The sequence below is a fragment of the Dactylosporangium sp. NPDC050588 genome (assembly GCF_040654975.1).
Lineage (GTDB): Bacteria > Actinomycetota > Actinomycetes > Mycobacteriales > Micromonosporaceae > Dactylosporangium > Dactylosporangium maewongense.
The window spans coordinates 1-54,554 of sequence record NZ_JBFAJA010000027.1 but is presented as its reverse complement, the minus strand read 5'-3'; the positions used below and the strand labels follow the sequence as shown (position 1 = coordinate 54,554).

At 69.4% G+C, this 54,554-nt stretch carries 59 protein-coding genes and 3 pseudogenes (1 of these 62 running past the window's edge); 44 read left to right on the top strand and 18 right to left on the bottom strand.

Features of this window, described 5'->3' with window-relative positions; translation table 11 throughout:
• The 10 genes from AB0I21_RS20375 to AB0I21_RS20330 form a co-directional block, all read left to right on the top strand.
• Positions 1-797, top strand: the 3' portion of a protein-coding gene (locus AB0I21_RS20375) for a sugar ABC transporter permease (protein ID WP_360563146.1). The gene continues 130 nt to the left of window position 1, outside the view; only the last 797 of its 927 coding nucleotides appear in the window; the start codon falls outside the window, past its left edge; its stop codon occupies positions 795-797.
• On the top strand, positions 794-1,672 hold the full coding sequence (locus AB0I21_RS20370) for a carbohydrate ABC transporter permease (protein ID WP_360563144.1): 879 nt from the start codon (positions 794-796) through the stop codon (positions 1,670-1,672). Before AB0I21_RS20375 ends, AB0I21_RS20370 begins: the two co-directional genes overlap by 4 nt.
• Positions 1,669-2,637, top strand: a complete 969-nt coding sequence (locus AB0I21_RS20365) for a hypothetical protein (protein ID WP_360563143.1) — start codon at positions 1,669-1,671, stop codon at positions 2,635-2,637. Before AB0I21_RS20370 ends, AB0I21_RS20365 begins: the two co-directional genes overlap by 4 nt.
• Positions 2,634-3,395: an SDR family oxidoreductase gene (locus AB0I21_RS20360; protein ID WP_360563141.1), complete on the top strand. Its 762-nt coding sequence runs from the start codon at positions 2,634-2,636 to the stop codon at positions 3,393-3,395. Before AB0I21_RS20365 ends, AB0I21_RS20360 begins: the two co-directional genes overlap by 4 nt.
• Before the next feature lie 11 nt (positions 3,396-3,406).
• The gene (locus AB0I21_RS20355; RefSeq protein WP_360563139.1) at positions 3,407-4,372 is read left to right on the top strand and encodes a Gfo/Idh/MocA family oxidoreductase; all 966 of its coding nucleotides are present in this window, start codon (positions 3,407-3,409) and stop codon (positions 4,370-4,372) included.
• A 115-nt stretch (positions 4,373-4,487) separates the two neighbouring features.
• Positions 4,488-5,570 (top strand): amidohydrolase/deacetylase family metallohydrolase, encoded by a 1,083-nt coding sequence (locus tag AB0I21_RS20350; protein ID WP_360563137.1) that lies wholly within the window; start codon positions 4,488-4,490, stop codon positions 5,568-5,570.
• Between the two features lie 14 nt (positions 5,571-5,584).
• Positions 5,585-6,745 carry an aminotransferase class V-fold PLP-dependent enzyme gene (locus AB0I21_RS20345; protein ID WP_360563135.1) on the top strand — a complete coding sequence of 387 codons (1,161 nt, stop codon included), beginning with the start codon at positions 5,585-5,587 and terminating at the stop codon, positions 6,743-6,745.
• Complete coding sequence (locus AB0I21_RS20340) at positions 6,742-7,578, top strand: hypothetical protein (protein ID WP_360563133.1); 837 nt, start codon at positions 6,742-6,744, stop codon at positions 7,576-7,578. The genes AB0I21_RS20345 and AB0I21_RS20340 overlap by 4 nt, the downstream gene beginning before the upstream one ends.
• Complete coding sequence (locus AB0I21_RS20335) at positions 7,562-8,374, top strand: IclR family transcriptional regulator (RefSeq protein WP_360563132.1); 813 nt, start codon at positions 7,562-7,564, stop codon at positions 8,372-8,374. Before AB0I21_RS20340 ends, AB0I21_RS20335 begins: the two co-directional genes overlap by 17 nt.
• A 43-nt stretch (positions 8,375-8,417) precedes the next feature.
• Positions 8,418-8,798, top strand: a complete 381-nt coding sequence (locus tag AB0I21_RS20330; protein ID WP_360563130.1) for a Rid family detoxifying hydrolase — start codon at positions 8,418-8,420, stop codon at positions 8,796-8,798.
• Between the two features lie 17 nt (positions 8,799-8,815).
• On the opposite strand, the gene AB0I21_RS20325 is transcribed toward AB0I21_RS20330, so the two are convergent.
• Positions 8,816-9,628, bottom strand: a complete 813-nt coding sequence (locus AB0I21_RS20325) for an IclR family transcriptional regulator (protein WP_360563129.1) — start codon at positions 9,626-9,628, stop codon at positions 8,816-8,818.
• Between the two features lie 210 nt (positions 9,629-9,838).
• Here AB0I21_RS20325 and AB0I21_RS20320 point away from each other — a divergent pair, with 210 nt between their 5' ends.
• The 5 genes from AB0I21_RS20320 (at position 9,839) to AB0I21_RS20300 (ending at position 14,960) form a co-directional block, all read left to right on the top strand.
• Positions 9,839-11,101, top strand: a complete 1,263-nt coding sequence (locus AB0I21_RS20320; RefSeq protein ID WP_360563127.1) for an extracellular solute-binding protein — start codon at positions 9,839-9,841, stop codon at positions 11,099-11,101.
• A 70-nt stretch (positions 11,102-11,171) separates the two neighbouring features.
• The gene (locus AB0I21_RS20315; protein WP_360563126.1) at positions 11,172-12,053 is read left to right on the top strand and encodes a sugar ABC transporter permease; all 882 of its coding nucleotides are present in this window, start codon (positions 11,172-11,174) and stop codon (positions 12,051-12,053) included.
• Positions 12,050-12,883: a carbohydrate ABC transporter permease gene (locus tag AB0I21_RS20310; protein ID WP_360563124.1), complete on the top strand. Its 834-nt coding sequence runs from the start codon at positions 12,050-12,052 to the stop codon at positions 12,881-12,883. Before AB0I21_RS20315 ends, AB0I21_RS20310 begins: the two co-directional genes overlap by 4 nt.
• Before the next feature lie 2 nt (positions 12,884-12,885).
• A complete protein-coding gene (locus AB0I21_RS20305; protein ID WP_360563123.1) occupies positions 12,886-14,052 on the top strand; it encodes an ATP-binding cassette domain-containing protein in 1,167 nt (388 codons plus the stop codon).
• A gap of 185 nt (positions 14,053-14,237) precedes the next feature.
• Positions 14,238-14,960: an SDR family oxidoreductase gene (locus tag AB0I21_RS20300; protein WP_360563122.1), complete on the top strand. Its 723-nt coding sequence runs from the start codon at positions 14,238-14,240 to the stop codon at positions 14,958-14,960.
• Positions 14,961-15,081: 121 nt separating this feature from the next.
• Here AB0I21_RS20300 and AB0I21_RS20295 read toward each other — a convergent pair whose 3' ends face one another.
• From AB0I21_RS20295 to AB0I21_RS20280, 4 genes are all read right to left on the bottom strand, one after another.
• Positions 15,082-15,225, bottom strand: coding sequence for a hypothetical protein (locus AB0I21_RS20295; protein WP_360563120.1), 144 nt, complete (start codon positions 15,223-15,225; stop codon positions 15,082-15,084).
• A 605-nt stretch (positions 15,226-15,830) separates the two neighbouring features.
• Positions 15,831-16,520 (bottom strand): IS6 family transposase, encoded by a 690-nt coding sequence (locus AB0I21_RS20290; protein ID WP_360563255.1) that lies wholly within the window; start codon positions 16,518-16,520, stop codon positions 15,831-15,833.
• A gap of 60 nt (positions 16,521-16,580) precedes the next feature.
• Entirely contained in the window at positions 16,581-17,039 is a 459-nt protein-coding gene (locus AB0I21_RS20285) for a hypothetical protein (protein WP_360563118.1), read from the bottom strand.
• A gap of 121 nt (positions 17,040-17,160) precedes the next feature.
• Positions 17,161-17,433, bottom strand: coding sequence for a hypothetical protein (locus AB0I21_RS20280; protein ID WP_360563116.1), 273 nt, complete (start codon positions 17,431-17,433; stop codon positions 17,161-17,163).
• 121 nt (positions 17,434-17,554) lie between these two features.
• Here AB0I21_RS20280 and AB0I21_RS20275 point away from each other — a divergent pair, with 121 nt between their 5' ends.
• The 3 genes from AB0I21_RS20275 (at position 17,555) to AB0I21_RS20265 (ending at position 21,027) form a co-directional block, all read left to right on the top strand.
• Complete coding sequence (locus AB0I21_RS20275; protein ID WP_360563114.1) at positions 17,555-18,655, top strand: IS110 family transposase; 1,101 nt, start codon at positions 17,555-17,557, stop codon at positions 18,653-18,655.
• Positions 18,656-18,769: 114 nt separating this feature from the next.
• Positions 18,770-19,294, top strand: coding sequence for a DUF6221 family protein (locus AB0I21_RS20270; protein ID WP_360563112.1), 525 nt, complete (start codon positions 18,770-18,772; stop codon positions 19,292-19,294).
• A gap of 179 nt (positions 19,295-19,473) precedes the next feature.
• The gene (locus AB0I21_RS20265; protein WP_360563110.1) at positions 19,474-21,027 is read left to right on the top strand and encodes a protein kinase; all 1,554 of its coding nucleotides are present in this window, start codon (positions 19,474-19,476) and stop codon (positions 21,025-21,027) included.
• Between the two features lie 11 nt (positions 21,028-21,038).
• Here the strand turns inward: AB0I21_RS20265 and AB0I21_RS20260 are convergent.
• Positions 21,039-21,688, bottom strand: a pseudogene (locus tag AB0I21_RS20260) (LacI family DNA-binding transcriptional regulator).
• Between the two features lie 275 nt (positions 21,689-21,963).
• Between AB0I21_RS20260 and AB0I21_RS20255 the strand changes: the two are divergent.
• On the top strand, positions 21,964-27,576 hold the full coding sequence (locus tag AB0I21_RS20255) for a GH92 family glycosyl hydrolase (protein ID WP_360563108.1): 5,613 nt from the start codon (positions 21,964-21,966) through the stop codon (positions 27,574-27,576).
• A gap of 143 nt (positions 27,577-27,719) precedes the next feature.
• Complete coding sequence (locus AB0I21_RS20250) at positions 27,720-27,944, top strand: hypothetical protein (RefSeq protein ID WP_360563106.1); 225 nt, start codon at positions 27,720-27,722, stop codon at positions 27,942-27,944.
• 21 nt (positions 27,945-27,965) lie between these two features.
• Here AB0I21_RS20250 and AB0I21_RS20245 read toward each other — a convergent pair whose 3' ends face one another.
• Both AB0I21_RS20245 and AB0I21_RS20240 read right to left on the bottom strand, forming a co-directional pair.
• Positions 27,966-28,445 carry an integrase core domain-containing protein gene (locus AB0I21_RS20245; RefSeq protein WP_360563105.1) on the bottom strand — a complete coding sequence of 160 codons (480 nt, stop codon included), beginning with the start codon at positions 28,443-28,445 and terminating at the stop codon, positions 27,966-27,968.
• Between the two features lie 328 nt (positions 28,446-28,773).
• A complete protein-coding gene (locus AB0I21_RS20240) occupies positions 28,774-28,896 on the bottom strand; it encodes a hypothetical protein (protein WP_360563264.1) in 123 nt (40 codons plus the stop codon).
• Positions 28,897-28,914: 18 nt separating this feature from the next.
• On the opposite strand from AB0I21_RS20240, the pseudogene AB0I21_RS20235 reads away from it, so the two are divergent.
• From AB0I21_RS20235 to AB0I21_RS20190, 10 genes and pseudogenes are all read left to right on the top strand, one after another.
• Positions 28,915-29,076 (top strand): annotated as a pseudogene (locus AB0I21_RS20235) (MarR family transcriptional regulator); the annotation flags it as partial.
• Positions 29,077-29,122: 46 nt separating this feature from the next.
• Positions 29,123-29,266, top strand: coding sequence for a hypothetical protein (locus AB0I21_RS20230; RefSeq protein WP_360563262.1), 144 nt, complete (start codon positions 29,123-29,125; stop codon positions 29,264-29,266).
• 126 nt (positions 29,267-29,392) lie between these two features.
• Positions 29,393-29,916 (top strand): annotated as a pseudogene (locus tag AB0I21_RS20225) (YceI family protein).
• A gap of 180 nt (positions 29,917-30,096) precedes the next feature.
• Positions 30,097-31,140: an MBL fold metallo-hydrolase gene (locus AB0I21_RS20220; protein ID WP_360563103.1), complete on the top strand. Its 1,044-nt coding sequence runs from the start codon at positions 30,097-30,099 to the stop codon at positions 31,138-31,140.
• A gap of 235 nt (positions 31,141-31,375) precedes the next feature.
• Positions 31,376-32,209: an MBL fold metallo-hydrolase gene (locus tag AB0I21_RS20215; protein WP_360563102.1), complete on the top strand. Its 834-nt coding sequence runs from the start codon at positions 31,376-31,378 to the stop codon at positions 32,207-32,209.
• A 14-nt stretch (positions 32,210-32,223) separates the two neighbouring features.
• On the top strand, positions 32,224-33,417 hold the full coding sequence (locus tag AB0I21_RS20210; protein ID WP_360563100.1) for an acetyl-CoA C-acyltransferase: 1,194 nt from the start codon (positions 32,224-32,226) through the stop codon (positions 33,415-33,417).
• 18 nt (positions 33,418-33,435) lie between these two features.
• On the top strand, positions 33,436-34,296 hold the full coding sequence (locus AB0I21_RS20205) for an enoyl-CoA hydratase/isomerase family protein (protein ID WP_360563098.1): 861 nt from the start codon (positions 33,436-33,438) through the stop codon (positions 34,294-34,296).
• 7 nt (positions 34,297-34,303) lie between these two features.
• Positions 34,304-34,732, top strand: coding sequence for an OsmC family peroxiredoxin (locus tag AB0I21_RS20200; protein ID WP_360563096.1), 429 nt, complete (start codon positions 34,304-34,306; stop codon positions 34,730-34,732).
• Between the two features lie 50 nt (positions 34,733-34,782).
• Complete coding sequence (locus AB0I21_RS20195) at positions 34,783-35,262, top strand: helix-turn-helix domain-containing protein (protein WP_360563094.1); 480 nt, start codon at positions 34,783-34,785, stop codon at positions 35,260-35,262.
• Between the two features lie 39 nt (positions 35,263-35,301).
• Positions 35,302-35,775, top strand: a complete 474-nt coding sequence (locus tag AB0I21_RS20190) for a MarR family transcriptional regulator (RefSeq protein WP_360563092.1) — start codon at positions 35,302-35,304, stop codon at positions 35,773-35,775.
• 201 nt (positions 35,776-35,976) lie between these two features.
• Here the strand turns inward: AB0I21_RS20190 and AB0I21_RS20185 are convergent, their stop codons facing one another.
• Positions 35,977-36,207: a hypothetical protein gene (locus AB0I21_RS20185; RefSeq protein WP_360563090.1), complete on the bottom strand. Its 231-nt coding sequence runs from the start codon at positions 36,205-36,207 to the stop codon at positions 35,977-35,979.
• A 122-nt stretch (positions 36,208-36,329) separates the two neighbouring features.
• Here AB0I21_RS20185 and AB0I21_RS20180 point away from each other — a divergent pair, with 122 nt between their 5' ends.
• A complete protein-coding gene (locus AB0I21_RS20180; RefSeq protein ID WP_360563088.1) occupies positions 36,330-37,346 on the top strand; it encodes an integrase core domain-containing protein in 1,017 nt (338 codons plus the stop codon).
• Positions 37,347-37,598: 252 nt separating this feature from the next.
• Here the strand turns inward: AB0I21_RS20180 and AB0I21_RS20175 are convergent, their stop codons facing one another.
• Positions 37,599-38,720, bottom strand: a complete 1,122-nt coding sequence (locus tag AB0I21_RS20175; RefSeq protein WP_360563086.1) for an alpha/beta hydrolase — start codon at positions 38,718-38,720, stop codon at positions 37,599-37,601.
• 379 nt (positions 38,721-39,099) lie between these two features.
• Here AB0I21_RS20175 and AB0I21_RS20170 point away from each other — a divergent pair, with 379 nt between their 5' ends.
• Genes AB0I21_RS20170 through AB0I21_RS20160 form a run of 3 tightly spaced genes read left to right on the top strand, consistent with a single transcriptional unit; the run spans position 39,100 to position 41,453 of the window.
• Positions 39,100-40,119, top strand: a complete 1,020-nt coding sequence (locus tag AB0I21_RS20170; RefSeq protein WP_360563084.1) for a zinc-dependent alcohol dehydrogenase family protein — start codon at positions 39,100-39,102, stop codon at positions 40,117-40,119.
• A gap of 12 nt (positions 40,120-40,131) precedes the next feature.
• Entirely contained in the window at positions 40,132-40,668 is a 537-nt protein-coding gene (locus tag AB0I21_RS20165; protein WP_360563082.1) for a cyclophilin-like fold protein, read from the top strand.
• Between the two features lie 17 nt (positions 40,669-40,685).
• The gene (locus AB0I21_RS20160) at positions 40,686-41,453 is read left to right on the top strand and encodes a glucose 1-dehydrogenase (RefSeq protein ID WP_360563081.1); all 768 of its coding nucleotides are present in this window, start codon (positions 40,686-40,688) and stop codon (positions 41,451-41,453) included.
• Between the two features lie 8 nt (positions 41,454-41,461).
• On the opposite strand, the gene AB0I21_RS20155 is transcribed toward AB0I21_RS20160, so the two are convergent.
• The gene (locus AB0I21_RS20155; protein ID WP_360563080.1) at positions 41,462-42,700 is read right to left on the bottom strand and encodes a multidrug effflux MFS transporter; all 1,239 of its coding nucleotides are present in this window, start codon (positions 42,698-42,700) and stop codon (positions 41,462-41,464) included.
• A gap of 101 nt (positions 42,701-42,801) precedes the next feature.
• Between AB0I21_RS20155 and AB0I21_RS20150 the strand changes: the two genes are divergently transcribed.
• Together AB0I21_RS20150 and AB0I21_RS20145 are read left to right on the top strand one after the other, a co-directional pair.
• A complete protein-coding gene (locus AB0I21_RS20150) occupies positions 42,802-43,677 on the top strand; it encodes a helix-turn-helix transcriptional regulator (protein WP_360563078.1) in 876 nt (291 codons plus the stop codon).
• Between the two features lie 458 nt (positions 43,678-44,135).
• The gene (locus tag AB0I21_RS20145; protein WP_360563076.1) at positions 44,136-44,615 is read left to right on the top strand and encodes a lipocalin-like domain-containing protein; all 480 of its coding nucleotides are present in this window, start codon (positions 44,136-44,138) and stop codon (positions 44,613-44,615) included.
• A gap of 321 nt (positions 44,616-44,936) precedes the next feature.
• On the opposite strand, the gene AB0I21_RS20140 is transcribed toward AB0I21_RS20145, so the two are convergent.
• Both AB0I21_RS20140 and AB0I21_RS20135 read right to left on the bottom strand, forming a co-directional pair.
• The gene (locus AB0I21_RS20140) at positions 44,937-45,386 is read right to left on the bottom strand and encodes a hypothetical protein (protein ID WP_360563074.1); all 450 of its coding nucleotides are present in this window, start codon (positions 45,384-45,386) and stop codon (positions 44,937-44,939) included.
• Positions 45,387-45,607: 221 nt separating this feature from the next.
• Positions 45,608-45,778 (bottom strand): hypothetical protein, encoded by a 171-nt coding sequence (locus tag AB0I21_RS20135; RefSeq protein WP_360563073.1) that lies wholly within the window; start codon positions 45,776-45,778, stop codon positions 45,608-45,610.
• A 355-nt stretch (positions 45,779-46,133) separates the two neighbouring features.
• On the opposite strand from AB0I21_RS20135, the gene AB0I21_RS20130 reads away from it, so the two are divergent.
• Positions 46,134-46,391 carry a hypothetical protein gene (locus AB0I21_RS20130; RefSeq protein ID WP_360563071.1) on the top strand — a complete coding sequence of 86 codons (258 nt, stop codon included), beginning with the start codon at positions 46,134-46,136 and terminating at the stop codon, positions 46,389-46,391.
• Between the two features lie 435 nt (positions 46,392-46,826).
• On the opposite strand, the gene AB0I21_RS20125 is transcribed toward AB0I21_RS20130, so the two are convergent.
• Both AB0I21_RS20125 and AB0I21_RS20120 read right to left on the bottom strand, forming a co-directional pair.
• Positions 46,827-47,234 carry a hypothetical protein gene (locus AB0I21_RS20125; RefSeq protein WP_360563069.1) on the bottom strand — a complete coding sequence of 136 codons (408 nt, stop codon included), beginning with the start codon at positions 47,232-47,234 and terminating at the stop codon, positions 46,827-46,829.
• A gap of 27 nt (positions 47,235-47,261) precedes the next feature.
• Complete coding sequence (locus tag AB0I21_RS20120) at positions 47,262-47,606, bottom strand: hypothetical protein (protein WP_360563067.1); 345 nt, start codon at positions 47,604-47,606, stop codon at positions 47,262-47,264.
• Between the two features lie 86 nt (positions 47,607-47,692).
• On the opposite strand from AB0I21_RS20120, the gene AB0I21_RS20115 reads away from it, so the two are divergent.
• Positions 47,693-47,944 (top strand): hypothetical protein, encoded by a 252-nt coding sequence (locus tag AB0I21_RS20115; RefSeq protein WP_360563065.1) that lies wholly within the window; start codon positions 47,693-47,695, stop codon positions 47,942-47,944.
• On the opposite strand, the gene AB0I21_RS20110 is transcribed toward AB0I21_RS20115, so the two are convergent.
• Positions 47,928-48,332, bottom strand: a complete 405-nt coding sequence (locus tag AB0I21_RS20110; protein WP_360563063.1) for a GH36 C-terminal domain-containing protein — start codon at positions 48,330-48,332, stop codon at positions 47,928-47,930. The two genes, AB0I21_RS20115 and AB0I21_RS20110, sit on opposite strands and share 17 nt — an antisense overlap.
• A 434-nt stretch (positions 48,333-48,766) precedes the next feature.
• On the opposite strand from AB0I21_RS20110, the gene AB0I21_RS20105 reads away from it, so the two are divergent.
• Entirely contained in the window at positions 48,767-49,255 is a 489-nt protein-coding gene (locus AB0I21_RS20105; RefSeq protein ID WP_360563062.1) for a hypothetical protein, read from the top strand.
• A 12-nt stretch (positions 49,256-49,267) separates the two neighbouring features.
• Entirely contained in the window at positions 49,268-49,615 is a 348-nt protein-coding gene (locus AB0I21_RS20100) for a hypothetical protein (RefSeq protein ID WP_360563261.1), read from the top strand.
• Here the strand turns inward: AB0I21_RS20100 and AB0I21_RS20095 are convergent.
• Complete coding sequence (locus tag AB0I21_RS20095; protein WP_360563060.1) at positions 49,581-49,946, bottom strand: DUF2255 family protein; 366 nt, start codon at positions 49,944-49,946, stop codon at positions 49,581-49,583. The genes AB0I21_RS20100 and AB0I21_RS20095 overlap by 35 nt on opposite strands.
• 47 nt (positions 49,947-49,993) lie before the next feature.
• A complete protein-coding gene (locus AB0I21_RS20090) occupies positions 49,994-50,866 on the bottom strand; it encodes a helix-turn-helix transcriptional regulator (protein WP_360563058.1) in 873 nt (290 codons plus the stop codon).
• A gap of 162 nt (positions 50,867-51,028) precedes the next feature.
• Here AB0I21_RS20090 and AB0I21_RS20085 point away from each other — a divergent pair, with 162 nt between their 5' ends.
• Genes AB0I21_RS20085 through AB0I21_RS20070 form a run of 4 tightly spaced genes read left to right on the top strand, consistent with a single transcriptional unit; the run spans position 51,029 to position 54,513 of the window.
• Positions 51,029-52,447 (top strand): MFS transporter, encoded by a 1,419-nt coding sequence (locus AB0I21_RS20085; protein WP_360563056.1) that lies wholly within the window; start codon positions 51,029-51,031, stop codon positions 52,445-52,447.
• Positions 52,448-52,467: 20 nt separating this feature from the next.
• Positions 52,468-52,875 carry a cupin domain-containing protein gene (locus tag AB0I21_RS20080; protein WP_360563054.1) on the top strand — a complete coding sequence of 136 codons (408 nt, stop codon included), beginning with the start codon at positions 52,468-52,470 and terminating at the stop codon, positions 52,873-52,875.
• Positions 52,872-53,492, top strand: a complete 621-nt coding sequence (locus tag AB0I21_RS20075; protein WP_360563052.1) for a carboxymuconolactone decarboxylase family protein — start codon at positions 52,872-52,874, stop codon at positions 53,490-53,492. The genes AB0I21_RS20080 and AB0I21_RS20075 overlap by 4 nt, the downstream gene beginning before the upstream one ends.
• A gap of 1 nt (position 53,493) precedes the next feature.
• On the top strand, positions 53,494-54,513 hold the full coding sequence (locus AB0I21_RS20070; RefSeq protein ID WP_360563050.1) for an alcohol dehydrogenase catalytic domain-containing protein: 1,020 nt from the start codon (positions 53,494-53,496) through the stop codon (positions 54,511-54,513).
• Positions 54,514-54,554 lie beyond the last annotated feature (41 nt).

Genomic DNA, 54,554 nt, shown 5'->3' with positions numbered 1-54,554 from the left:
TCCGCACGACGATCTACTCGCTGCAGCGGGTCAGCTTCGCCGGCGAGGCGCGGTGGGCGGGTTTCGCGAACTTCCAGACGCTGTTCGCCGACGAGCAGTTCCGGCACGCGCTCACCACAACGGTGCTCTACGCGGTCGGCTTCCTGCTCGTCTCCACCCTGCTGGGGCTCGGGTTCGCGCTGCTGCTCAACACCGGCTTCCGCGGCCAGTGGCTGGCCCGCAGCCTGCTCATCGTCCCGTGGGCCTGCCCGTGGGTGATGGTCGGCATGATCTGGAAATGGTTCGTCGACGGTGAGGTGGGCGCGCTCAACGGCGTCCTCCTGGCCCTCGGCCTGGACGGCGTGGCGCCGCTGTCGGACAGCACCGGCGCCCTCATCGTCGCGATGCTCGCCGGGGCCTGGCGGCAGGCGTCGTTCACCGGGCTGCTGTTTCTGGCCGGGCTGCAGACGATCCCGCGGGAGTTGCCGGAGGCCGCGATGGTCGACGGAGCCAACGCCTGGCAGCGGCTGCGCCGCCTGACCCTGCCCTGGCTGCGGCCGGTCATCGTCGTCGTGGTCATCATCAACACGATCTTCGGGTTCATGCAGTTCGACACGATCTGGGCGCTGACCCAGGGCGGCCCCGGCGACGCCACCTCGGTCCTGTCGATCTACCTGTACCAGCAGCTATTCGTCTACACGAACACCGGCCTCGGCTCGGCCACCGCCGTCGTCCTCGGCGGCATCGCGCTCGTCCTCGGGTTCGTGTTCGTCAAGCTGCTGTACCGCTCGAGCACTATCACGGAGGGCGTCGAGTGAAGCGCTCACGGCTCGCCTCGGCTGGGATCTACCTCGGGTTCGCGCTGTTCCTCGTCTGGATCCTGTTCCCGCTGTACTTCACCGTGCTGAGCAGCTTCATGGGTCCGTCGGAGATCGGCGCCAAGCCGTTCCACTGGTGGCCGCACGACCCCACGCTGGCCAACTATGTCGCCATCTTCACCGGCAACAGCGCGCCGTTCTCCACCGGGCAGGACGGCGGGATCGTCTCGAGCACCGACGCGGTCGCCCGGCTGATGCCGGCGATCGCCCGGAGCCTGGTCGTCGGCGTCGCCGTGGTCGCCAGCAACCTGGTCATCGCCGGTGCCGCCGGGTACGCGTTCTCGCGGTACGAGTTCCGCGGCTCGCGCCTTGCGTACCTGCTGCTGCTCGCTTCCCGGGTGGTGCCGGCCATCGCGATCGTGCTGCCGTTCTTCGTCGCGTTCCGGCAGCTCGGGCTGCTCAACACGTCGCTCGCCCTGATCATCAGCTACAACGCGTTCACGCTGCCGCTGGCGATCTGGCTGCTCAAGACGTACTTCGACAGCGTACCCAAGGAGCTGGAGGAGGCCGCCGAGGTCGACGGCGCGTCCCGGTTGCGCTGCCTGCTGGTGGTCGTCACCCCGATCGCCCGGCCCGGGCTGATCGCCGCCGGCCTGCTGGTCTTCCTGGAGGCGTGGAGCGAGTTCTTCTACTCGCTGGTGCTCACCAACGCCCTCACAGTGCCGCCGGTCGTGGCCGGCCTGCAGAACCTCCAGCAGTTCTCCTGGACGACGCTGGCCGCGGCCACCATGTTCACGGTCGTCCCGCCGGTGCTCATCGCTCTGGCGTTTCAGCGGTACATCGTGGCAGGTCTCGCCGCAGGGAGTGTGAAATGATCGAAAGTCTTGCCGGGAAGGTCATGACCGTCCTCGGGCCGATCGATCCCGAGGACATGGGCAACACCCTCACCCACGACCACGTGCTGGTCGACGGGTGGGGACTGCGCCAGCTGTACGAGGCGATCCTCGACGACGAGGAGATCGCCGTCGAGGAGGTCCGCCGGTTCGCCGCGGCCGGCGGCCGGACGATCTGCGACCCGACGAACATCGGGCTCAAGCGCGACCCGCAGGCCCTGCGCCGGATCAGCGAGGCCAGCGGCGTCAACATCGTGATGGGCGCCGGCTGGTATCGCGAGGTCGTCTACCCCGGCTACATCACCACCGACAGCACCGAAGCCCTCGCCGACCGCCTCGTCGCCGAGATCACCGACGGCGTCGACGGCAGCGGCATCCGCCCCGGCTTCATCGGCGAGATCGGCACCGAGCGCGGCCACATCACCCCGCACCAGGAGCGGGTGTTCCGCGCCGCCGGCCGGGCCCACCGCCGCACCGGCTGCCCGATCATGACCCACACCACCCACTGGGGCGAGCTGGCCCTCGAGCAGCTCGACCTGCTCGCCGAGGAGCGGGTCGACCCGGCCCGCGTCATCGTGTCGCACCTGGGCGACCGGCGCGGGACGAAGTGGTGGCTGCCGATCGCCGAACGGGGCGCCTGGCTCAACATCGACAACCTGGCTTTCGTGCAGGGTTACGCGCCCCTGTCGTTCCGGGCCGACAACGTCGCCGAGCTGTGTGCCATGGGACTGGCCGGGCAGCTGATGCTGTCCAACGACATCTGCGAGCTGGGCCAGCTCGCCGCGTACGGCGGACCGGGCTACGCCAACGTGATCGAGACCTTCCTGCCCATGCTGCGCGACCGGGGAGTGTCCGAGGAGGACATCCACCGCATGACGGTCGCAAACCCCGCCCGGGCGTTCGCGTTTGCGGCGGCGCCCGCCACAGAACCTGGAGAACAACCATGAGCACAACGGCAGTCGTGGTCGGCGCGGGTCGAGGCATCGGGCAGGCGATCGGCGAGGACCTTGCCCGCGCCTGCCCCGGCGACCGGCTGGTCCTCGCCGACATCGACGCCGCCCTCGTCGAACGCGTCGCGGCTACGCTGCGGTTGCAGGGCGTCGAGGCGACTGCCCGCCACGTCGACATCACCGACGAGAAATCGGTACAGGACCTGGTCGACGAGACCGCCGAGGCGGACAAGGTCGCGATCGCCGCCGGGGTCTTCGACAGTTCACCCACCCTCGACGTCACCGTTGCCGACTTCGAGCGCATCCTCCGGGTCAACACCATCGGCTGCTTCGACGTGGCCCGCCGCTACGCCGCCGGCATGGCCGCCCGCGGGAGCGGGTCCATCGTGGCGGTCGCGTCCGTCGCCGCGCGGATGCCCCGGATGCGGCAGGCCGCCTACGCGGCGTCCAAGGCCGCCCTGCGCCAGTCGCTGCGGGTCCTCGCCTTGGAGGTCGCTGGCAGCGGGGTCCGGGTCAACACCGTCTCGCCCGGGCCGACGGACACGGAGATGATGCGGCAGCTCGCCAGCGACCACGCCTCCGTCGACGACCTGGCCGACGGCAGCCTGCTGGCGTTCCGCCCCCGGATCCCGGCCGGCCGGGTCGCCCGCGGCAGCGAGGTCGCCGCCGTGGTGCGCTTCCTGCTCTCCGCGGAGAGCTCCCACATCCTGCTCGGCGACATCGTCGTCGACGGCGGCGAGCTGCTGGGCATGTGAGGAGCGACGTCGTGATCAGGCTTGGCATCGTCGGCGCCGGGATCATGGGCGCCAAGGTGGCGGCGACCGCCGAAGGGCTGCCCGGGGTGCGAGTCACCGCCGTCGCCGACCCGGTTCCCGAACGCGCCGCCGCGCTGACCGACCGGTCGGGCGGCATCCCGTTCGCCGGCTTCCCCGAACTGCTCGACTCCGGCGCGGTCGACGCCGTCTACCTCGGGCTGCCTCACGACGGCCACGCCGACGCCTGCGTCGAGGCGGCGGCAAGCGGCGTCCACGTCTTGATCGACAAGCCGCTGTGCAACACCGTCGCCGAGGCGGACCGGATCATCGCGGCCCGGGACGCGGCCGGCATCGTGCTCATGGTCGGGTTCAGCTACCGGTTCCGGGCCGAGTGGCTCGCGGCCCGAAGGCTGGTCGCCGACGGCGTGATCGGGGAGCCGCTGTCGGTCACCGACGTGATCGTCGAGGCGACGCCCGACACGCCGTCCTGGTACTGGGACGCCGGCCGCGGCGGCGGGATCCTGCAGCTGCAGGCGCACCACTGCTTCGACCGGCTGCCGTGGCTGGTCGGCGGGCCCCTGGCCGAGCTGACCTGCCGCACCACCGGCCTGGCCGGGGAAGCCGAGTCGGCGGCCGCGATCACCGGGACGTTCGCGTCCGGGGCGGTCGCCGGGATCGCGCTGTCGTTCGGTCGCACGCACGTGGCCGGCCCCCGGTCGTTGACCGTCGTGCAGGGCAGCGCCGGGCAGCTGCGGATCGAGCAGGGCGGCACGCTCGCCGTGTCGTCCACGGCGGGAGAGCGGGCCGAGTCGTACGCCGGCGACGACTGGCTGTGCCGGCAGCTCTCGGCGTTCATGGCGGCCTGCGCCGGGCCGGAGCCCGCCGTCCCGGCCGCCGAGGACGGGCGGCTGGCCGTGGTCTGCGCCGCCGCCGCGGCCGAGTCGGCCCGCACCGGGCAGCCGGTGAGGCTGTCATGAGCGGTCCGGAGCGCAGCGGAGGGCGCATGACCGGTCCGGAGCGTAGTGGAGGGGCCGGTCATCAGGGGTGCAGGGATCAGGCAGGCCGGCGCCGGAGCGCAGCGGAGGTGATGGCATGAACGGGTTCGTGCTCCGCGGCGGCCTGGTCTGCGACCCCGAGACCGGCACCCTGGCCCCGGGGGACGTCGTCGTGCGCGACGGGCGGATCGCCGGCACCGCCGGCGCGGCGGACCGGGTCGTGGACGTGTCGGGGCTGGTGGTGACGCCTGGCCTGGTCGACCTGCACACGCACGTCTTCGTCGGCCAGGACCTCGGTGTCGATCCGGACGTGGTCGGCCCGCCCAGCGGGGTCACGACCATGGTGGACACCGGCAGCGCCGGCGCGCACCTGTTCGGGGCGTTCGTCCGCGGTACGGTCGAACAGGCCCGCACCCGGATCGGCGCGTTCATCAACATCTCCACCGTCGGTGCCACGAGCATCCTGCTCTCCGGAGAGCTGAAGACCCTCCCGTACGTCGACCCCGCCGCCTGCCGCGCGGCGATCGCCGAACACCGGGAACGGATCATCGGCGTGAAGGTCCGGGCGTCCGCCGATGTCGCCGGCGACAACGGCGTCGTCGCCCTGGACCGGGCTCGCGAGGTCGCCGACGCCGAGGGGCTGCCGCTGATGGTGCACCTCGGGCCGCCGCCGGCGTCTCTGGCCGACATCCTGGCCCGGCTCGGCCCCGGCGACGTCCTCACTCATTGCTTCACCGGCTTGTCCGGCACCCCGTACACCGAGCACGGCCGGGTCGTCGACCTGGTCTCCGAGGCCCGGCAGCGCGGCGTGCTCTTCGACGTCGGGCACGGCATGTGCGGCTTCGACCTGGAACAGGCCCGGGCCGCGGTCGGCGCCGGGTTCCTGCCCGACACGATCAGCTCCGACCTGCACACCTACTCCCGCGACATCGTCGGCGGCCTGCCGGACGTGATGGCGAAGTTCCTCGGGCTCGGCGTCGCCCTGCCCGAGGTGGTCCGCCGCACGACGGTGGCGCCGGCCCGGGTCGCCGGGCTGGACGGCGCCGGCGTCGGGACCCTCCGCGCCGGTGCACCGGCCGACGTCGCGGTTTTGCGGGTGACCGAAGACCCGGCCCCGGCCGTCGCGGCCGTGCTGACTGTCCGGGCCGGCGAGATCGTGTACCGCGCCGAACCAATCTGAAAGGGCATCGACACATGGACATCTATGCTGAACTGGGCGTGCGCACCATCATCAACGCGGTCGGGCCGGCCACCCGGCTGGGCGGCCTGCCGCTGTCCGACGACGTCGTGGAGGCGATGCGGGCGGCGGGCGCGCGCAACGTGCGCATGGACGAGCTCCAGGAGGCCGCCGGCGCCGAGATCGCGGCCCTGCTCGGCGCGCCCGCCGCCTACGTCACCAGCGGCGCCGCCGCGGCCCTGAGCCTCGCCACCGCCGTCTGTCTCGCCGGCGACCGCCCGGCGGCGATCGACGTGCTGCCCGATGTCGCCGGGCCCCGCCGCCGGGTCATCATCCAGCGGGCCCACCGGGACCCCTACGACCACGCGCTGACCGCCGTCGGCGCGGACCTGGTCGAGATCGGCTATCCCGGCTCGACCCGCCCCGACGAGCTCGTCCGGGAGCTCGACGAACGGGCCGCGCTGGTGCTGTGGCGGCCCGGCCGCGGCGGCGACCACCTCGGCATCGCCGAGGTCTCGGAACTGGCCCACCGCGCCGATGTGCCGGTGCTCGTCGATGCCGCGATGGACGTACCACCCCTGGCGAGGCTCGCGGAACTGTTCGACGGCGGCGCCGACCTGGTCGCGATCAGCGCCGGAAAGGCCTTCCGGGGCCCGCACACCGCCGGGATCCTCTGCGGCCGGGCCGACCTGGTCGGCGCCGTCGCCCTGCACCACCAGGACATGGACATCCGGCCCCGTACCTGGCAGCGCTCGGAGATCACCGGCGCCGACCCCGTCCGCGGCCGGCACGGCATCGGCCGGGGCATGAAGGTCGGCCGCGAGCAGATCGTCGGTCTGCTCGTCGCCCTGCGGGCGTTCGTCCGGGACCCGGACGCCCACCACCGGCACGGGGCGCAGGAGTTGGCCGACATCCGGGCCGTGCTGGAGGCCGACGCCCGGTGCGCGGTCCGGGACGGCTACGAGCACCACCTCGACGTGCCGGTACTCGAGATCGACCTGTCCGCGTCCGGTCGCGACGCCGATGACGTTGTGCGCGAGCTGGACCGGGGCACGCCTCGCATCCACGTCGGCGAGGACCGCGCCTGGCAGGGCGTGCTCGTCGTCAACCCGATGGGACTCCGGCCCGGCGACGGTGCCGCGCTTGCGAAGCGACTGGTCGAGGTGCTCGACCAATGACGAGCCCGTGGCGGCTGGCGGCGGCGCCGGTGGCCCGCATGCCGATCGTGGGCTCGGCGGCGTTCTTCGGCCGCAACGACCACGACTTCTACGACCTGTGGTTCTACGTCTGGCTGGTCACCGACGGCGAGCGGACCGGGCTGATCGACACCGGCCTGCCGATCGGCGACGCCGACCGGGCGGCGCTGGAGACGGCCAATCAGGCCCTCGACCCGCGATGCGCGTTCCACGACGTGCGGCTGCTGCCGGAGGCCCTCGGCGCGCTCGGGGTCCGCGGCGAGGACGTCGACTTCGTCCTGCTCACCCAGACGATCACGTACCACACCGGCGGTCTCCTGCCGAACCTGCTCCCGCGGGCCACGATCTACGCCTCGTACGCCGGGGTACGGGAGATGTTGTGCGCGCCGCCGGGACACCCACCGACCGAGTTCTACTTCACGAGCGGCACCTGGTCGTTGCTGCGGGATCTGGCGGTCGCCGGGCGGCTCGTGCTGACCGACGGGCCGGTCACCGTGGCGCCCGGGCTGGAGTTCGAGACGACCGGCGGCCACCACCCCGGGTCGGCCGGCGTCCGGGTCCGCTGTGCCGACGGCGTGGTCGGCCTGCTGGAGACGGCGTTCTTCGACCGCAACATCGCCGAGGAGCTCCCGATCGGCATCGCCGAGGACGCCGCCGCGTGCCGCCGGGCCATCAAACAGTATCGACGCGTGTGTGATGAGGTGGTGGCGTTGCACGACCCGGGCAACGCGGCGCGCTTCCCGATCGAACCTGGTCGGGACAGCCGGTCACACCCCAGCACGCAAGGAGGCCAGCGTCATGACCGCCACCCGTAACCCCCCGCCGAACGTCCAGTCCACGACCGGTGTCAAGTCTGCCGAGCGGGTTCTGGATCTCATGGAGTACCTGGCGGCGCACCCCTCCGGCGCGACGTTCCCGCAGATCAGCCAGGACCTGGGCTTTCCCAAGAGCAGCCTGCACGCGCTGCTGGGCACGTTGGTGGGCCGTGGCTGGATCTATCTGGATGAGGAGCGGCGGCGCTACCGGATCGGGGTGCGGGTCTGGGAGACCGCGCAAAGCTTCGCCTACCTGGACAGTCTCGCCCGCCGGGCCGAACCGCACCTGCGGGCGGCCCGCGACAAGCTCAACGAAACCGTGCAGCTCGCCGTGCTCGACGGCATCGACAACGTCTACATCGCCAAGGTCGAGGCCGACCATCCGCTGCGGCTGGTGTCCCGGGTCGGGATGCGACTGCCCGCCTACGCCACCGGCCTCGGCAAGGTACTGCTGGCCTACCTTGATCCGGCGGACCTGAAGGCACGCCTCGAGGGCGTGAGCATGCGCAAGTTCACTCAGCACACCATCGCCACGTCGCAGCAGCTCTTCGAGCGGGTCCAGGAGATCCGTGAGCGCGGCTTCGGCGAGGACGACGGCGAGTACACCCCTGGGGTCTTCTGCGTCGCCGTACCGGTCAGGGACGGCACCGGGCGCGTGGTGGCCGCGATGAGCTGCTCCATCCCCCGCGTCCGGCTCGGTGAGGGACCGGCGCACCGTGACCACCTGGTGAACACGCTGACCCGCCACTGCGACGCGATGTCCCGTGACCTCGGCTGGCGAGGCGGTGGCCAGTGACCAGTGTTCGTCCACATCAGACACTCAACCGGAAGTTGGAGACATGGTGCAGCAGATCCGGACCGACCGGGCCCCGGCCCCGGCCGGGGCGTACTCGCAGGGGCTGCTCGTCAACGGGCTGCTCTTCACTGCCGGGATGGGACCGGTCGACCCGGCCACTGGGGAGCTCGTCGGCCGTGACGTCGGCGAGCAGACCGTCCAGGTCCTGCGCAATCTCGACGAGGTGCTACGGGCCGGCGGAAGCTCACTCAGCCGGGTCGTGAAGGTCACCGTGCACCTGGCGGACCTGGCCGACTTCGCCGCCTTCGACCGGGCGTATGGCCGGCTGATGTCCGAGCCGCACCCGGTGCGCACGACGGTGGGGTCGACGTTGGCCGCAGGCATGCTCGTCGAGATCGACTGCGTGGCGGCAGCCGGCGGCTGACGCCACGCCCGCGGCGCTCAGGACAGCGGGGCCATCAGCGGGGCGAGCCGGCCTGCGCAGGCTCGCAGTGCCGGCAGGTATCGCTGGGCGCGGTCGCCGGCGGCGCCCGCGCGGGCGGAGGGGGTGGAACAGCTCACGGCGGCGACGACCGCCCCGGACTCGCTGCGCACCGGCACGGCGACGCAGTAGAGCCCGACGGTGTATTCGCCGTCGTCCTCGGCGAAACCGTTGGTCCGCACGGCCGCGAGCCGGCGCAGCAGCTCGGCCTTGTCGCCGACGGTGCTCTTGGTGAACCGCTGCAACGTGACCCCGATCAGCCGGCGGCGCAGCTCGCCCGCGGGCAGGCCGGCCAGCAGCACCTTGCCCAGCGCCGTGGTGTGGGCGGGCAGCCGCAGGCCGACGCCGGAGACCAGGCGCAGCGGATGGTCGGACTCCTCCTTGGCCAGATAGACGTTGTCGAGGCCGTCCAGGACGGCCAGCTGCACCGTCTCGTTGAGCTCGTCGCGCAGCGCGCGCATCTCGGGTCCAATGAGGACGGTGATGTTCTGGTTGTGTGAGTACGCCTGCCCGACCTCCCAGGCGTGCAGCCCGACCCGGTAGACCCGGGAGTCCGGGTCCACGAACAGGTAGCCGTGGTCCGAGAGCACCCGCAGCAGCCCGTGCAGGCTGCTGCGGGGGAGCTTCAGGGCGGTGCGGATGCCGCTGGCGTCGATCCCGTCACTGTGCCGCGCGACCAGGTCCAGGATCTGCAGAACCCGCTCGGCCGACTTGATCGAGCCGGCCGGCGTCGCGGCGTCTGCGGCGTCCTGAGATCGGGGTGTCGGCGCCATGGTTTCCGTCCATCTTTGTCCGTGAGTTGAGTCCCGAGCAGGGTGCCACACGCGTCCGATCGTAGGCAATCCATCGGTGCTGAGCTGTGATAATAGGCAGCAGATTCAGATATCTGAACGAGTATTCCCATATCCGATCACCGCGTCTACAGTCGTGGACCAAGTCCCGCGTCCCTCCGACACACCGACTGCCACACGAGGTGGACTGGAATGTTGAGATACCGATCCGCACTTCTGGCGGCCGCTGTCGTGGCTTCACTGAGCCTGACGGCCGCATGCGGCGACACCGACGAACCCACCAAGTCCGCCCAGGACGGCGGCACGCTCGAGATCACCCACTGGGACCTGCTCGCACCGAGCTACGGCGCCAAGATGTGGGAGACCTTCCAGGGCTACCAGCAGCAGAATCCCAAGGCGACGCTGACCAAGCAGGAAATCACCCGGGCCGACTACGAGACCACCATCAAGACGCAGATCGCCGCGGGCGGCGGCCCCGACGTGTTCGCCGTCGCCGACACGTTCCTGCCCGAGCTCGCCGAGGCAGGCGTCCTCGAACCGCTCGACGGCGTCTTCGGCGCCGACGCGAAGCTCAACGTCACCAACGAGGGCGGCAAGTGGCGGGGCAAGCAGCTCGCCGTCACCGCCCAGATCGCGCCCTACGCGTTGCTGTGGAACAAGGACATCCTGGCCCAGGCCGGGGTCCAGCCACCGACCACGCCCGAGGAACTCGTCACCGCGGCGAAAACCATCAAGGAGAAGACGGGCATCACCGGCTTCGCGGTGCGCCACCGCATCGCCGAGGAGAACCCGTGGTGGATCGACTTCAACAACTGGCCGCAGGGCTTCGGCGGCGGCTGGTCCGACGGCAAGACCCTCACCATCGACCGCCCGGAGAACATCGCCGCGCTCAAGGCATACAAGGCCGTCTACGACTCCGGCGCCTTCGCCGTGGGTGACGACGCGTCGACCTTCCGCACGAAGTTCAAGGAGGGCAAGCTGGCCATGCTCATCGACGCGACCGGCGCGCCGACCGCGATGATCAGCGAGAAGGTGCCGGGCACCTCCATCATGTCCTCGAAGCTGCCGTTCCCCGGCAAGAACACCAGCCAGGTCGGCATCTACTTCGTCGTCAACAAGCACTCCAAGAACAAGGAGCTGGCCAAGGACTTCCTGCGCTGGCTGGTCCAGCCGCAGCCGCAGCAGAAGCTCTCCGAGGTCATCGGCAACGCCTCGACCGTGGCCGTCGACACGACCGTCCCCGAAACGTACGTGAAGGCCAACCCGTGGGTCACCGCCTACCGGGCGAACGCGCCGTTCTCGCACGACGCCGTGGTGGACGGGTTCGAGGCCAAGACCCCGCAGATCCGCCACATCGTCCTGCAGTGGATCGAGAAGGTGCTGCTGCAGAACGTCCCGCCCGAGGAGGCCCTCGCCAAGGCGGCCCAGGAGGCCAAGGCGGCGGTCGGGGGCTGACCCCGCCGCCGGCGCGGTAGGTGCTGGGCCAAGCGGCACCTACCGCGCACGATCCCCCCGAAGGAGGGCCATGAGCACCCGATCGCGGCTCGCGCCGTATCTGTTCGTCGGCGGCGCGGCAGTCTATCTGCTGGTGTTCACCGCCACCCCGCTGCTGCGCGGGGTGCTGCTCAGCTTTACCGACACCAAGCTGCTCAACCCCGACGGCGGCGAGTACGTCGGCCTGGACAACTACCGCGACCTCCTCGTCGACGACCGGTTCGCGTCGTCGGTGCTCACCACGATCCTCTACACCGCCTGCACGGTCGCCGGGTCGCTGCTGCTCGGCACGGTCGCCGCGTTCGCGATCAACGACGGATTCCGCGGCCGGGCTGTCGTGCGGGCCATCCTCACGATGCCGTGGGCGGTGCCGTCGATCGCCGTCGTGCTCGTCTTCACCTGGATCTTCAACGTCGGAGACGGGGTCGCCAACCGCGGCCTCGCCGTCCTCGGCATCGGTGAGCAGGGCTGGCTCATCGACCCCGACCTCGGCCTGCTGTCCGTGACCGCGGTCAGCGTCTGGAAGGTGTTCCCGTTCATCATGCTCGTCGTCCTCGCCGCCCTGCAGTCGGTGCCCGCCGAGGTGCGTGAATCGGCCCGGGTCGACGGCGCTGACCGGTTCACCGCGGTCAAGGAGATCGTTCTGCCGCACATCGCGCCGACCCTGCGCATCCTCGCGCTGCTCATGACGATCTGGTCGCTGCGCCGGTTCGAGATCATCTACCTGCTCACCGGCGGCGGACCGGTCGACGCCACCAACACGCTCGTCATCAACGTCTACCGGGAGGCGTTCGCCAACTCCGACCTCGGCCGAGCGTCCGCGCTGGGGATGCTCGGTCTGTGCCTGTCCCTCGTCGTCACCGTCGTCTACTTCGTCGTCGAGCGGCGCTCGGCGCGGCGGGAGGCACAGTGAAGCGGCTGACCGGAGCGGGTCCCGGGCGATGGCTCGCGGTCGTCGTGCTGATCGTCGTCGCCGGCTTCCCGGTGTACTGGATGCTCAACACCGCCCTCGCCACCCGCGAGGAACTGTTCAACGGGCAGAGCCTGTGGCCGCGGGTCGACCGGATCGCCGCCATCTTCGACGTCTTCGACAGCGGGGTACCGCTGCTGCGCTGGCTCACGAACAGCGCGATCGTGGCGTCCGGCACGACGTTCTTCAGCCTGGCGCTCGCCGTGCTGGCCGGTTACGGGCTGTCGCGGTACCGCCGCTTCCACGGCCGAGGTCTCATCGGCTTCGCGCTGTTCGCCACGCAGATGCTGCCCGAGGCGCTGTTGATCGTGCCGCTCTACACGCTGTTCGTGTCGCTGGGCCTGATCAACGGGCTGTTCGGTCTGGTGCTGGCCAACACGGCCTTCGCCATGCCGGTCGCCGCGTGGATCATCAAGTCGGCCGTGGACGGCGTCCCCTACGAGATCGAGGAGGCGGCCCGGGTCGACGGCGCGCCCCGGTTCGTCATCTTCTCCCAGGTCACGCTGCCGCTGGTGGCACCGTCGGTGGCCGCGGCCGCCGTCATCACGTTCTTCGACGGCTGGAACGAGTACCTGTTCGCCTCGACGTTCATCCGCGACTCGGCGAAATGGCCGGCCAGCAAGGGCCTGTCGTCGTTCATCGGCGAGTTCATCACCCCGTTGTCGACGGTGTTCTCGGCCGCGCTGGTGTTCACCGTTCCCGCCATCGTCTTCTTCCTACTGGTCCAGCGCCGGATCGTGAGTGGTCTCACCTCCGGTTCGGTGAAGGGGTAGGTATGCCAGCCATCGCGTTCCGGGGCATCCGGAAGTCCTACGGCGACACGCCGGTCATCCACGAGTTCTCCACGGAGATCCCGGACCGGGAGTTCCTGGTGCTGCTCGGCCCGTCCGGGTGTGGAAAGTCCACCATGCTGCGCATGATCGCCGGGCTCATCGACATCACCGGCGGTGATCTGCTCTTCGACGGCCAACGGGTCAACGACCTGGAACCCAAGCAGCGCGACGTCGCGTTCGTCTTCCAGTCCTACGCGCTTTACCCACACAAGACGGTGCGGGCCAACATCGCCTTCCCGCTGTTGATGAGCCGCTTCCGCTGGTGGCAGCACATCCCGGTCGTCGGCATGGTGGCGCGCTGGCGGGCGATGCGCGACCCCGCGATCACCACGAGAATCGAGCACATCGCCGCGACCATGGAGCTCACGCCCTACCTCGACCGCCGGCCGCGCACGCTGTCCGGCGGGCAGCGGCAGCGGGTCGCACTGGCCCGGGCTCTGGTTCGGGAGCCCTCGATCTACTTGCTGGACGAGCCGCTGTCCAACCTGGACGCCAAACTGCGGGCACAGATGCGCACCGAGATCACGGCGCTGCACCGGCGAGTGGGAGCGAGCTTCGTCTATGTGACGCACGACCAGGTCGAGGCGATGACCATGGGCACCCGCATCATCCTGCTCAACGACGGCGTCGTGCAGCAGAGCGGGACCCCGCAGGAGATCTACGACGAGCCGGCGAACACCTTCGTGGCCCGGTTCATCGGTTCGCCGGCGATGAACCTCTTGCCGGTCACGGTCCAGGGCGGACAGGCCACGATCGACGGCGGAACGACCCTGCCCGCCGGCGGGGTACCCGACGGGACGGCCCTGCTGGGCGTGCGGGCGGAGAAGGTGCGGGTCGCCGCGACGGGCCCGGGCCTGCCGGCCCGGGTGGCGGTGGTGGAACGGCTGGGCGCCGAGACCGTGGTCGGTTTCCGGCTCGGGCTGGCCGCCAACAGCGAGGTGTTCGGCGCGGCCGCTGTGCGCGACCTGCACTACGCGAAGGTACCGGGTGACGCCGGCCTCGTCGTCGACGACGAATGCCGGGTGCTGCTCGACCTGAGCGGCGCCTGCTGGTTCGACAGCCACAGCGGTGCGCGCATCGGCGCGCGGAAGGATGTGCGTGTCGCATGAAGGCACCGCGCTACGCCGGGCCGCTCGAACTCGTCGTCACCGATCTCGACGTTCCGGCTCCGGCCGACGACGAGGTGCTCCTTCCCACGCCTCGACCCTGACAGGCGACACGAACCTGCCCCGCTGCGCGGGGTGTCCCAATTCCTCTCCGCGGCGAAAGCCGGGGGTCTCCTCGGGAGGGCTCGATGAGCCGTACTGTGGTGGTGGCAGGCGGCGGCACCGGCATCGGCCGGGCGGTCGCCGCGACGTTCGTCGGGAGCGGCGACCGGGTGGTGCTGGTGGGCCGGCGCGAACCGACGCTCCGCGCCGCGGCGGAGACGCTTGGCCCCACGGCGACCTGGGTCGCCGCCGACCTGAGCACGGCGGACGGTGCCGCGCAGGTGGCCCGCGCGGTGGACCGGGTGCACGTGGTTGTGGCAGGTGCCGGGGGCACGGGCGCGGCGGTGCCGTCCGAACTGGACGCAATCGCCCGAGAGTGGCGTGCCGACTTCGACCAGAACGTGCTGACCGCCGTGCTGCTGGTGGCCGCGCTGCGGCCAAAGCTGGCCGAGCAGGGCCGGGTGATCGGCATCGGCTCGATCGGCGCCCAACTCGGCAGCGGCTACAGCGGCTCGTACGGTGCGGCAAAGGCGGCTTTGCACGCGTGGATCTTCTGGCTCGCCGCGGAACTGGGGCCCGCCGGGGCCACCGCCAACCTGGTGTTACCCGGGTACGTGTCGGACACCGAGTTCTTCGGCGAACGGATGACCCCGCAGTTCCACCAGGCCAGGGTCGACCGCACCCTGGTCGGACGCGCCGGTACACCCGAGGACGTGGCGTCCGTCGTGGGCTTCCTGGCCTCGCCCGAGGCATCGTTCATCACCGGGCAACTGGTGGGAGTCAACGGAGGAACGGTGTTGGGACGTTGAGCCACAAAGACGCTCGCCCATGGGACGGGCGAGGTCTCCCCGTGCGCTACCGGCGCTGGCCTTCTACGACCCGCCGGCAAGCTGCATCCGCACGCCGCGGCGCCCGTACCGCTGGTGAAGGTCAGGCCGAGGCGGCCGCCCAGGACCCGGCCCAGGAGGCGGCGAAACGCACCCGGCCGGCGCCGGTCTGGCCGACGTCCGAATCGGCCCAGTTGCGTACCCGGTCGCCGATGGCGTCGGCCGCCTGCTGGCCGCCTGCGTTCAAGGTGGCCCCAGGCCGGTGCCGGTGCGTCACGGCAGCCGCCGCTCCTGGGCCTGCCTCGGCACCGGCGCCCGGACCCCAGCGACGTCGCCGTGGACCTTGTGTCCGCAGCGTCCAGCTAGACCCAATACCGCTGACTTAATCGGTCAATCTCGAAGCCCGCCGTGCAGTGGACGAGCATCGACTCGCCCCGGCGGAACCTGTCGGGATTCGCTGGATTCGGCTCCGTGCTGCTTCCTACCCAACCCAGGTCGATGGCGCGTTCGCCGATGCTGCGGACCCGGGCATGGGTGCGGTTGTCGGCGGACGGCGCGGTGAGTACCTATAGCAGCCTGGCCATTCAACTGGCGGAGTACTTGTATTCGAACCCCGCATGTATTCGTCCCGGGTCGCGCTGGACGGCTGCGTGTAGTGGGCCCGGTTCGGTCCGGATGTGATCGATCACGAGGTTGTCGGCTGCCTGCATGCCAAGTTCGGTAATGAGATCGGCCAGTTCGGGGGCGCTGGCATGCGCGGACAGCCTGCCTGACGTGCTGACCCACATTCGGTTCGTGGGTGCTGTTGCGTTCGCCGATTGGAAGGCGCGTTGAGCTTCAGGTACGCCGAGCTTAGATTGCGGTGGCGAGCTCGCGGAACGCCGCGGCGATGCGCAGTCCGGGTGGGGCGTCGAGCCCGAGTTCGTAGTGGCCGCGGCGAAGGTTCTGCATGAACGCGTGTCCTGCGATGATCGTCCGTGCGGTGCGGTCGGTGCGCATGCCGCGCATTGGTCTGAGCCGGTGCTTGAGCTGGCCGTGATCGGCCTCGATCGGGTTGTTGGCATAGCGTTCAACGTGGTGCCACGCCGACGGGACCAGCTCATCGAGCACGGCCGGGTACACCGGTGCCGCGTCGGTGACCACCTCGCTCGGTGTCACCTTCAACGTGGCCAACGCTCGGCGGAAGAACCGGCGGGCCGCGGCAGCGTCGCGGCGGGCTGAGACGAGCACGTCGATGACCTGGCCGTACTGGTCGACGGCCCGGTACACGTGCCGCCATACGCCGTTGACCTTGATGTACGTCTCGTCGACGAACCACCTGTCGCCTGGTGAATGCCGGCAGAACCTGGCGGCGTCGGCCAGCAGCGGTGTGAACCGCTGCACCCACCGGAACACCGTCACGTGGTCGACCTCGACACCGCGCTCGAGCAGCAGCTGCTCAACGTCACGGTAGGACAGGCCGAACCGCAGATACCAGCGGACCGCGACCACGATCACCTCGGGCGGAAATCGGAACCCGGCGAACGCTGACCCCGGCGGCATCATCGGGCGTTGGTGGGTAGCGACCTTCATCGCTCAAGCCTGCCTCGATCATGCCCACCGTCAACGCAACAGAGCCATCGCGTTCATTCTCGGGACCCGAACGCCGCAGAGGACGGTCTGGATGCCGGCGTCGGCGAGGACCTCGTCGATGAGGGCGGGGAGCTTCCCGTCCCGGTCCCTGATCAGGTGGCGCGCCCGGCGGCCCGCGTCTTCGAGGTCCATCACGAGGTTCTTGATGGCCTGCGCAACCCAGCCCGCGGTCGGATGTGCGGTGGTGCCGAGGATGCGGATGCGGCGGTTGGCGTGCTCGATGACGGCGAGGATGTACTGGCGCTGTCCGGTCCGGGTGACGGTCTCGATGAAGTCGCAGGCGAGCAGCGTTTCGGCTTGGGAGCGCAGGAAGTCGGCCCAGGTCGTGACGCTTCGCTGGGGCGCGGGGTCGATGCCCTCGGTCTTGAGGATCTCCCAGACGGTGGAGGGGGCGACCTTGATACCGAGGGTGGTGAGCTCGCCGTGCACCCGCTGGTACCCCCGTTCGGGTTCTCCCTGACCAGGCGAAGAACGAGGGCGCGTATGGAGCGGACGGTGGGCGGGCGTCCGGGCCGCTTGGGTCGGCAGGTGCGCGCGTGACGCTGATGCATCAGGTCGCGGTGCCAGCGCAAGACGGTGTCCGGTCGCACCAGCAGCCGTAGCCTGTGCAATACCTGGCGGGGAGGGGAGCGAGAAGAGCGGCGAGGAACGCCCGGTCCTCGGCCGCGAACTTCACCCGGTCAGTGCCGAGTTGCCGCTCCAGGACGGTGATCTGATACCGCAACGCCAGGATCTCCACGTCTTTGTCGCGATCCCCCACCGGCAGCAGACGCAACGCGGCGAACGCGTTCGTGACAGTTAGGTAAGCCAGGCGCAGCAGCACGAGAGATCATCCTGCCGCGTCCCGCTCCGGTCTTGACCGCCGGGCGACCCGTTGACCAGGAGGAGGCAGACAGGATCCGCCACCTGCATGGATGGCATTATCGGCAGGCGCAATGTCCAGGATGTCCCATGCACGCCCAGCCGGGCACCCCACCGCTCAGCCCGGCCCCGACCCGAACCAGGCGATTCTCGGCGTCGACACGCACAAAGATGTCCACGTCGCCGCGGTCATCACCACGCTCGGCGTCCAACTCGGCGACGCGACCTTCCCGACCACCGCCACGGGCTACCGCCGGCTGCTGGCCTGGGCCCGGACCTTCGGCATCCTGGACCGCGCCGGGGTGGAAGGCACCGGCTCCTACGGCGCCGCCCTGACCTGGTTCCTACGGCGCCACCAGATCGCCGTGATCGAGGTCAACCGCCCCGACCGCGCCGCCCGCCGCCGCCACGGCAAGACCGACACCATCGACGCGGTCGCCGCCGCGCATGCCGTGCTGTCCCAACGTGCCACGACCACCGCCAAGACCGCCGACGGACCAGTCGAAATCCTGCGCCTGCTCCGCCTCGCCCGAGCTTCCGCGGTGAAGTCCCGCACACAGACCATCAACCAACTCAAGGCTGTCATCGTCAGCGCTGACCCGGCCCTGCGCGACCAGCTCGCCGGCTGCACCAACGCCGCCCTGATCCGCCATTGCGCCGACCTACCAGACACCACCCCCACCGACGTTGCCACCGCCACCCGATACACGCTGCGCCGCCTCGCCCGACGCATCCAAACCCTCACCACCGAGGAACGCGAACTCCAACAGCAGATCACCGCAGTGCTGCAGAGCCACGCCCCGCACCTGTTACAACGCAACGGGATCGGCCCCGACAGCGCCTCCGCGCTCCTCGTCGCAGCCGGCGACAACCCCGAACGGATGCACACCGAAGCCTCCTACGCCGCGCTCTGCGGCGTCAGCCCCGTCGAAGCCTCCTCCGGCAAGACCCGCCGACGACGGCTCAACCGCGGCGGCGATCGCCGCGCCAACGCCGCCCTCTACCGCATCGCGCTCACCAGAGCCCGCACCGACCAACGCACCCGCAACTACCTCGACCGACGCACCGCCCAAGGCCACACCCGCCGAGAAGCCATCCGCTGTATCAAGCGCTACATCGCCCGCGAGGTCTACCACCTGATCCAACAGCTCAACCCGGCAGGCCAAACCCCACGAACCGCTTGACAAACATAGGGGCATCGGACCCAAACCAGTTCAGTGGGCAGCGAAAACTGCTTGGCTGGACCCGCCTGACCAGAACACCATCGCAGACGGCGCCGCCTGAGGAGAATCGAGGGTATGACCAACGACCTGGTGGCGTTCATCGAGGCACGGCTCGCCGAGGACGAGTCGATCGTCAGCATCATCTCGGCGGGCGGCTATGCAGCGCAGGTGTGGCGCGTCAAACCGGACCAGCCCGGCGGCTGGCGAGAGATCCGAGCGTTCGACCGCACCGGTTTCACGGACCTTTCACAGGCGTACGACGAGGTCGGTGAGCCGGTCGCGGTCGTGCCAGGCAGTCGCAACCAGCACATCCACATCGCCCGTCACGATCCCGCCCGGGTGATCCGCGAGGTGGAGGCCAAGCGGCGGCGGCTCGAGCGGCACAAGCCGGGCTATGCCAGCGGTCAAACTGAGTACGGCAGACACGTAGAGGTGTACCGGCGCGATGACGGCAAGACGATCGAGGTTCCGGTTCAGGACGACGAGCCGCGCGAGCCGAACTGGTGCCGAACCTGTGAAGAGCCCACGCCGTGCCGGGAACTCCGCAACGACGCATCGGTCTGGTCCGACCATCCCGACTTCCCCGAATGGGCGGTATGAGCCGGGACCGTTGCGTGGGGTGAAATGCAAGTTCACCCTCCCACTCACCCATAGCAGGTGATGGTGCTCGGCCGTAAATCGAAGTTATGTTCGGCGGCAACAGGAAACGGCTCGGGTCGGCACGCTGACCCCCTGTAACGACTTGGAGAACCCCCAGTAGCCGAAGTTCGGGAGGGTGGATGTCGTACGGGCGACCGACCGATGCGCCGCACCTTCGTCATCCGCAGGCAGCGATGATCCGCAGCAGCGCGGACAGTCCGTATGGTGACTCGGTCGTCGTGGCGCAACGGCTCCTCGGCGGTCGCTACCGGGTCGAACGGGTACTGGGCCGCGGAGGCATGGGCACCGTCTGGCGCGGCCACGACCTGCGACTGGACCGGCCGATCGCCGTCAAGGTGCTGTCCGGTGAGGGGCTGGGCCTACCCAAGGCTATGGAACGCTTCGGCCGCGAGGCGCGCGCGGTGGCCCGGCTGTCGCACCCCAACGTCGTCCCGGTGTACGACTTCGGCGCCCAGGACGGCGAACCGTACCTGGTCATGGAACTGGTCGACGGCCCGACAGTGGCGGACCTGCTGGCCGAGGGCCCGCTGTCGATCGCCGACGTCCTCGCGATCTCCTCGCAGATCTGCGACGGGCTCACAGCCGCACACGCAGCCAAGATCGTTCACCGCGACATCAAGCCGACCAATCTCATCGTGACCGCCACCGGCGTGGTGAAGATCTGCGACTTCGGTGTGGCCCGAATGCTCAACGCCACCGAATACGCCGACCTGACCGGGTCGGCCATCGCCATGGGCAGTCCCAAGTACATGGCGCCCGAACAGATCAACGGCGAGCCGGTCGACGCCAGGACCGACCTGTACGGTCTGGGCTGCAGCATGTACGCGATGCTCATCGGCCATCCACCGTTCTCGACCGGCTCTCCGTTGAGCGTCGTTCAACAGCACGTTACGACGACACCGGAACCGCTTCGGGTTCGTCGCCCTGACGTGCCGGCCAGCGTGGAAGCTCTGGTGGCCGACCTGCTCGCCAAAACACCGGACGAACGCCCGCCGGATGCCACCACCGTCCGGAAACGCATGGTCGCGGCAGCGGATCGGACGGCGCACGGCGCATCGGGCGCCCTCCCTCGATACGCTGTCTCTTCGGCGGCGGACTTGGCGGCCGCACCGCCGCGCAGCGTAAGGTCTGCGGAGGAGCGAACGCCGCCGCTGGCGCCAAGGTCGAGGCGGTGGCTGCTGTGGGTGGCCGCCGCAGTCGCCGCGGCAACGGTCACCCTGACGGCACTCATCGCCACCATGCCGCTGACGAACCGGTCAGGATCACATCGCGGGGTACAGCGGCTGCTCGCAACCGACTCCCCGGCGGCGGTCAACACCTCACCGAGCGTGGCCCTCACGAGTGCGGCGCCGACCACGGCCCGTGCGCAGACCCAGCCGTCACCGACGGAATCCGCGCCACCGCCGCCGATGGATCCGATCGTCGCTATGCACCAGATCATTCAGGAGCAGGTCGACGCCGGATATCTCAAGGCGGACGCTGCCGGGGCGCTGAACCACATGATCGATGACCTGGCCAAGTCCATAGCCAACACCAGACCTGACGACGAGGCCAAGAAACTCAAGGCGCTGCGGGACAAGCTGGCCGGCCTGTACAGAGAAGGCAAGCTGACTGACTCCGCCTACACCGCGCTCAACAGCCAACTCGACGCGGTCGCTGCTGAGGTGGGCTGAGTCGTGAATGATCAGCGTGCCGAAATGCCGCGGGCCACCAGCTCGGTGGGGAGCACCACCGTACGCGGCCAGGACTGGTCTCCATCGATCCGGCGGAACAGCAGCTCGGCGGCGGCCCGGGCCAGCTCGCGGATGTCGTAGGCGATCACTGTCAGCGGGTACGGCACCAGGCTGGCCAGGTCGAAGTCGTCGAAGGCGAGCAGCGCGGCCTCGCTGCTGCGCCGGTGGAGTTCCTCGATCACGCCGAGGGGGTTCCGAGCTCGACCTCGGCGCACAGGAAGGAGTGGTCGTGGCCGGCCGGGACCACGAGCAGCCCGTCGACCCGGCGGGCGCACATGTCCCGCAGCAGTTGCTGCTCGCGCGCCGGATCCTCCTCGGAACTGGCGATGATGAGCATCGTGTCGCGTTGCCGAGCGACCTCGGCGGCCGCTCCCGTGATCGTCGCGTAGAACGGATTGGCGATCTCCTCGATGAGCAGCCCGATTGTGGCGGTCGCCTGCCCGGAGCGCAGCGAGCTGGCCAGATGGTTGCGGCGGAAGCCGAGCTCGGCCACGGCGGCGAGCACCCGCTCGGCCAGCTCGGGCTGGACGTGCGGCGCGTCGTTCACCACCCGCGACACGGTCTTCAGGCTCACTCCGGCCCGGGCGGCCACGTCCGCCATCGTGGCCGCCTCGTGCGGCCCAGGTCGCTCGTCGCGCGACAGACGATACCGGCGCACCGGTAGCCCTTGACAACGTTGCCAAGGTAGTTGGGGCATTCTGTCCAATTTGCCGCTTCCGCCCGGCCGTTTTGCCCCGATGCCATGGCGATGAGCTGCGGCAGCCACTGCCATTTCGAGATGGTTACATGGATGTATCTTGACAACGTTGTCACCCGGCGAAAGGCTGGCGATTCCGGGCGTGCCCCATGCGCCCGCGATCACCCCTGGAGTCCCGCATGAAGGTGCCCGACGGCGACCCCGTCGCTTTCCTCTTATCTCGCCGGCGGCTAGCTGGGGCCGCCGCACTGCTTCTGCCGGTTGGGCTGCTCGTCGCCGCGACCACGGCAAGTGCCGCAGCACCGCCCGGCGATTTCAGCTCCTCATTCGAGTCGAACGACCCACGACCCGCGGCGAGCGCCGTCGAGCTCAACGCAAGCGGCAAACCGGTCCAGGAAAATCTGAGCGGATCGAGCCCCACCGGACTGCCCGGCAGCCTGCTCAGCCAGGTCAGCGCGGTGACCGCAAGTGCCGAGAACCCGCCAAACGAAACCGCGGTGAAGCTCGCCGACGCCAATCCGTCGACCAAGTGGCTGGCCTTCAACCCGACCGGCTGGGTCGCCTACCGGCTCTCCCAGCCCGCGACGGTCGTGAAGTACTCGCTGACCTCCGCAAACGACGCGGCGAGCCGCGACCCCAAGGACTTCACGGTGCAGGGGTCGAACGACGGCAACCAGTGGTTCGACCTCGACCGACGCACGGGCCAGTCCTTCAGCGGGCGGTTCGCCACCAACACCTACAGCTTCACCAACACGACCCCCTACGGCTACTACCGGCTGAACATCACCGCCAACTCCGGTGACTCGCTGGTCCAGCTCGCCGACTGGGACATCAGCGACGGCTCCAACGTCCGGCCGCCGGCCACCCCGATGGTCAGCGTCGTGGGCACCGGCCCGGCCAGCGGCTACAACATGAAGCCGAGCGCCGGGTTCACCGGGCTGGCGTCGCTGCGGTACGCCGGCGGCGCCGAGGCCGACGCCCGCTCGTACGCGACCAACAAGCTCTTCGACGTGAACATCCCGGTCGGACCGAAGACCCGGCTGTCCTACAAGATCTTCCCCGAGTACACCGCGCAGGACGCCCAGTACCCGTCCACCTACGCCACCGTCGACCTGCACTTCACCGACGGCAGCTACCTCAGCGGGCTCTCGGCGATCGACCAGCACGGGTACGCACTCACCGCCGCCGGGCAGGGCGCTTCGAAGGTGCTCTACGCCAACCAGTGGAACGCGGTGCAGTCCGACATCGGGGCGGTCGCCAGCGGCAGGACGATCGACCGCATCCTGCTCGCCTACGACGATCCCCAGGCCACCGCCGCAACCCGGTTCCAGGGCTGGATCGACGACGTCACCGTGGCGGGCACGCCAGCGCCGACCGACGGCTCCAGCCTGACCAACTACGTCGACACCCGGCGGGGGACCAACGCGTCGGGCTCGTTCTCGCGCGGCAACAACCTGCCGATCTCGGCGGTGCCGAACGGCTTCAACTTCTTCACGCCGGTCACCAACGCCACCTCCAACTCGTGGGAGTACGAGTACCAGTCGGCCAACAACTCGGCCAACCTGCCCACGCTGCAGGGACTCGCGATCTCGCACGAGCCCAGCCCGTGGATGGGCGACCGCAACCAGATGTCGGTCATGCCGGTGTCGGCCGGCGGATCCCTCACCGGGACGCCGAGCAGCCGGGCACTCGCCTTCAGCCACAACGACGAGACCGCGCGGCCGGACTACTACCGGGTCAAGACGACCAACGGCCTGATCGCGCAGATGTCGCCCACCGACCACGGCGGCATCATGCAGTTCACCTTCCCCTCGGGGCAGGCCACCGGAAGCCTCGTCTTCTACAACGGCACGTTCACCATCGGCACGGACGGCACCTTCACCGGCTGGGTCGACAACGGCAGCGGCCTGTCGGTCGGTCGCAGCCGGATGTTCGTGTCCGGGACGTTCGACCGGGCGCCGACGGCGCGCGCGGCCACGTCCGCCACGTTCGACACCTCGGCGAACCAGCAGGTGACGCTGCGCATCGCGACGTCGTTCATCTCCGTCGACCAGGCCCGCAAGAACCTCGACATGGAGGTCACCGGCCGAAGCTTCGACGAGATCCACGCCGCCGCGACCGCGGCCTGGACGGACCGGCTCGGCCGGATCGAGGTCCGCGGCGCGACCGAGACGCAGCTGGTCTCGCTCTATTCGAACCTGTACCGCCTGAACCTGTACCCGAACTCGCAGTCGGAGAACACCGGCACCGCGGACGCGCCGCACTGGCAGTACGCGAGCCCGGTCTCGGCGGCGACCGGCACGTCGACCGCCACCACGACCGGCGCGAAGATCGTCGACGGGCAGATCTACGTCAACAACGGGTTCTGGGACACCTACCGCACCGTCTGGCCCGCGTACACGCTGCTGTACCCGGACATCGCGGCCAAGATCGCCGACGGGTTCGTCCAGCAGTACCGCGACGGCGGGTGGATCGCCCGCTGGTCGTCGCCCGGCTATGCCGACCTGATGACCGGTACCAGCGCGGACGTCGCGCTCGCCGAGACGTACCTCAACGGCGTCGCGTTGCCCGACGCGATCAGCGCGTACAACGCGGCGGTCAAGGACGCGACGGTCGCGTCCGGGCGCAGCGGGGTCGGCCGCAAGGGCATCGAAACGTCGCTGTTCCTCGGCTACACGCCGACCTCGACGGGCGAGTCGGTGTCGTGGGCGCTGGAAGGCTTCATCAACGACTACGGCATCGGCAACATGGCCGCCGCCCTGGCCAAGGACCCAGCCACGCCGAAGGAGGAGCGCGACCGGCTCAAGGAGGAGTCGCAGTACTTCCTGCAGCGGGCCCGCAACTACGTCAACCTGTTCGACCCGAACACGAAGTTCTTCCAGGGACGCGACGCCTCCGGCAAGTTCCTCAACGGCAACCCGCTGGACTGGGGTGGCGTCTACACCGAGACCGACGGCTGGAACTTCGCGTTCACCGCGCAGCAGGACGGCCAGGGGCTGGCCAACCTTTACGGCGGGCGGAAGGCGCTGGAGCAGAAGCTCGACGAGTTCTTCGCCACGCCGGAGAAGGCCGACCACCCCGGTGGGTACGGCGGCACGATCCACGAGATGCTGGAGGCGCGTGCGGTACGCATGGGCCAGCTCGGCATGAGCAACCAGCCGTCGCACCACATCCCGTACATGTACGACTTCGTCGGCGCGCCGCAGAAGACGCAGGCGATCGTGCGGGAACTCCTGCAGCGCCTCTACGTCGGCAGCGAGATCGGCCAGGGCTACCTGGGTGACGAGGACAACGGCGAGATGTCGTCGTGGTACATCCTCAGCTCGCTGGGCTTTTACCCGCTGCAGGCCGGCTCGTCCAACTGGGCCATCGGCTCGCCGCAGTTCAGCCAGATGACCGTCCACCGCAAGAGCGGCGACATCGTCGTCAACGCGGCGAACAACAGCACGAAGAACGTCTACGTGCAGAGCGTGAACGTCAACGGCAAGAAGCAGAAGGTCACCTCCATCGACTCGTCCGTGCTCGCCAACGGCGGCACCATCGACTTCCAGATGGGGCCGAACCCGTCGTCGTGGGGCACCAGCAACAACGAAGCACCGCCGTCGCTGACCAACGGCAACGCGACGCCCAAGCCGCTGCAGGACACCACCGGCCCCGGTCTCGGCACCGCGACCGCGACCGGCGGGCAGGACGCGTCGAAGCTGTTCGACGACTCGTCGACCACGCAGATGACGTTCACCTCCGGCACGCCGCAGATCAACTGGGCGTACCGCGGCGGCATGCAGACGCCGACGTACTACACCCTCACCTCAGGTGCGAAAGCGGGCGACCTGACGGACTGGCAGCTGCAGGGCTCCACCGACGGGATCACCTGGACCACCGTCGACTCCCGCAGTGGCCAGACGTTCCCGTGGCGCAACCAGACTCGGCCGTTCCGGATCAGCAACCCGGGGCAGTTCGCGCAGTTCCGCCTGGTCGTCACGAAGACCACCGGCGCCGCGCAGGCGAACCTCGCCGAGATCGAACTGCTGGCCGGCGGCGACGTCCAGCTCGGTGGCGGCGCCATCACGGTCACCACCGTGGGCACCGTGCACGCGCTGTCCGAAGCCGCGGTGTCCGTGCCGCTGGCCTCCGTCACCGGGGGCACCGGGAGCGGGTACCAGGCCACGATCAACTGGGGTGACGGCACGCCGGCCACCACCGGCACCACGACGCTGAGCTCGCGGGCCGTGTACAACGTCAGCGGTTCGCACACCTACGCCAAGCCCGGCTACTACCAGGCCTCCGTCACGGTGACCGACGGCACCAGCCAGGGCACGGCAACGGTCGGCGTCGACGTGGCCTACACGCCGAAGTCCAGCCTCACCGCCGCGTTCGACACCGTCTGCATCGGCGACGAGGGTGTCCGAGCCGCCAACTGCGACGCCAAGAACTGGGCGTACGACCGGGCCGCACTCGCGGCGGCGGGCGTCACCCAGGGCCAGCAGCACGGGGTTCCCGGCACGGCGCTGAACTTCACGCTGCCCGCGGTCCCTGCCGGGCAGCTGGACAACGCGACCGGCAACGCCAACACGATCGTGCTCAACCTGCCGTCCGACGCCAAGAGCATCTCGTTCATCGGCGCCGGTACGCAGGGCAACCAGAGTACGACCGGCACGGCGACGTTCAGCGACGGCACCACCGCCAGCATCCCGATCCAGATGAGCGACTGGACGCTGGGCGGCAACCCCAACGGCACGCCGTCCTACGGCAACATCGTCGTCGCCAAGACCGCGTACCGACTGCTCGGCACGAGCCGGGACGGCGCCCAGCCGTTCCTGTTCGCCACCGCGCCGTACCAGATCCCGGCCGGCAAGACGCTTGTCTCGGTGACCCTGCCGGCGCAGACGGGCGACCCCGGCTCGGCGGGCCGGATCCACGTGTTCGCCATCGCCAACGACGGCACGCCAGCCGCGGCGCTGACGACCACGGCACCGAAGGACCAGACGGCCACCGCCGGGCAGGCGCTCAACGCCACGCTCGGTTCGGTGACCGGTGGCGTCACCGACTCGACCGGCTACCACGCCAGCGTCCAGTGGGGTGACGGCACGGTTCCGCAGGACGCCACGGTCAACGCGTCTGGTGCGATCAGCGCACAGCACCCGTACGCGCAGAACGGCACGTACACGGTGCACGTCACCGTGTGGGACACGTTGTCGAGCAGCACCGTGACGTTCACCGTGACGGTGGCGGGCGCCGGCGCGCAGCCGGCGATCTCGGCATCGCCGTCCGTCGGCGCCGGGGAAACGGTCACCGTCAACGGCACCGGGTTCGCCGCCGGCGAACAGGTGAGCATCGAGCTCGGCGGCGCGGGCAACGTGACGGTCAAGGCCTCCGCGGCGGGCGCGGTCCACACGTCGATCGCAGCACCGCGTGACGCGGAACCCGGCCTGTACGCGGTCACCGCCGAGGGCGCATCCTCGCAGGCCCCGGCGACGGCGACCGTCGAGGTGACCGGGCAGTCGGCCCAGCCGGCGTACCAGCCCCAGGTAACCCTGTCGGACACCGAAGGCCCGCGCGGTACGGCGATCACGGTCAACGGTTCCGGGTTCGCCCGGAACGAGGCAGTCACGGTCACCTTCGGTGACGGCCTCTTCGCCATGACCGTCCACGCGAACGGCGACGGCGTCATCTCCGGCGCGGTCATCAGCGTTCCGGGGGCGGCAGTACCGAGTTCGACCAGCATCACGCTGGCGGGCGCTGATTCGGCGACCCGGGTTGAGCTGCCCTTCACGGTCACCAGCCCGAACTAAGCCGAGGTAGTCAACGCCGCTGGTGAGCGAGCCGTCATCATGGCCCGCTCACCAGCGGCGTTGCTGTTTCCGTGAGGGGCAGCGGGTCAACCCCGGCCTGAGCAATGTGAACGACCACCGATTGCCGGCAAGGGGGCTCGTCGGTGTTGCTCACCGAGATTCTGCTCGCGTACGTCGTTGTACTCGCGCTCAGCGGACTGTTGATGATCGTTCTCGGAGGCGTCGGCTTCCGGCAGGGCGGCGGAGCCCGGGCGGTCGAGGTCCTCGTCGGGATCGGCTTCCTCGCGTATGCCGACTACCTGACGTTCGTCTTCGACGGCGGCCGGGTTGCCTTCGTGTACCGTGCCAAAACTGCGTTTCAGGCGTGAGCTGGGGATTTGCCTAGTAGATCAAGCGGCCCGGTGATACTCGTTGATCACGCCGCCCAGGACGCGGCGTCGCCGGACCGGCTTGTCGATCGCGATGACCACGCCGGGTTCGTGGTCGGGTGGATGCTGATCCAGGCTCTGGTGTGGCCGGTGCCGGTCGAAGTGGTCCTCATAGTCGCGTAACACCGCACGGGCATGCTGTTCGTTGTAGATCAATACCCGATCGGTGCACTCAGCCCGGATGCTGCGCACGAAGCGTTCCGCGAACGCGTTCGCCCGGGGTGTGCGCGGCGGAGTCTTCACCACGTCGATGCCTTCGGCGGCGAACACGGCGTCGAAGGCCGCGGTGTACTTCGCGTCGCGGTCGCGGATCAGAAACCGGAACCGTGTCACACGCTCGCCGAGGTCTATCACCAGGTTGCGGGTCTGCTGGGTGGTCCAGGCAGCGGTCGGGTGGGCGGTGACGCCGAGGATGTGCACCCGCCGGGTCGTGATCTCCATGACGAACAGCACATACAACCGCCGCAACGCGATGGTGTCGATGTGGAAGACGTCGGCCGCCAGCAGCCCGGCCGCCTGAGCGCGCAGATCGGGTCAGCTCAGCTGGTCGTACTCGTGCGGCGACCTGGAGGGGACTGCCGGGGAACGCCAGGCGCTCCAGCGCCCGTGGAACTCGCGTCGAGCGCCGACGTCGATGCGCGGACCGTCGAGATCGAATGGCCCGTCCCCGGCGTCGCCTGAGGGACCAGCGGTCGAGCAGCGGCAGCGCGGCAACGTCACGTATGACATGGACCGACTCGCTCCAGATAGTTGCGACCGGTCGCAACTATCACGGTAGGCTGACAAGGTGACGACGCTGGTCCCTGGCCTTGACGGCGACGAGGAGATCCTGTGGCGGTCCCTTGTCGAACTGCTCGTGCGGCTCCCGCACGTCCTGGACGAACAGTTCCACCGAGACGCCAAGGTGGCCATGACCGAGTACTCGGTGCTGGTCGCACTCTCCGAAGCGCCGGTCGGCGGGCTGCGGATGGGCGAGCTCGCCGAGGCGACCGCACTGTCCCGCAGCCGGATGAGCCGTGTCGTCGATAACCTGGTACGCCGGTTATGGGTCACACGTCGCAAGTGTGAGCAGGACGGCCGCAGTCTGTTCGCCGCCGCCAGTGCGGAAGGACTGGCCCGTGCTGGCCGCGGCCTATCCAGGGCACCTGGCCCGCGTGCGTTCACTGGTGCTGGACCACATCGCAACGAGCGAGACGCGCGCGATGATGCCGGCGCTGTCGCGGATCCTGGTCGCGCTCCGCGAGAACGCCGCAAACGACTGACGAAAGCCCGTATGAGACCACTTGGTTGCGGTTAGTAAGTTGCTTGCGGACACAACTAATTTGATTGATACTGGCAGCACACGGCCGGCACATTGAGCCACGCCACCGACAGAATCGGGACATCCCGTGTCAGCCTCCCCATCCCAGGACGTGCTCCTGCCCGTCGGCACCTACCGCATCACGCCCAGCCATTCGTCCGTCTCGTTCACGACCCGGCACTTCTTCGGCCTCGGACGGGTGACGGGCATCGTCTCCGTGGCCGGAGGCGAGATCCACATCGCTGATCCGTCCGAGCGCTCCTCCGTGACGGCGCAGTTGCGGCCAACAGCATCACGAGTGGCAATGGCATGCGGGACCTGCAGGTCAGATCGCGGATGTTCCTGCACGCTCGCAAGCACCCGGTCCTCACGTTCGAGTCGACCGCGACGATCCCGACGCGGGACGGCTGGGTCGTCCGTGGACTGCTCACCGCCAAGGGCAGGACGGCGCCCGTCGAGCTGACTGTCCTGTCCATCGGCACCGACGAGCAGCGTCTTGCCATCGAGGCGGAAGGGCGGGTCGACCGCTACGCCCGCGGCGACACCCTGATGAAGGGCATGGCCGCACGCCACCTCGACCTGCACCTCGCCGTCGTCGCGGTACCCGCCTGAGAGGGGCCTACCCCGGCCGCGGTCTGCCGCTCGACGAGACCGGGCCGCATGCAACCCGTGCAGCGGGCCGCTGCACACGCGGCAACAGCGAGACCTTACGTCCGCACGCAACGAAAACTCGAGACTCCCGTGACGTCATTGCCCAAGTCGGATCGGCGCACGTTCCTGCGCCAAGCCTCTATGGTTGCGGCTGTTCCGGCCGCAGCCGGTCTGCTGGCCCTCAACCTGCCCGGCAACGCCTTTGCGGCCTCGATGGCGGCCGCGCCCGCAGATGCCCTGCCGGACTACGCGCCGGTGCCGCCCGGCGCGTTCGGCCCCGCCGTCAACGCATCGGGCTACTACGTCGGACAGATCAGCGGGAACCTGTACTGGGTCACCGACGGCTTCTACCAGTCCATGTTCCTGACCACCACCGAGGGCGTCGTCCTGGTGGACGCGCCGCCCACCATCGGTCGCAACCTGCTGCGGGCCATCGAAGAGGTCACCTCGGCCCGCCGCCGCCCCAGCCGCGTGACCCACCTGGTGTACTCCCACTCGCACGCCGACCACATCGGCGCCGCGGCGATCTTCGGCAACGGCGTCAAACGGGTCGCGCATGCCGAGACGAAGCGCCTGCTCAAGGCGGCGCGGGACACCAACCGCCCGCTGCCGACCGTCACCTTCGACGACTGCTACGAACTGCAGGTCGGCGGTGAGCGGCTGGCGCTGTCGTACCACGGCCCCAACCACAGCCCCGACAACATCTTCATCAGCGTCCCGTCCGCGGCGACGCTGATGGTTGTGGACGTGATCTTCCCCGGCTGGGTTCCGTTCAAGAACCTCGCCGAGTCACAGGACGTCCCGGCCTGGATCGCCGCCCACGACACCGTCTTGGCAACGCCTTGGCAGACGCTGATCGGCGGGCACCTCGGCCGGCTCGGCACCCGCGCCGACGTCGCGTTGCAGCGTGACTACGTCAACGACCTCGCCTCCAGCACCCGGGCCACCCTCGGCGCGCTGGACCCCACGCCGTTTTTTGCCAAGTACGGCGCCACCGGCAACGCCTGGGCCATCTTCAAGTCCTACCTCGACGCCGCTGCCGAACAGGCCGCCGCCCCGGTCGCCGCCAAGTACACCGGACGACTCGCCGCAGCCGACGTCTTCACCACATCGAACGCGGCTGCCATGGTCAACTCCATGCGGATCGACGCCGACATCCTCGGCCCCTTCGCCATCCACCCGTAGCGCGACGGCCCATTCATCTCGCTGGTCGTGTCCGTCTCTCAGGGGACGGACCGGACCCGGCCTGGCTCGGCGTACACGCCGAGCCAGGCCACAGGAAGCTCCACTTCTGCCGGCCGCGGCCGGGCACCATCCGCATGCGGCTACATGGGGTCCATCTCACATCCTCTTCTGACTCAAATGTTCGCCCAAAATGCTAGCTTCGGTTGAGAGAAGTCAGCTAGGGAGCGTGAGAGCCGTGACCATCCGTTACGAAGTGTTCGTTGCCGACCCCATCCCGCTCAACGTCGATGAGCCAGTACCCAACGGCGACCGGCGGGCATTCTCCCCGTTGTCGGTCACCCTGATCTCCGGTGCGCAGGACGCCGTGCTTGCCGACCCTCCGCTGACCACGGCGCAGGCAGAGCAGGTCGCTGCCTGGATCGACGCGAGCGGCAAGCGCCTCACCCACATCTTCGCCACACATGGTCATGGTGACCACTGGTTCACCGCCGGCCTGCTCGCCGACCGCTTCGGCGCCGAGGTGGTCGCCTCCGCCGGCACCATCACGCAGATGCACCGCAACGTGGCCATCCGCGCGGGCTTCTGGGACAAGCTGCTGCCTGGCCAGATCCCCGACGCGCCCGTCACGGCCACCACCCCGGCGGGCAACCGCTTCCACCTGGAGGGCCACGAATTGCGCATCGTCGAGGTCGGCCACAGCGACACCGATGACACCAGCGTCCTGCACGTACCCGACCTCGGCCTCGTCGTCGCCGGCGACGTCATCTACAACGACGTCCACCAGTTCCTCGTCGAGTCCAAGGACGGCGGCCGCGACGCATGGCGCAACGCCATCGACACCGTCGAAGCCCTCCATCCCCGCTACATCGTCGCCGGCCACAAGAACAAGGACCTCGACGACGACGCCGGCCGCACCATCACCCAGACCCGCGAATACCTCGACACCGTCGACGAACTGCTCACCCGGCACACCACCGCACTCGGATTCTTCGGCGGAATGCTCGAACGCTTCCCCACCCGGCTCAACCCCGGCGCCCTCTGGGGCGGCGCTGTCGCCCTCTACGCCTGAGCGAGGAGGCAGTCATGCGAGACGCGGTCATTGTCGATGCGGTACGCACACCCGTGGCCAAGGGCAAGGCGGGCGGCGGCTATGCGCACATCCATCCGGTGGACCTGCACGCGCACGCGCTGCGCAGCTTGCTCGCCCGGGTGCCGGGGCTCGACCCGGCCGAGGTCGACGACGTGATCGGCGGGGCGGTCGCACAGGTCGGCGAGCAGAGCACCAACACCACCCGGCTCGCCGCGCTGGCCGCAGGGCTGCCGGAGTCGGTGCCCGGCGTGACCGTCGACCGCCAATGCGGCAGCAGCCAGCAGGCACTCAGCTTCGCCGCCCAAGGGCTCATCGCTGGGGCGTACGACATCGTCATCGCCTCGGGGATCGAGTCCATGAGCCGGGTGCCGATCGGTAGCAGCGCGCTTGTCGGCGGGGTGCGGGCCGACGTCGCCGGCGCCTCGGTCGCCGCGCGCTACCCCGGCGGCCTCGTCCCGCAGGGCGTCAGCGCCGAGCTGATCGCCCGCAAGTGGGCCCTGTCACGGACGCAGCTCGACGAGTTCGCCGCCACCAGCCACCGGCGGGCGGCCGAGGCGTGGCGGACCGGGCGGTTCGCCGCCGAGGTGGCCCCGGTGCCCGGCGCCGAGCTCGCCCGCGACGAGACGATCCGACCGGACACCAGCACCGAGCGCCTCACCGGCCTACCAGCGGCCTTCGCTGACGAGCACTGGACCCACCGCTTCGGCGAGATCGACTGGAAGGTGACGGCCGGCAACTCCAGCCCACTCAACGACGGCTCCGCCGCGTTGCTGCTGACCACAAGCGAGACGGCGCGGCGGCGGGGCTGGCGACCCCGCGCGCGCGTCCACACCGCCACCGTCGTCGGCGACGACCCCATCTTCATGCTCACCGGCATCATCCCGGCCACCGCCAAGGTCCTCGCCCGAGCCGGGCTGAGCATCTCCGACATCGACGTGTTCGAAGTCAACGAGGCGTTCGCCTCTGTCGTGCTGGCCTGGCAGGCCGAGACCGGCGCTGACCCGGCGAAGGTCAACGTCAACGGCGGCGCGATCGCTATCGGCCACCCGCTCGGCGCCAGCGGCGCCCGCCTGGCCACCACCCTGCTCGGCGTGCTGGAGCGCACCGGCGGGCGGTACGGCCTGCAGACCATGTGCGAGGCCGGCGGCACCGCCAACGCCACCATCATCGAACGGCTCGACACCTGAACCGACCGGAGGATCATCATGAATACCGACACAACTCCAGCGGCGCCGTCGCTGGTAGCCAGCGACGTGGTGCACGTGTCCCAGCCCGGCGACGGCCAGCTGCGCGTCGTGATCGACAATCCGCCGCTCAATCTGTTCGACCCGACCGTGTTCGCCGGGCTGCACCTGTTGCAGGAGTACATCGAGGCCAAGGGCGACGAGATCCGCGTGGTCGTCTTCGAGTCCAGAAACGCCGACTTCTTCTTCGCGCACCTGGACTTCGCCACGATCGCCCAGGTTCCCGACATCCCGGGAGCGCAGAACATCATCGAACACTGGCCCGCGTTCAGCACCTGGCTCACCGCCGCCCCGGTGGTCAGCATCGCCAAGATCCGGGGCCGGGCCCGCGGCATCGGCAACGAGTTCGTCGCCGCCTGCGACATGCGTTTCGCCAGCCTTGAACGGGCTCGGCTGTGCCAGATCGAGGTCGGCTTCGGCGTCGTGCCCGGCGGCGGCGGCCTGGAGTGGCTGCCCCGGCACGTCGGCCGGTCCAGGGCCCTGGAGATCGCGCTGAGCGCCGACGACTTCGACGCCCGGACCGCCGAAACATACGGTCTGGTCAACCGTGCCCTGCCCGACGCGGAGCTGGACGGGTACGTCGACGCGCTCGCCCGGCGCATCGCGAGCTTCAACCCGGCCGCGCTGAGCACGGTCAAGCAGCTCGTCGACAAGCGCCTGCCGCCGCCGGCCGAGGCCGAGTTGCGTGAGAGCTTTGCTGCGATCCTCCGGCTGACATCGACCGACGCGGTGAAGGACCTCCAGCAGCGCCTGCGCGCCAAGGCCGGTGGTTCCCTCGGCCCCGCCGAGCTCGATCTGCCCACGCTGTACGGAACGAGGTGAGCACGGCATGCGCATCGTGACCGGCAGGTCGCAGTGGCAGGGCTCGTTCCGGGAGGGCGCCGGGACGTTGTCCACCGCGAGTGCAACGCTGCCGGACGCGCCGTATACCTACGCGAGCCGTTTTGACGGCGCCGCCGGTGCCTGCCCGGAAGAACTGCTCGCAGCCGCCCACGCCGCCTGCTACAACCACGCCCTGGCCAACATCTCCGGTCTGCGCCACACTCCGGTCGCCTCGATGACAACGACCGCGGAGGTGACGATGGGCCGCGACGATCAAGGCCCCGCCATCCTGGCGCTGCACCTGACGGTCGAGGCGAAGGCACCCGGCATGTCCGAAACGCTCTTCCAGGACCTTGCCGAACGTGCCAGGGCCGGCTGTGCCTTCTCCAAGGCCCTGGTGCTGGAGCCGACCCTGACGGCGACACTCGTTGCCTGAGCTGGATGGCAGACTGGTGTCGAGGCAAGCCAGATCGGTACATTCGATGGATGAATGATCTGCTCCGGAACCGGGACGGCTGGTCGATGGAGAACTGCTCGATCGCACGGACGTTCGAAATCATTGGAACCCGCTCGGCCATCCTCGTGCTCCGTGAGGCGTTCTTCGGCGCCCGGCGGTTCGACGACTTCGCGCGCAGGGTAGGGGTCGGCGAGCCGGCGGTGGCCGCCCGGCTCAAGGAGTTGACCGCAGACGGGCTCCTGGAACGCGTGCCGTACCAGGAGCCCGGGCAGCGCACGCGGTACGAGTACCGGCTGACCGCGAAGGGCCGGTCCTTGCTACCGATCATCACCGCGCTGCGGGACTGGGGTGACACCTGGGCGGCCGACCTGGTCGGGCCGCCGCTGCGATCGGTCCACCGGGACTGCGAAGCGCCCGTCCATGCGCGGCTGGTGTGCGACCATGGCCATGATGTCGCGCCGGGCGACCTTGAGATCCAGGCCGGTCCAGGACTGATCGAGGCGCCCTGAAGTTGCGGCCGGGCGCAATTCCGCCGGTACGCTGCTGCGATGACGACCCCCGTGCCCGGACTGGACCGCGACGAAGAGATCCTCTGGCGATCCTTCGTCGAAGTGCTCGTGCGACTCCCTCGCGTGCTCGACGAGCAGTTCGACCGGGAGGCCAAGGTCGGTATGACGGACTACTCCGTCCTCGTCGCACTGTCCGAGGCGCCGGACGGCGAGCTGCGCATGGGCGAACTCGCTGAGGCGGCCGCGCTGTCCCGCAGCAGGGTCAGCCGCGTCATCGACGAACTCATACGCCGGTCGCTGGTGACCCGCCGCAAGTCCGAACAGGACGGGCGCAGCGCGCTCGCTGCCCTCACCCCCGAAGGCCTCGCTTTGCTGGAGGCCGCTTACCCAGGCCACCTCGCCCGGGTCCGCGCACTGGTCCTCGACCACATCACACGGAGCGAGATGCGCACAATGACGCAGGTGCTGACCCGTGTTCTTGCGGCCCTGCGCGAGACCGCGGACACCGACTGAGGCGACCACGATCTTGCGCACGACCTTCCGCCGTTGCGCCGCGATGTATCTGACACCCTGCGTCTGGCCCCCCTTTGGGCGTAACGTGACGCAGCTTGGACTGGCTTGCGATGTCCGCCTGGTATCCAAGCAGTCCGCACCCGCTGACCCGGCGATCTCGGGGCATCCATACTCTGTCGTATTGCGGGGACTGCAATCCCATTAGGCGTGCAGCGGTCTGAGCGCGGTCGCGACCTTGCCGAGTTCGTCGAGCATCGCCGTGGCGGCGGCGGTCATGGCATCCGTCGCGTCGATCTCGTCCTCGCGGAGCAACGTACGGACGAATGGGATATTGACCGCCTCGCGGAGCATGATGAGGTTCAGCGCGTACGCAGAGGTCTGCAGCGCGATCGCCGAGCGGGTGCCGGCCGAGACTCCACCGTAGGACACCACGCTGGCCGTGTACGGTGCCAAAACTCGTCGTACAGGGTTTGAGCTGCTGATTCGCTGTCAGGGCGGAGAATGGCGGGCGTGTTTGTTCGGCTGCTCTACCTGAGTGCGGTGCGGGTGTTCGGTTGGTTGCCGCAGGTCACGCGGAGCGAGTCCGCGCTGGTCGCCGAGTTGCTGGTGCTGCGCCACGAGGTGGCGGTGCTGCGCCGCCAGGTCGGTCGGCCGCGGCTGTCGTGGCCGGAGCGAGCGGTGCTGTCCGCGCTGGTCCGCGCTCTACCGCGGGACTATGGAAGCATCGGATCGTCACCCCGGCCACCCTGCTGGCCTGGCACCGCCGACTGGTCCGCCAGCACTGGACCTACCCGAACCAGCCCGGACGACCACCGATCAGCGACGACATCCGTGACCTGGTCCTGCGGCTAGCCAGGGAGAACCCCGGCTGGGGACACCGGCGCATCCAAGGCGAACTCGTCGGCCTCGGCCACCGCATCGGCGCCGGCACCATCCGCCGCATCCTCGCCCGATCGAGAACCGGCCCTGCCCCACGCGAGATCGACACCAGTTGGCGAACGTTCCTGCGCGCGCAGGCGACCGGGCTGCTGGCCACCGACTTCTTCCACATCGACACCATCACGCTGCGACGCCTGTACGTGCTGTTCGTCATGGAGATCACGACCCGACGGGTACACATCCTCGGCGTCACCGCCCACCCGACCGCCGCCTGGACAACCCAGCAGACCCGCAACCTGGTGATAGACCTCGGCGAATGCACGACACGGTTCCGGTTTCTGATCCGCGACCGCGACGCCAAGTACACCGCGGCCTTCGACGCCGTGTTCGCCGCCGAAGGCATCGACGTGGTGAAGACCCCTCCACGCACACCCCGGGCGAACGCGTTCGCGGAACGCTTCGTGCGCAGCGTCAGAGCGGAGTGCATCGACCGGGTCCTGATCTATAACGAACAGCACGCCCGCACGGTGGTACGCGACTACGAGGACCACTTCGACCGGCACCGGCCACACCAGAGCCTGGATCAGCATCCACCCGACCACGACCCCGGCGTGGTCATCGCGATCGACAAGCCGATCCGGCGACGCCGCGTCCTGAGCGGCGTGATCAACGAGTATCACCGGGCCGCTTGATCCACCCAACAACTCCCCAGCTCACAGCCTGAACACAGTTTTGGCACGGTACAGGATCCACGCCGGGGTATTCGATTCGGTGGCCGAAGCGGCGAGTTCGCCGGCGGCCGCGCTCAGCCGGAAGCCGTAGCTACACCTCAGCGAACTTCTCAAAGCGGCCGTCAACCGATAGGGACTGTGAGAAGCCACTTCTGCCGGTCGGGCTTCCCGGACAGGCCGGTGGCGGTACCGGCCTGCCCGGGGGATTCACCGTTAGGCGAGGTTCTTGGTGAAGAACTCGTCGAGCTTGTCGAAGGGGATGAGGTCCTTGCGGTCGTACAGGTCGACGTGGTCCGCGCCGGGGACGATCAGCAGATCGACGGTGCCGGGCACCTGCGCCGCCACGTCCTGGGAGTAGTAGAGGGAGTGGGCGTCGGCGCCGGCCACGAGCAGCGCTTTGCGGGGTGCCAGCAGGTCGATGTTAGCCATCAGCGGGAAGCCGAAGAACGACATCGGTGTGGTCGCGGTCCAGGCGGTGTTGGAGTTGATCGAGCGCGGGTGGTAGCCGCGTTCGGTGCGGTAGTAGTCGAAGAACGCGGTCGTGACCGGGTCGGCGTCGGCCGGGAGAGTCTGGGGCAGGATGCGGTTGGTGGGGGCGACGTTGCCGGCCTCGTCGAACGGGACCTCGTGGGAGAGCCGGGCGTAGGTGCCGTTCTCGGCGTCGATCCACCGCTGGCGGCTGAGGTGGTCCACGACCTTCTGGCGCTGCTCACGGGTGTAGAAGTCCTGGTGGCCGCGGGACATGCTGCGTGACATGTCGTACATCGAGGCGGTGGCGACTGCCTTGATCCGGCTGTCGGCGGCCGCGGCGGTGAGTGCCATGCCGCTGAGGCCGCAGACGGCCTGCGCGCCGATCCGTTCGCGGTCGACGTTTCTCTGCAGGCCGAGGAAGTCGACGGCGGCGCTGAAGTCCTCGGTGTAGATGTCGGGGGAGGCCACGTCGCGGGGCGTGCCGCCGCTCTCGCCGGTGAAGGACGGGTCGAAGGCGAGGGTGACGTAGCCGCAGCGGGCGAACTCGTTGGCGTACAGCCCGGAGGACTGTTCCGTGACGGCGCCGAACGGGCCGCTGAGCACCAGGGCCGGCAGCTTGCCGCGGGCGTTCTTCGGCACGTAGAGGTCACCGGCGACCGTGAAGCCGTAGCGATTCTTGAACCGTACCGACGTGCGTTTGACGTTCTTGTCCTGGGTGAAGGTGTAGCCGCCCTTGGCCGAGGGCTTGCCCGATCCGGTGATGCCTGCGCTTTGGCCCTTGTCCGCGCCGAAGGCGGGTACAGCGGGGAGGGTGGCGGCGGCGCCGGTGGCGGCGATCAGTCCGAGCGCTTTGCGACGTTGCATGACAGTCGACCTCACATGTCGATTGGCGGGCAAGACACAGCCCGCACCGAGTTGGTGGAGACTTCGTTGTTGCGGCCCGGCTGGTGACCGGTGCGGCATGAACGTGCCGGGCGATCCGCACGAGCATGTCCGGCTCGGCTCCGGTGCGGGGGCGACCCGGAGGGGTGGCTCAGCTGAATCGCTGAGGCGTGCGCCGAACTCCGCGCCTGGTCAGGAAGTCGCGTGCTTCCGACCGGTCGTCTATGCAACGAGCCTAGGCCGCGCGACAGCGATCAGGGATTCCCTGTCGGTACACCCATCATCAAGGACTTCTTCGTCTTCCGGTGGGGACGTTGACTGGATGCCGTAGGCCCCTGTCCAGTGAACGGAGCACACCACCATGCGTCAGGTTGTCATGTACAAGCCCGGGGATGTACGGGTGGAACAGCGCCCGGATCCCACGATCGTCGAGCCGACCGACGCGATCATCCGGCTGGCCGCAACCTGTATCTGCGGCAGTGACCTGTGGCCGTACCGCGGCGCCGAGCCGGTGGATCACCAGGTGATGGGTCACGAGTACGCCGGTGTCGTGGAGGCGGTCGGGTCCGAGGTGCGAACCGTGAAGGTCGGTGATTTCGTCGTCGGCTCCTTCTGGGCGTCCGACAACACGTGCGACATCTGCCAAGCCGGTTACCAGGCGTACTGCGTGCACCGCGTCCTGATGGGCACCATCGGCACCCAGGCGGACCTGGCCCGCATCCCCCTCGCCGACGGCACCCTGGTCGCCGCCCCCGGGCAGCCCGGCCCGGAGCTGATCCCGTCGCTGATGGCGGCCTCTGACGTGCTCGGTACCGGCTGGTTCGCGGCCGTCGCCGCCGAGGCCGGGCCCGGCAAGACGGTCGCGGTCGTCGGGGACGGCGCGGTCGGTCTGCTCGGCGTCCTGGCCGCCCGGCAGCTTGGCGCGGAGCGCATCGTCGCGTTCAGCCGCCACGCCGACCGGCAGGCCCTGGCGCGGGAGTTCGGCGCCACCGACATCGTCACCGGACGCGGCGACGCCGGCGTCGCGGCGATCAAGGAGCTGACCGGCGGACTGGGCGCGCACAGCGTGATCGAGGCGGTCGGCACCCAGGAGGCCATGATGCAGGCCATCGGCTCCGCCCGCCCCGGCGGTCACGTCGGCTTCGTGGGGGTGTCACACGATGTCGCCATCCCCGGCGACGAACTGTTCATGTCGGGTGTGCACCTGCACGGCGGTCCGGCACCGGTCCGGCGGTTCCTGCCCGAGCTGATCCAGCTGATCTGGGACCGCACGATCGACCCGGGCAAGGTCTTCGACCTCACCCTGCCGCTCGAGCGGGCCGCCGAGGGCTACCAGGCCATGGACCAGCGCACCGCCACCAAGGTCCTGCTCACCCTCTGACCGGGAGACACCATGTTCACCGCACGCACCACCGTCCGCGTGGCACTGTCGGCGGTCGCCGGCCTGACCCTCGCCGCCTGCGGCGGCAACGGCCAGGCCGGCGCCACCGGCGACCCGACGTCTACGACGACGCCCAGCGCTACCAGTCCTGCCACGGCAGCGCCGAGTGACACCGCCGCACCCTCGGGAGAGCAGATGAAGATCCAGATCACCATCAACGGTAAGCGCATGCAGGCCACGATCTTCGACAGCGCCGCCGGCCGTGACCTGCTCGCCCAGCTGCCGCTGACCATCGACATGACCGACCACGGCGCGGTGGAGAAGACCGGCCCATTGCCGTCGCCGCTGTCGCTGGACGGCCAGCCGGAGGGTGCGGATCCCGATGTCGGCGCTGTCGGCTACTACGCGCCCGGCAACGACTTCGTCCTCTACTACGGCGACCAGTCGTACTTCCCCGGCATCGTGGTCATCGGCCGCCTCGACGGTGACGCCGCGAGCCGCATCGCCGCCATGGACGGCGCCGTCACCGCGACCGTCGAACCCGCCTGACCACTCCGGGAGACATCATGAACCCCACCTTCGACTTCACCGGCCAGGTCGCCCTGGTCACCGGTGCCGGCTCCGGCATGGGACTGGCCAGCGCGCAGGCGTTCGCCCACGCCGGAGCCGCAGTCGTCCTGGCCGACATCAACGAGCAAGACGTGCAGGCCGCCACCGCAGAGTTACGGGCGAGTGGGCATGAAGCCCTCGGTGTGCAGTGCGACGTGGCCGACGAGCCGCAGGTCGCCGCCCTGATCGACCGGACCGTTGCGGCTTACGGCCGACTCGACATGGCTTTCAACAACGCCGGCATCCAGGCGCCACCGTCCGACGCCGCCGACGAGCCCGCCGACACCTTCGACCGCGTCAACGCCGTCAACCTGCGCGGCGTCTGGGCCTGCATGAAGCACGAGCTGCGGCAGATGCGCGAGCAGGGCAGCGGCGCCATCGTCAACTGCTCCTCCCTCGGCGGCCTGGTCGGGCTGCCCGGACGCGCCGCCTACCACGCGTCCAAGCACGGCGTCCTCGGGCTGACCAGCAGCGCGGCCCTGGAGTACGCGCCACGAGGGATCCGGATCAACGCCATCTGCCCCGGCACGTTCGAGACCCCCATGGTCACCGCCATGATCGCCAACGGTGAACTCGACACCGCCGCGGCGCTCGCGAACCAGCCCATCGGCCGGTTCGGTCGGGCCGACGAGATCGCCTCCACCGTGCTCTGGCTGTGCAGCCCCGGCGCCAGCTTCGTCGTCGGCGTCGCTCTGCCCGTGGACGGCGGATACACCGCGCAGTAGGGCGACTCTCAGACTGACGCGGCTTTGGCAGGCCGGGCCAGCACCAGCCCGGCCACGGACAGCACCGTGCAGGCGATCATCAAGAGCGCCATCGGTACGGCGGTGTCCTGCCCACCGAGGCCGGCGATCGGTGCGATGACGCCTGCGGCCACCCACGTGACGAAGCCGAGCATCGCCGAGCCGGTGCCCGGATGCTCGGGCACCTCCGCCGACGCCAGCGCGCCGCCGTTGGGGCCGATCAGCCCCTGCGCGGTCATCAGCACGAAGAAGCAGACGATCACCAGCGGCAGCGGCGTGCCTAGCCACAGCGCGCCGACCAGCATCGCTACCCCGGCGCCCAGCGCGGCGGCCTGTCCGGCCAGGATGACCTTGCGGGTGGCGACCCGGCCGGCGAGGCGGGCGGCGACCAGCGCGGCGAGGGTCATGCCAGCGGCGTTGGCGGCGAAGTCGACCGAGTACGCGACCGGCGACAGACCGTTCATCGACTGCAAGACGAACGCCGACGTCGCGACGTACGCGAAGATCGCACCCATCCCGGATCCGCTGACCAACACATACCCGACGTAGCGGCGCCGGGCGAGGACCTGACGGCCGGCGACCGCGAACGCGCGCAGACCGCCGCCGTGCCGCCGCTGCGGCGGCAGCGACTCGGGTACCGCGACCAGCACCGCCACCACCATCGCCACGCCCAGGGCCGCCACCGCCCAGAACGACATCCGCCAGCCCGAAAGCTGCAGAATGACCGCGCCAAGCAGCGGACCTGCGATCGGCGCGATCCCGCCCACCCCGGCGATCACGTTGAGGACCCGCACCAGCCGGGCACCGCGCGCCAGGTCGACGATCACTGCCCGGCCGATCACCATCGCCCAGCCGCCGGCGAAGCCCTGGACGAACCGGGCGGCCATCATGACACCGATCGACGGCGTCAAGGCGCATACCACGGACGCCAGGGTCATCACGATCACCGCGGCCAGCAGCAGCCGGCGCCGGCCGTACTGGTCGGAGACCGGCCCGCCGATCAGCTGCCCCAGCGCCATCCCGACGAAGAACGTGGTCAGCGTGAGCTGCACCTGCGTCGCCGTCGCCGACAGGTCACCCGCGACACTCGGGAACGCCGGCACGTACATGTCGGTCGCCAGCGGCGCGATCCCGGTCAAGAAGATCACTGTAGCGATCAAGGCGGTGGTGAGCCGAGCCTGACGCCGTACCTGATCCAAGGGCGGCTGTTCGGCGAGAGCTGCAGTCATACCTCCAGCACACACGGGGCGGGCGGTGGGAAGAAGTCATCGATGATGGGTGTACCAGCAGTACATCCCAGGTCAGCGGTCCGGGTCGTACCGTCGAAGACATGAACAACCGAGCCGAGGTACACGACTTCCTCACCACCCGCCGGGCGAAGATCACCCCCGAGCAGGCGGGCCTGCCGGCCGGCGGGCAGCGTCGTGTGCCCGGGCTACGGCGCAGTGAGGTCGCCGCGCTGGCCGGCATGAGCGTCGAGTACTACGCGAAGCTGGAACGCGGCGCGCTGGCCGGCGTCTCCGCCGGAGTGCTCGAGGCGATCGCCCGGGCCCTGCAACTCGACGACGCAGAGCGCGCGCACCTGATGCGCCTGGCACAGGAGGCCAGCGGCACCAGCGCTTTGGTGCGGCCCAAACGTCGACCCAAGCAGTGGACCGTACGGCCCAGCCTGCAATGGACCCTCGACGCAATCACCGCTCCCGCGATCGTGACCAACAACCGGCAGGACCTGCTCGCCGCGAACCTGCTCGGCCGGGCCATGTACAGCGACGCCTACGCCAGCGCGCACGGCGTGCCCAACTTCGGCCGGTTCACTTTCCTCGACAGCACCGCCCACCGCTTCTACCCCGACTGGAACCTCGCCGCCGACATGCTGGTGGCGAACCTGCGCACCGCCGCCGGCAAGGACCCGCACGACAAAGGCCTGCACGACCTGGTCGGTGAACTGTCCACCCGCAGCGACGACTTCCGCCGCCGCTGGGGCGCCCACAACGTGCGTACCCACGGCACCGGCACCAAGACCTTCCACCACCAGGTCGTCGGCGACCTCGAACTGGCCTACGAGACGATGGACCTGCGGGCCGAGGACGGCGCCGGTATGACGATCTACGCTGCCGAACCGAGCTCACCGACCGCCCAGGCCCTCACGCTGCTCGCATCCTGGGCGGCCACGAACGAGAGCACTTCCGCCGCATCGCAGCGGTAGCTCGGATCTTCTTCCACACCGCGCGCCGAGGAAGTCGACCCCGGCGCTGAAGCCTTCATGGGTAAAAGCGATATCGCTCGGGTCGCCGCCACTCGCACCGTCGAGAAACGGGTCGAAGCTGCTTGCGACGAAACGCGGCGAGCCAAGTCTTGCGCGTACGCCAGCGGCCTTGCTTCTCGCCGCCGCCGTGCGGCCGGCAGGCAACCAGAGCCGCATGCGTGGCGGACTATCAAGCTTGAGGCCGGTACCGGGCGCCTTCATGACCGATTCCGATTCGATGCGGCAGTCAGGGGTGCCCTGCCGGTACACCCATCATCAGAAACTCCCCGCCCGTGGGTCGACACGCTTTGCTTGTTACCAGCACGCGGCACTGCCGCCGGGGCGATCCGCTGATCCACCGGCCGCAAGCCTGACCGCTGCCCCCACCTCATCGTCAGAAGACAAGGAATCCACGAACGATGACAACGAAATTCAACATCACTGCTCGTACGCTGGTGCTGCCTCTCGTCCTCGCGGTGGCGCTGCTGGCGGCCACGTTCTCCTTCGCCCAGCCCAGCGACGCCCACCGTGGCACGTCGCCGCTGGTAGGTGGATGGCGCATGACGTCGCTGGAGGTCGGCACCCCGGGCAACCTGCGACCCGTGCCGTACTCCGGCCAGATCATCTTCACCACCTCCGGCACCATGTCGGTGCAGGCCATGAACCCCGACACGAGCGCTCCTGACACCCCGTACACGATCAACGGATACGAGGCCTTCTACGGCACTGTCGCCGTGAACAAGACTGCCGGCACGTTCGTCGTGACCGTCGAGTCGTCAGCGGTGCGCAACCTCATCGGACAGCGTCTGACCCGCGTCTTCAAGGTCTCCGGCGACCGGCTGGTCCTGACGCCGACGGACCCGGCCGAAGGCTGGCGCGTCACCTACAAGCGCTTCTGACGACTGGTACCCGGACGATCGGCGAGCAACGTACGAAGCGGTGACCTGAATGGCCGAGATGACCAGACGCCACCTCTTGCGGTCCGCCACCGTACTCGGCGCGGGGTTTCTGACCGCCTGCACCGGCAGTCCCCGGCCGCGCGAGAACACAGCGGCCTCGGCACCCACGACCTCGGCCCGCGTCGGTACCGGCGGTCGACCGGCGCCGCAGGGCGAGTTGTACGGGGTGGACATCTACAACACACCACAGGTCGCCGACGAGCTGCGCTACATCGCGCAGAACATCCGGCCACGCACCGACGGCCGTCCCCAGCGGATTCGTTACCGGGGCAGAATCCACCGGCCGATCTCAGGATCGTCGTCGAGTCCCTCCGCAGCGGCGCCCTCGAGACGATCGGCGACTTCCTCGAACATCGCCGCCACGTTTGGCCAGAGCGGACCGTGCTGGCCTTCGGTCTCGTAGTCGACCATCACGCAGCCGCGCAACGGCCCCGGCCTGCAGTCCACAAACAGATCCGGGCCGTCGCCGGCAAACGGAGGCCACTCCGGCAGCCAAAGCCACATCGATGTCGGGGTGCCCGCCGGAGTGTGCCGCAGTCGATCGATCTGGGCGGCGTAGAAGGCGTGCTCCGCCTCTGGCCAGACACGCCATTGGGCTGAGATTCGCGCACGCCAGGCCGCCAACGACGCCCGTGTCGAGTACGGCGTCCAACGTTCAGGGATGAGAAAGCCACCTGGGCCGGGTCTCAAGTCGCTGACGCCGTTCGCCACCAAGCTTCCACCTGATCCGGCAGGGAGGTACCGAGGACATCCTCAACCTGCACGATGTCAGGGTCTGTTGCCGGCGGCTGCAACGCCGCGAGCGTTCGGGGACCGTGCACACGCAACCACGCCTCGACCCGGGCCTACGCCTGCTCGACCGGATTGCCCACCTGGTCCGCCGTCATGCTGGTCCTTTGCGAATATCGAGACCCCGGCGTCTGCCGCGGCGCCTATGCGGTACGAGACAACTTCACAACAACCTTGTAGGGGGTCAGCCCAGGATCGGGCTCTCGCGGCTGACGATCAATACTGAGCTGCGCCACCACCACAATGACTGCCAGCATCACAACCAGCGCGCCAGCGGCAAGCACGACATCACGGCTACCACTGAGGCGGCCCATGTCCCACTTCCCATCCCGGCAACGGCTGCAGACAACCTTTCGAGATCGAGAATACGAACTGACGATCCGCTCGGGCGTCAGGCGCGTGGACGAGGACCTTGGCCGCCCGGCGGACACGACATGCTGGTCATGTTCGCGGACGGCACTGGCTTGTCGAAGCCCATGGGCAACCGAGAGTCGAGCGTGCCGTGAGCCGTTCGGTGATGCCGTCATCGCCGGTCGCCGGGCCGCGGTCCGCCTGGCGGGCGAGCGCGAAGGTTCGCCCGCCACGCACGGTGTCCGGATGCTCCGGGCCGGACATCGGCTTGAGCTCCGAGACGAGCTGAGCGGGGCGGGGCGGACAACGTGAACGGCATTGGTCATCGCGCGGGAGTTCCTGTTCGCGCTGCACCGGTTGGACCTGTCCGGCGTGTACGTCTTCAACCGCCAAGTCGATGCCGCCTACACGCATGCGTCCGGGCGCAAGCGCCGGCCGCAGGCCTGGATGGCCGATACCGCCACCGCCACCGCCGACGGCGGCCAGGCGCTGGCGGCCGCCGCCACTACCGAAGACCAGACGGAGATCGTTCCGAACAACGTCACGCCCGGCAGGTACGAGCCTCTGTCGGAGTGATGAGTCAGCTGTTGGTCGCGCACGTCGCGGGTCCAGATGCTGTACTCGAGGGCGCCGAGGATCAGATGAGTGTCGCAGCGGTCGCCGGCCTTCCATCCGACAATGCGGTTGGAGAACGCGTCACGGACCCCGGCGGGCCGGAACACGCCCTCGCCGCATTTGGATGCGGGTGGCGTCGGCGACCCTCAGTCGGTTCGGCGCGGTGGCGGTGAAGTTCCGGTTGACCAGGTCTGGCGCGGGCGTCGCTCGGGGGTCCTGGCGGGTTGAGCCGCCGCGCCAGCCGCGGCGCACGTATGCGCCCTGCTAATGCTCAGTTCCTCTTTGGGGGTGTAGATCGCTGGTGCCCTTGGGTGGGATGCTGGTGGGGAGGCGATCGTCATGCCGAAGTTGCTGGACGCGCGTCCTCCGGTCGATGTCGCAGGTCACCTGTTGGGCTCATGAATCGGGTTCGGCTACGCCGCCCGCGAGTATTCGTTGATCAATCCGCCCAGCATCGGGCGTCGTCGGACTCGATCGGCGTTGAGGTCGATGACCTGCGGTGGTGGGCTGGGTGGTCGTTGTCCGAGTGATCGAGGTGGCCGGTGGCTGTTGCAGTGCGCGGTGTGCTCGGGTCAGCACGCTGCTCAGGTGTCGCTCGCCGGCGATGAGGATTCGGTCGGTGCACTCGCGTCGGACGGTGCCGACCCAGCGCTCCGCGTAGGCGTTCGCCCTCGGGGCTTGTGGCGGTGTTCGGAGCACGTCGATACCCGCGGCGGTGAAGACCGTATCGAGGGCGGCCGTGACCTTGGTGTCGCGGTCGCGGAGCAGGAACCGGAACCCGTGGGCCCGCTGATCGAGGCTCATCAGCAGGTTCCGGGCCTGTTGCGTGACTCAGACACCGGTCGGGTGCGCGGTGATCCCGTCGACCGGTGGCCGGCCGGGGCGCGCGTGTGGGTGGGTCCAGTGCCGGGCGATCAACTGCCGGTGCCAGCGCAGCAGTGTCGCCGGGGTGACGAAGAACGCCGCCCATTGTGGCCGGGGCAGTAGCCGGGACAACGCCGCCAACACCACCCGATCCGCGGGCTGCAGGTCGGGGCGGTGCATCTGCCGGCGCAGCACCGCCACCTGATGCCGCAACAGGAGCAGCTCGACGTCCTTCGCGCCGCCGTCCCGGGCGAGCTGGGTCAGCATCTGCAGGAGATGACGTAGGAGCAGGTACATCAGCGAGGCTGCCACGCCCTGGATCATCCCAGCTACCGGCCGCTGAGCCACGGACAAATCCGCACGTCACAGCCACCGAACCGAATTTACGAGCCGCACAGGTGGCGGCGGAGACGGGCTGGGTGTACTCGAGCTCGAACCCGTCGGCGATCGCCCGCATGGCCTTGATGTCGAACACGCTCGCGCCGTTGGGCGTCAGCTTCTGCAGGCCGTACGTCAGCTTGCCCTCCTGGCCCCAGTTGCCGCCGGCGAATGTTGTGCGGCGTCTTGCATCACGCCGGCAATTGCAGCGGCCGGAGGAGATGGCCGCCGTAGTCGCCGAGTTCCTGTCCGGCGTCAGCCGGCGCGGTTGAGGCGGATCACGGCGCTGGCCCAGTCGCCGGCGGGCAGTCGGCCGCCCACCGGCAGGCCGGCGGACATCAGGGCCCGGCCCGAGGCGGCGGTCCCGGTGTCCGGATCGGTGTAGGTGGCGTCCGGGTCGAGGCCGGCGAGGCGGAGGGCGGTGGGGCCGGGCGCGACCTCGGCGCGCGGGCGATAGACGAAGACGACGGTCTCGTCGCCGAGCACGTACTGGATCGCGGTGAGGCCGGCGCCGGGCGGATCGCCGATGCGGTACTGCGCGCCACGCTGCACGGTCGCGCGGATCCGCTTGTAGAGGGCGATGTTGCGGCGGGCCTGCTCGTGCCGCCCGTCGCTCCACGCGCTGAGGTTGCCGCCGATGCCCAGGACGTCATCGATCATGTCGGTGATCGGCCCGTTGCCCTAGCGGCTGATGACGTCCAAGCCTGTCGTCGCCACCCACTGGTGCCGGCGCAGCCGACCCGTAGCTGTCCGTTCCGGCTGAACCTTGCACACGCGACGCGTTGACCACCGGTTCGCAACGTGAGTCCGTACGGTCGGAGCCCTGGTTGTTCAGACCCACCTTGCGTATTCGAGGTTCGCTTGACGGACGTCCCGCCGACCAAGCTGCCCGAGCCCGCCGTGTCGGGCACGACACGGCGCCGGTCCGCAACATAGGTCCGGACAGTGCAAGATCAGGTGCAGGGTAAGACCATGCGGATGAGCGCAGGCTCCGCCAAATCGTTCCTCGTGACCCACGAGCGGATTTGATACATTCCCATGCGTCGCTTCCTTCAACCGTGCCCGCACGGTCACCCCCGGAGATAAGGACGGCAATGAGAAGCATCCGCGGCGCACTAGCCGCCACCACCGCCATGCTGGCGGCGCTCACTCTGTGGGCGGCGCCTGCCCACGCCGATATCGCACCACCCCAGCCCTTCTCCGCCGACTCCACCAATCCCTACTTCGACACCTGCCCCCACGGGATCACCAAAGGAACCCTCCTCTGGCAGACGCCTGGGCCCGTCGCGCCCATCGCGGTCCAAGTCAGCGGCCAGGTCGTCGACCGGCCAACCCCCAGCAGCACCACACCGAGCTGCGCCCCCGACGACTACTCCAGCACAGCAATCTTCACCGCGTACAGCGGCAGCGCCGTCGTCGGCTACAAGACGGTGACGGTCGACAACGGCGTCAAGCAATTCCAGTTCACCCTCGGCGGCAGCACCGGCTCAGTCCTGACTGCCCTAACGGTCCAGGTATGCCGCGATCCGGTGCACACCCTGCCGCCAAGCTACTGCGGCAAGACCGTCACATACAGGGGATAACGCACCTCGTCGATGCCGCCGGGCAGGCTCTCACTCCACCTGCCCGGCGGCATCTGCTGCGGTCAGCTGCAGACCTGCTGGCACGGCTACAAGGTCCATTTCAGCGAAACCTGCAACGATCCAGACCCGACCGCTGACGAGCGGCCGAATCTCAACACCAACGTGATGACGACCGACGCGACCGTCAACGACTCGGTGATGACCACCGCGATCCACGAACGCCTGGACCAGCGCGGGCTGCTGTCCTCCATCGCTCGGCAGCGCCAGATACGGCGGTGGCTGTTGGTGCCGCAGACGCTGCGGGCTGTTTGGCGCGTGACGTGCTTCATGCAGGGTCGAGACGCATGGTGGTTGTGTTGACGGGTGGCCCGGTCATCGCCGTCGTGTAGGAGGAGCTGCCGTATTTGTACCGGTACGCCTGGTCGATCCGTGCGTTGATACCCGCCTCGTCGACCGCAATGAATCGGACGTTCTGCCGATGCCCGGCGGCGATGATCGAGCCGGTGCCGTGCTGGCGAGCTCTCCGGTACCAGATGCCTGCGTCGCCCTTCCAGGACCGTACGTAGAGGTCGTCGTCGACTGCAACGATCCAGATCGGCGTGCGCGCGTCCGGTCGGCCCGGTGCGGGCACCACGACCTCGATCTCGTGGGTGTCGGCGAGTTGTCGGGCGGTTGCGGTGTCCCAGGTCATGACGACAGCCTTTCTGCCGCAGGGGCGGGGAGGGTGTTCGGGTGCGCCTACTGGTCAGCCGGAGCGTTCGATGGTGTGGTGGCGGCCCAGCTGGCCAGCAGGCGCAGGGTGTCGTGGGCGGCGGTGCCGGTTTGGGCGCTGTATGCGGTGAGGGTGAGGCCGGGGTCGGCGGGTAGTGGCATGGCTTCGAAGGCGAGGTCGAGGCGGCCGACGATGGGATGCTGGAAGTGTTTGACGCCGGTGTGGTGCAGGCGGACGTTGTGGGCGGCCCAGCGGGTGCGGAAGTCGTCGCTGCGGGTGGCGAGCTCGCCGACGAGGTCGCTGAGGGCTTTGTTGTAGGGGTCGCGGCCGGCTTCGGTGCGCAGCAGGTTGACGGTGGTGTCGGCGGCGTTGTCCCAGTCGGGGTAGAAGGTTTCGGCGGCGGGGTCGAGGAAGCAGAACCGGGCAAGGTTGACCGTCGATGCGCCCGTAGCGAACGCGGGCGCGTAGAGGGCCCGCCCGAGGGGGTTGATGGCGAGGATGTCGAGCCGGCCGTTGCGGACGAAGGCGGGGGCGTCGGTCATGGCGTCGAGCAGGCTTTGGACGCCGGGTCTGATCTGCTGTCTGGCCGGTCGCCGTTGCCGGGTGCGTGGGCTGGTGTTGGCGGCGCGGGCCAGGTCGTAAAGGTGGGAGCGTTCGGCTTCGTCGAGTTGCAGGGCACGGGCGATGGCGTCCAGGACGCTGTCGGAGACGCCGGAGAGATTGCCGCGTTCCAGGCGGGTGTAGTAGTCGGGGCTGACCCCGGCGAGCAGCGCGACCTCGGCGCGGCGCAGCCCGGCGACGCGGCGGGTGCCGCCGAAGGTGGGCAGGCCGGCCTGTTCCGGGGTGATCCTGGCCCGCCGGGTGGCCAGAAACTCGCGCACGTCGCCCTGGTTGTCCATGTCAGCCACGGTACGACGCTCCACCGGCGGCATAGGGGTTCTGTCATTACCTGCTACGGCAAACCCTCCCACCCGCGCGCCCGAGCCGGTTCCATGGAGAACGTAAGGCTCCTGACCGGCTCACCAAGCAGCTGGTCAACACCCTGAAAGGCAGGCGTCGTCATGGCGGCACCATCCGCAGACCGGCCGGCGGCGGCCCGGACCCTGGCGGTTGCGGCGGCGGGCACGCTGCTGGTGCTGGTCGCGTTCACCACGCCGCTGGCGACCCTGCCGGCCACCGCGGCCGGTGTGCACGCCGGGCCCGGTGGCCAGGCGTGGATTCTGAGCGGGATGAGCGTGGGCTGTGCGGCGGGACTGCTTTCCAGCGGCGCGCTCGGCGACGACTACGGCCGGCGGCGGACGTTCCTGCTCGGCGCCGCCGTCCTGGCCGTCGGGTCGCTGCTTGGCGCGGCCGCCCCCGATGTGTGGCTGCTGGTGCTGGCCCGGGTGGTGCAGGGGCTGGGCGGCGCGGCGATCGTTGCCTGCAGCCTCGGCCTGATCGGCAATGCGTACCCGGACGGTGGGCCGCGGGCCCGCGCCACGGGGATCTGGGGCGCCGCGCTCGGTGCCGGCGTGGCGATCGGTCCGTTCCTGGCCCTCGGCCTGCAGGCCGTAGCAGGGTGGCGGCTCGCGTATGTCGCGGTGGCCCTGCTGGCCGTCGCGTTGGCGGCTGGTGGCCGGGTCGCGTTGGCCGAGTCGCGGTCGGCCCGTCCACGACCCGTGGACGCGCTGGGTACGGTGCTGCTCGGGCTGGGTGTGTCGGCGCTGCTGGCCGGCCTGGTCGAGGGCCGCAGCGGCTGGACCCGGCCGGGCACCCTCGTGCTGCTGGTGCTCGGTGCCGCCCTGATCGCCGGGTTCGTCGTGGCCGAGCATCGCAGCCGGCATCCGATGCTGGACCTGGTGCTGTTGCGCCGCCCGGACTTCACCGGGGCGCTGATCGCCGCCCTCGCCACCGGGGCCGGGGTCCTGTCGATCACCTCGTACACTCCGATCCTCGTCGAGCAGGGGCTCGGCGGGTCGGCGCTGGCCGGGGTGTCGGCGATGCTGGCCTGGTCCGGGCTGAGCGCGCTCACCCCGTTGAGCGCCCGGTGGTTGTCCGGACGGGTCAGTTCACGCATCCAGCTGGTTGCCGGCCTGGTCGGCTGCGCGGCCGGCCAGCTGGCGCTGCTCGGGCTGCACCCCAGCTCCGCGCTCGTTCGCCTGCTGCCTGGGCTGCTGCTCGCGGGCGCGGCCAACGGGGTCCTCAACGCCGCCCTCGGCCGGCAGGCCGTCTCCAGCGTCCCGGCCGACCGGGCGGCGATGGGCAGCGGCGCGAACAACACCGCCCGCTACATCGGCTCCGCGATCGGCCTCGCCCTCGTCTCCATCACCGTAACCCAAGGCGTCGGCCGCGGCGGCGGGAGTGACCCGGCCACGCTGCTGCACGGCTGGAACACCGCCGTCCTGCTCACCGCCGCGTTCTCCCTGGCCGGAGCCATCATCGTCCTGCTCACCCGCACCCGCACCACCGCCGAGGCGCCAGTCCCGGCGCTCGTGCGCTGACCTGTTCAAGGAGCACCATCATGGAACTGCTACCTGTCCGTCCCACCGTGAAGACACCCGCGGAGGCGTTCACCGGCGACGTCTACATGACCCCGATCTACACCGGCAGCGGCCCGTCGCGGATGACCGTGGCGCTGGTCCGGTTCACCCCGGGCGCCCGGACCAACTGGCATGCCCACGCCGTCGGCCAGACGCTGCACGTCACCGAGGGCGTCGGTTTGGTCGGCACCCGCGACGGGACGGTGCTGCGTATCCACGCCGGTGAGACCGTCGTGTGCCCGCCCGGCGAGGAGCACTGGCACGGTGCCGCCGCCGAGACGTTTATGAGCCACCTGGCGATGCTGGAGGCGAAGCCCGACGGCGGCGACCCGACCACCTGGCTCGAGCCCGTCCCGGACGAGCAGTACGCGCAGGCGAACCAGCGATGAGCCTGACCCCACGGCGGCAGGCGATCGTGCCCATTGCCGCGTTCACCGCAACCGGGGATCTGCCGCAGCTCCGTCAGGCCCTCACCGGCGGGCTCGACGCCGGTCTGACGATCAGCGAGATCAAGGAAATCCTGGTCCAGCTGTACGCGTACGCCGGCTTCCCCCGCAGCCTCAACGCGCTCGGCACGTTCATGGCCGTCCTGCAGCAGCGGCAGGCCGACGGCATCGACGACCCGCCCGGCGCCGAACCCAGCCCACTGCCCGCCGGCAGCAGCTCCGAGCTCGGCGCCGAGCACCAGACTCGCCTCACCGGCACGCCGGTGACTGGCGCCCTGTTCGATTTCGCCCCGGCCATCGACGAGTTCCTCAAGGCCCACCTGTTCGGCGACATCTTCGGCCGCGACAACCTCGACTGGCCTAGCCGGGAGATCGCCACCGTCGCCGCCCTGGCCAGCCTCGACGGCGTCGAGTCACAGCTGCAGTCGCACCTGGGCATCGCCCGCAACACCGGGCTCACCGAAACCGACCTCCGCGACCTGGTCGCGACCCTGCAGGACCGAGTCGGCCGGGCAGCGGCCGACCGGGCCAACGAAACGCTCGAGAAAGTCCTGATCTGATATGCGTGCAGCACTCATGTACGGCGCCGGCGACGTCCGCGTCGAAACCATCCACGACCCCACCATCCAGGCACCGACCGACGCGGTCGTGCGCATCGTGCGCGCCTGCGTCTGCGGCAGCGACCTGCACCCCTACCACGACATGCCCACCCAGGACCACGGCCAGCAGATGGGCCACGAGTTCCTCGGCATCGTCGAGCAGACCGGCGCCGACGTGACCACCGTCAAGCATGGCGACCTGGTCGTCGCCTCGTTCTCCTACCAGGACAACACCTGCGAGTTCTGCCGCGCCGGCGTGCAGACCGCCTGCGTGCACGGCGGGTTCTTCAGCGCCGCCCAGGCCGAACTCGTCCGCGTACCGCTGGCCGACGGCACCCTCGTCACACTGCCCGTCGGGGCCGATTCGGCGCTGCTGCCGTCGCTGCTGACCCTGGCCGACGTGTACGGCACCGGCTACCACGCCGCCAAACGCGCCAACGTCACCGCGGGCGACACGGTCGCGGTCATCGGCGACGGCGCCGTCGGACTCCTCGCTGTGCTGTCGGCGAAGCAGCTGGGCGCCGAGCACATCATCCTGATGGGCCGGCACAAGGTCCGCACCGACCTGGGCCGGGAGTTCGGCGCCACCGACGTCGTCGCCGAACGCGGCGAGGAAGGCATCGCCCTCGTCCGCGACCTCACCGACGGCGGCGCCGCGAAAGTCCTCGAAGCGGTCGGGCACCGCCCCGCCTACGACCAGGCCATCGGCATCGTCCGCGCCGGCGGAACCATCAGCCGGGTCGGCGTCCCCCAGTACGAGGAGGCACCGATCGGGTTCGCCAGCCTCTTCGGCCGCAACATCACCCTCAACGGCGGCCCCGCGCCCGTCCGCGCCTACATCGACGAGCTCCTGCCGGGCATCCTCGACGGCAGCGTCAACCCGGGCAAGGTCTTCGACCGGACCGTCACACTCGACGACGTGCCGGACGCCTACCGCGCCATGGACGACCGCGAGGTCCTCAAAGCCCTCATCAGCTTCTGACGCGCGACCACGGACGGCCGGCGCCGGGCAGCAGCCCGAGC

Excerpts from the sequence above, each read along its gene's own strand:
- AB0I21_RS20365 (WP_360563143.1), top strand. The coding sequence starts at position 1,669 with ATGATCGAAAGTCTTGCCGGGAAGGTCATGACCGTCCTCGGGCCGATC.
- AB0I21_RS20360 (WP_360563141.1), top strand. The coding sequence starts at position 2,634 with ATGAGCACAACGGCAGTCGTGGTCGGCGCGGGTCGAGGCATCGGGCAG.
- AB0I21_RS20350 (WP_360563137.1), top strand. The coding sequence starts at position 4,488 with ATGAACGGGTTCGTGCTCCGCGGCGGCCTGGTCTGCGACCCCGAGACC.
- AB0I21_RS20345 (WP_360563135.1), top strand. The coding sequence starts at position 5,585 with ATGGACATCTATGCTGAACTGGGCGTGCGCACCATCATCAACGCGGTC.
- AB0I21_RS20340 (WP_360563133.1), top strand. The coding sequence starts at position 6,742 with ATGACGAGCCCGTGGCGGCTGGCGGCGGCGCCGGTGGCCCGCATGCCG.
- AB0I21_RS20335 (WP_360563132.1), top strand. The coding sequence starts at position 7,562 with ATGACCGCCACCCGTAACCCCCCGCCGAACGTCCAGTCCACGACCGGT.
- AB0I21_RS20330 (WP_360563130.1), top strand. The coding sequence starts at position 8,418 with ATGGTGCAGCAGATCCGGACCGACCGGGCCCCGGCCCCGGCCGGGGCG.
- AB0I21_RS20325 (WP_360563129.1), bottom strand. The coding sequence starts at position 9,628 with ATGGCGCCGACACCCCGATCTCAGGACGCCGCAGACGCCGCGACGCCG.
- AB0I21_RS20320 (WP_360563127.1), top strand. The coding sequence starts at position 9,839 with ATGTTGAGATACCGATCCGCACTTCTGGCGGCCGCTGTCGTGGCTTCA.
- AB0I21_RS20315 (WP_360563126.1), top strand. The coding sequence starts at position 11,172 with ATGAGCACCCGATCGCGGCTCGCGCCGTATCTGTTCGTCGGCGGCGCG.
- AB0I21_RS20305 (WP_360563123.1), top strand. The coding sequence starts at position 12,886 with ATGCCAGCCATCGCGTTCCGGGGCATCCGGAAGTCCTACGGCGACACG.
- AB0I21_RS20300 (WP_360563122.1), top strand. The coding sequence starts at position 14,238 with ATGAGCCGTACTGTGGTGGTGGCAGGCGGCGGCACCGGCATCGGCCGG.
- AB0I21_RS20290 (WP_360563255.1), bottom strand. The coding sequence starts at position 16,520 with ATGCCGCCGGGGTCAGCGTTCGCCGGGTTCCGATTTCCGCCCGAGGTG.
- AB0I21_RS20275 (WP_360563114.1), top strand. The coding sequence starts at position 17,555 with ATGTCCCATGCACGCCCAGCCGGGCACCCCACCGCTCAGCCCGGCCCC.
- AB0I21_RS20270 (WP_360563112.1), top strand. The coding sequence starts at position 18,770 with ATGACCAACGACCTGGTGGCGTTCATCGAGGCACGGCTCGCCGAGGAC.
- AB0I21_RS20265 (WP_360563110.1), top strand. The coding sequence starts at position 19,474 with ATGTCGTACGGGCGACCGACCGATGCGCCGCACCTTCGTCATCCGCAG.
- AB0I21_RS20255 (WP_360563108.1), top strand. The coding sequence starts at position 21,964 with ATGAAGGTGCCCGACGGCGACCCCGTCGCTTTCCTCTTATCTCGCCGG.
- AB0I21_RS20245 (WP_360563105.1), bottom strand. The coding sequence starts at position 28,445 with ATGGAGATCACGACCCGGCGGGTGCACATCCTCGGCGTCACCGCCCAC.
- AB0I21_RS20220 (WP_360563103.1), top strand. The coding sequence starts at position 30,097 with ATGGTTGCGGCTGTTCCGGCCGCAGCCGGTCTGCTGGCCCTCAACCTG.
- AB0I21_RS20210 (WP_360563100.1), top strand. The coding sequence starts at position 32,224 with ATGCGAGACGCGGTCATTGTCGATGCGGTACGCACACCCGTGGCCAAG.
- AB0I21_RS20205 (WP_360563098.1), top strand. The coding sequence starts at position 33,436 with ATGAATACCGACACAACTCCAGCGGCGCCGTCGCTGGTAGCCAGCGAC.
- AB0I21_RS20200 (WP_360563096.1), top strand. The coding sequence starts at position 34,304 with ATGCGCATCGTGACCGGCAGGTCGCAGTGGCAGGGCTCGTTCCGGGAG.
- AB0I21_RS20195 (WP_360563094.1), top strand. The coding sequence starts at position 34,783 with ATGAATGATCTGCTCCGGAACCGGGACGGCTGGTCGATGGAGAACTGC.
- AB0I21_RS20190 (WP_360563092.1), top strand. The coding sequence starts at position 35,302 with ATGACGACCCCCGTGCCCGGACTGGACCGCGACGAAGAGATCCTCTGG.
- AB0I21_RS20175 (WP_360563086.1), bottom strand. The coding sequence starts at position 38,720 with ATGCAACGTCGCAAAGCGCTCGGACTGATCGCCGCCACCGGCGCCGCC.
- AB0I21_RS20170 (WP_360563084.1), top strand. The coding sequence starts at position 39,100 with ATGCGTCAGGTTGTCATGTACAAGCCCGGGGATGTACGGGTGGAACAG.
- AB0I21_RS20165 (WP_360563082.1), top strand. The coding sequence starts at position 40,132 with ATGTTCACCGCACGCACCACCGTCCGCGTGGCACTGTCGGCGGTCGCC.
- AB0I21_RS20160 (WP_360563081.1), top strand. The coding sequence starts at position 40,686 with ATGAACCCCACCTTCGACTTCACCGGCCAGGTCGCCCTGGTCACCGGT.
- AB0I21_RS20155 (WP_360563080.1), bottom strand. The coding sequence starts at position 42,700 with ATGACTGCAGCTCTCGCCGAACAGCCGCCCTTGGATCAGGTACGGCGT.
- AB0I21_RS20150 (WP_360563078.1), top strand. The coding sequence starts at position 42,802 with ATGAACAACCGAGCCGAGGTACACGACTTCCTCACCACCCGCCGGGCG.
- AB0I21_RS20145 (WP_360563076.1), top strand. The coding sequence starts at position 44,136 with ATGACAACGAAATTCAACATCACTGCTCGTACGCTGGTGCTGCCTCTC.
- AB0I21_RS20135 (WP_360563073.1), bottom strand. The coding sequence starts at position 45,778 with ATGGGCCGCCTCAGTGGTAGCCGTGATGTCGTGCTTGCCGCTGGCGCG.
- AB0I21_RS20125 (WP_360563069.1), bottom strand. The coding sequence starts at position 47,234 with ATGAGCCTCGATCAGCGGGCCCACGGGTTCCGGTTCCTGCTCCGCGAC.
- AB0I21_RS20110 (WP_360563063.1), bottom strand. The coding sequence starts at position 48,332 with ATGATCGATGACGTCCTGGGCATCGGCGGCAACCTCAGCGCGTGGAGC.
- AB0I21_RS20105 (WP_360563062.1), top strand. The coding sequence starts at position 48,767 with ATGAGAAGCATCCGCGGCGCACTAGCCGCCACCACCGCCATGCTGGCG.
- AB0I21_RS20100 (WP_360563261.1), top strand. The coding sequence starts at position 49,268 with ATGCCGCCGGGCAGGCTCTCACTCCACCTGCCCGGCGGCATCTGCTGC.
- AB0I21_RS20095 (WP_360563060.1), bottom strand. The coding sequence starts at position 49,946 with ATGACCTGGGACACCGCAACCGCCCGACAACTCGCCGACACCCACGAG.
- AB0I21_RS20090 (WP_360563058.1), bottom strand. The coding sequence starts at position 50,866 with ATGGACAACCAGGGCGACGTGCGCGAGTTTCTGGCCACCCGGCGGGCC.
- AB0I21_RS20085 (WP_360563056.1), top strand. The coding sequence starts at position 51,029 with ATGGCGGCACCATCCGCAGACCGGCCGGCGGCGGCCCGGACCCTGGCG.
- AB0I21_RS20080 (WP_360563054.1), top strand. The coding sequence starts at position 52,468 with ATGGAACTGCTACCTGTCCGTCCCACCGTGAAGACACCCGCGGAGGCG.
- AB0I21_RS20075 (WP_360563052.1), top strand. The coding sequence starts at position 52,872 with ATGAGCCTGACCCCACGGCGGCAGGCGATCGTGCCCATTGCCGCGTTC.
- AB0I21_RS20070 (WP_360563050.1), top strand. The coding sequence starts at position 53,494 with ATGCGTGCAGCACTCATGTACGGCGCCGGCGACGTCCGCGTCGAAACC.